The 57,671-nt window shown below is 61.2% G+C and carries 40 protein-coding genes, 2 pseudogenes and 1 riboswitch (1 of these 43 running past the window's edge); of the genes and pseudogenes, 21 read left to right on the top strand and 21 right to left on the bottom strand.

Annotation, left to right across the window (positions count from 1 at the left end):
• The 5 genes from APH27_RS06635 to APH27_RS06615 form a co-directional block, all read left to right on the top strand.
• Positions 1 to 270 carry the 3' portion of an HlyD family efflux transporter periplasmic adaptor subunit gene (locus tag APH27_RS06635; protein WP_060484340.1) on the top strand. The gene continues 1,821 nt to the left of window position 1, outside the view, so 270 of the gene's 2,091 nt are visible here — the last part of the coding sequence; the start codon falls outside the window, past its left edge; it ends in the stop codon at positions 268 to 270.
• Positions 271 to 368: 98 nt separating this feature from the next.
• Positions 369 to 10,892, top strand: coding sequence for a VCBS domain-containing protein (locus APH27_RS06630; protein ID WP_060484339.1), 10,524 nt, complete (start codon positions 369 to 371; stop codon positions 10,890 to 10,892).
• Between the two features lie 37 nt (positions 10,893 to 10,929).
• A complete protein-coding gene (locus tag APH27_RS06625) occupies positions 10,930 to 12,468 on the top strand; it encodes a TolC family protein (RefSeq protein ID WP_060484338.1) in 1,539 nt (512 codons plus the stop codon).
• Positions 12,469 to 12,652: 184 nt separating this feature from the next.
• On the top strand, positions 12,653 to 13,744 hold the full coding sequence (locus APH27_RS06620) for a site-specific integrase (protein WP_156335861.1): 1,092 nt from the start codon (positions 12,653 to 12,655) through the stop codon (positions 13,742 to 13,744).
• Between the two features lie 69 nt (positions 13,745 to 13,813).
• The gene (locus APH27_RS06615) at positions 13,814 to 14,377 is read left to right on the top strand and encodes a hypothetical protein (RefSeq protein WP_060484336.1); all 564 of its coding nucleotides are present in this window, start codon (positions 13,814 to 13,816) and stop codon (positions 14,375 to 14,377) included.
• Between the two features lie 38 nt (positions 14,378 to 14,415).
• Here APH27_RS06615 and APH27_RS06610 read toward each other — a convergent pair whose 3' ends face one another.
• Complete coding sequence (locus APH27_RS06610; protein WP_156335857.1) at positions 14,416 to 16,653, bottom strand: hypothetical protein; 2,238 nt, start codon at positions 16,651 to 16,653, stop codon at positions 14,416 to 14,418.
• 180 nt (positions 16,654 to 16,833) lie between these two features.
• Positions 16,834 to 17,691, bottom strand: a complete 858-nt coding sequence (locus APH27_RS06605; protein ID WP_060484334.1) for a hypothetical protein — start codon at positions 17,689 to 17,691, stop codon at positions 16,834 to 16,836.
• Between the two features lie 360 nt (positions 17,692 to 18,051).
• Between APH27_RS06605 and APH27_RS06600 the strand changes: the two genes are divergently transcribed.
• The gene (locus tag APH27_RS06600; protein ID WP_371262702.1) at positions 18,052 to 18,456 is read left to right on the top strand and encodes an antitoxin Xre/MbcA/ParS toxin-binding domain-containing protein; all 405 of its coding nucleotides are present in this window, start codon (positions 18,052 to 18,054) and stop codon (positions 18,454 to 18,456) included.
• A gap of 152 nt (positions 18,457 to 18,608) precedes the next feature.
• A complete protein-coding gene (locus tag APH27_RS26330; RefSeq protein WP_156335856.1) occupies positions 18,609 to 19,655 on the top strand; it encodes a hypothetical protein in 1,047 nt (348 codons plus the stop codon).
• Here the strand turns inward: APH27_RS26330 and APH27_RS26325 are convergent.
• Genes APH27_RS26325 through APH27_RS06575 form a run of 5 tightly spaced genes read right to left on the bottom strand, consistent with a single transcriptional unit; the run spans position 19,650 to position 24,706 of the window.
• A complete protein-coding gene (locus APH27_RS26325) occupies positions 19,650 to 20,999 on the bottom strand; it encodes a hypothetical protein (protein ID WP_156335855.1) in 1,350 nt (449 codons plus the stop codon). The genes APH27_RS26330 and APH27_RS26325 overlap by 6 nt on opposite strands.
• Positions 20,983 to 21,966, bottom strand: coding sequence for an AAA family ATPase (locus tag APH27_RS25685; protein WP_082435022.1), 984 nt, complete (start codon positions 21,964 to 21,966; stop codon positions 20,983 to 20,985). Before APH27_RS25685 ends, APH27_RS26325 begins: the two co-directional genes overlap by 17 nt.
• A complete protein-coding gene (locus tag APH27_RS06585; RefSeq protein WP_060484330.1) occupies positions 21,959 to 23,845 on the bottom strand; it encodes a Mu transposase C-terminal domain-containing protein in 1,887 nt (628 codons plus the stop codon). The genes APH27_RS25685 and APH27_RS06585 overlap by 8 nt, the downstream gene beginning before the upstream one ends.
• Entirely contained in the window at positions 23,842 to 24,492 is a 651-nt protein-coding gene (locus tag APH27_RS06580) for a hypothetical protein (RefSeq protein ID WP_156335854.1), read from the bottom strand. Before APH27_RS06580 ends, APH27_RS06585 begins: the two co-directional genes overlap by 4 nt.
• Positions 24,485 to 24,706: a hypothetical protein gene (locus APH27_RS06575; RefSeq protein WP_060484328.1), complete on the bottom strand. Its 222-nt coding sequence runs from the start codon at positions 24,704 to 24,706 to the stop codon at positions 24,485 to 24,487. Before APH27_RS06575 ends, APH27_RS06580 begins: the two co-directional genes overlap by 8 nt.
• A 672-nt stretch (positions 24,707 to 25,378) precedes the next feature.
• Here APH27_RS06575 and APH27_RS25680 point away from each other — a divergent pair.
• Positions 25,379 to 25,641 (top strand): annotated as a pseudogene (locus APH27_RS25680) (MFS transporter); the annotation flags it as partial.
• Here the strand turns inward: APH27_RS25680 and APH27_RS25675 are convergent.
• The gene (locus APH27_RS25675) at positions 25,580 to 25,810 is read right to left on the bottom strand and encodes a sigma factor (RefSeq protein WP_082435032.1); all 231 of its coding nucleotides are present in this window, start codon (positions 25,808 to 25,810) and stop codon (positions 25,580 to 25,582) included. The pseudogene APH27_RS25680 and the gene APH27_RS25675 sit on opposite strands and share 62 nt — an antisense overlap.
• 656 nt (positions 25,811 to 26,466) lie before the next feature.
• Here APH27_RS25675 and APH27_RS06570 point away from each other — a divergent pair.
• From APH27_RS06570 to APH27_RS06565, 3 genes are all read left to right on the top strand, one after another.
• Complete coding sequence (locus APH27_RS06570) at positions 26,467 to 26,733, top strand: DUF3077 domain-containing protein (protein WP_060484327.1); 267 nt, start codon at positions 26,467 to 26,469, stop codon at positions 26,731 to 26,733.
• Positions 26,734 to 26,774: 41 nt separating this feature from the next.
• Entirely contained in the window at positions 26,775 to 27,104 is a 330-nt protein-coding gene (locus tag APH27_RS27110) for a DUF3077 domain-containing protein (protein ID WP_082435020.1), read from the top strand.
• A gap of 201 nt (positions 27,105 to 27,305) precedes the next feature.
• Positions 27,306 to 27,500 carry a hypothetical protein gene (locus APH27_RS06565; RefSeq protein WP_060484326.1) on the top strand — a complete coding sequence of 65 codons (195 nt, stop codon included), beginning with the start codon at positions 27,306 to 27,308 and terminating at the stop codon, positions 27,498 to 27,500.
• An 11-nt stretch (positions 27,501 to 27,511) separates the two neighbouring features.
• Here APH27_RS06565 and tenA read toward each other — a convergent pair whose 3' ends face one another.
• Complete coding sequence (tenA, locus tag APH27_RS06560; protein WP_060484325.1) at positions 27,512 to 28,177, bottom strand: thiaminase II; 666 nt, start codon at positions 28,175 to 28,177, stop codon at positions 27,512 to 27,514.
• Positions 28,174 to 28,821: a TenA family protein gene (locus tag APH27_RS06555; protein ID WP_027917241.1), complete on the bottom strand. Its 648-nt coding sequence runs from the start codon at positions 28,819 to 28,821 to the stop codon at positions 28,174 to 28,176. Before APH27_RS06555 ends, tenA begins: the two co-directional genes overlap by 4 nt.
• Before the next feature lie 79 nt (positions 28,822 to 28,900).
• Positions 28,901 to 29,015: riboswitch (TPP riboswitch) on the bottom strand.
• Between the two features lie 251 nt (positions 29,016 to 29,266).
• On the opposite strand from APH27_RS06555, the gene APH27_RS06550 reads away from it, so the two are divergent.
• From APH27_RS06550 to APH27_RS06530, 5 genes are all read left to right on the top strand, one after another.
• Positions 29,267 to 32,659, top strand: coding sequence for an Ig-like domain-containing protein (locus APH27_RS06550; protein ID WP_060484324.1), 3,393 nt, complete (start codon positions 29,267 to 29,269; stop codon positions 32,657 to 32,659).
• Positions 32,660 to 32,804: 145 nt separating this feature from the next.
• Positions 32,805 to 33,791: an SCO family protein gene (locus APH27_RS06545; RefSeq protein ID WP_060484323.1), complete on the top strand. Its 987-nt coding sequence runs from the start codon at positions 32,805 to 32,807 to the stop codon at positions 33,789 to 33,791.
• 80 nt (positions 33,792 to 33,871) lie between these two features.
• A complete protein-coding gene (locus tag APH27_RS06540; RefSeq protein WP_060484322.1) occupies positions 33,872 to 36,196 on the top strand; it encodes a bifunctional diguanylate cyclase/phosphodiesterase in 2,325 nt (774 codons plus the stop codon).
• Complete coding sequence (locus APH27_RS06535) at positions 36,184 to 37,056, top strand: phosphate/phosphite/phosphonate ABC transporter substrate-binding protein (RefSeq protein WP_060484321.1); 873 nt, start codon at positions 36,184 to 36,186, stop codon at positions 37,054 to 37,056. The genes APH27_RS06540 and APH27_RS06535 overlap by 13 nt, the downstream gene beginning before the upstream one ends.
• 121 nt (positions 37,057 to 37,177) lie before the next feature.
• Positions 37,178 to 38,158 (top strand): site-specific integrase, encoded by a 981-nt coding sequence (locus tag APH27_RS06530; protein ID WP_218187545.1) that lies wholly within the window; start codon positions 37,178 to 37,180, stop codon positions 38,156 to 38,158.
• Here APH27_RS06530 and APH27_RS26795 read toward each other — a convergent pair.
• A complete protein-coding gene (locus tag APH27_RS26795) occupies positions 38,148 to 39,257 on the bottom strand; it encodes an SMP-30/gluconolactonase/LRE family protein (protein ID WP_256250557.1) in 1,110 nt (369 codons plus the stop codon). The two genes, APH27_RS06530 and APH27_RS26795, sit on opposite strands and share 11 nt — an antisense overlap.
• A pseudogene (locus APH27_RS26790) lies at positions 39,258 to 39,872 on the bottom strand (SDR family NAD(P)-dependent oxidoreductase); the annotation flags it as partial.
• A gap of 153 nt (positions 39,873 to 40,025) precedes the next feature.
• Between APH27_RS26790 and APH27_RS06520 the strand changes: the two are divergent.
• Positions 40,026 to 41,042: a LysR family transcriptional regulator gene (locus APH27_RS06520; RefSeq protein ID WP_082435017.1), complete on the top strand. Its 1,017-nt coding sequence runs from the start codon at positions 40,026 to 40,028 to the stop codon at positions 41,040 to 41,042.
• Here the strand turns inward: APH27_RS06520 and APH27_RS06515 are convergent.
• On the bottom strand, positions 40,980 to 42,122 hold the full coding sequence (locus APH27_RS06515) for a glycerate kinase (RefSeq protein ID WP_027917234.1): 1,143 nt from the start codon (positions 42,120 to 42,122) through the stop codon (positions 40,980 to 40,982). The two genes, APH27_RS06520 and APH27_RS06515, sit on opposite strands and share 63 nt — an antisense overlap.
• 112 nt (positions 42,123 to 42,234) lie before the next feature.
• Entirely contained in the window at positions 42,235 to 43,332 is a 1,098-nt protein-coding gene (locus APH27_RS06510) for a sugar diacid recognition domain-containing protein (RefSeq protein ID WP_027917233.1), read from the bottom strand.
• Positions 43,333 to 43,495: 163 nt separating this feature from the next.
• Here APH27_RS06510 and APH27_RS06505 point away from each other — a divergent pair, with 163 nt between their 5' ends.
• Positions 43,496 to 44,824, top strand: a complete 1,329-nt coding sequence (locus APH27_RS06505) for an MFS transporter (protein WP_060484319.1) — start codon at positions 43,496 to 43,498, stop codon at positions 44,822 to 44,824.
• A gap of 367 nt (positions 44,825 to 45,191) precedes the next feature.
• Positions 45,192 to 46,712, top strand: a complete 1,521-nt coding sequence (locus tag APH27_RS06500; protein ID WP_060484318.1) for an FAD-dependent oxidoreductase — start codon at positions 45,192 to 45,194, stop codon at positions 46,710 to 46,712.
• A 54-nt stretch (positions 46,713 to 46,766) separates the two neighbouring features.
• On the opposite strand, the gene APH27_RS26320 is transcribed toward APH27_RS06500, so the two are convergent.
• Positions 46,767 to 48,176, bottom strand: coding sequence for a hypothetical protein (locus tag APH27_RS26320; RefSeq protein ID WP_156335852.1), 1,410 nt, complete (start codon positions 48,174 to 48,176; stop codon positions 46,767 to 46,769).
• Between the two features lie 164 nt (positions 48,177 to 48,340).
• Here APH27_RS26320 and APH27_RS06495 point away from each other — a divergent pair, with 164 nt between their 5' ends.
• Positions 48,341 to 49,351, top strand: a complete 1,011-nt coding sequence (locus APH27_RS06495) for an aldo/keto reductase (RefSeq protein WP_060484317.1) — start codon at positions 48,341 to 48,343, stop codon at positions 49,349 to 49,351.
• Between the two features lie 216 nt (positions 49,352 to 49,567).
• A complete protein-coding gene (locus APH27_RS06490; protein ID WP_060484316.1) occupies positions 49,568 to 50,665 on the top strand; it encodes an alkene reductase in 1,098 nt (365 codons plus the stop codon).
• Positions 50,666 to 50,811: 146 nt separating this feature from the next.
• Here APH27_RS06490 and APH27_RS06485 read toward each other — a convergent pair whose 3' ends face one another.
• The 6 genes from APH27_RS06485 to catA form a co-directional block, all read right to left on the bottom strand.
• Positions 50,812 to 51,792 carry an LLM class flavin-dependent oxidoreductase gene (locus APH27_RS06485; RefSeq protein ID WP_060484315.1) on the bottom strand — a complete coding sequence of 327 codons (981 nt, stop codon included), beginning with the start codon at positions 51,790 to 51,792 and terminating at the stop codon, positions 50,812 to 50,814.
• Between the two features lie 99 nt (positions 51,793 to 51,891).
• Positions 51,892 to 52,803, bottom strand: a complete 912-nt coding sequence (locus tag APH27_RS06480; protein ID WP_027917227.1) for a LysR family transcriptional regulator — start codon at positions 52,801 to 52,803, stop codon at positions 51,892 to 51,894.
• 69 nt (positions 52,804 to 52,872) lie between these two features.
• Positions 52,873 to 53,928 (bottom strand): metal-dependent hydrolase, encoded by a 1,056-nt coding sequence (locus APH27_RS06475; protein ID WP_027917226.1) that lies wholly within the window; start codon positions 53,926 to 53,928, stop codon positions 52,873 to 52,875.
• Positions 53,929 to 54,021: 93 nt separating this feature from the next.
• Complete coding sequence (locus tag APH27_RS06470; RefSeq protein ID WP_060484314.1) at positions 54,022 to 55,272, bottom strand: OprD family porin; 1,251 nt, start codon at positions 55,270 to 55,272, stop codon at positions 54,022 to 54,024.
• A 55-nt stretch (positions 55,273 to 55,327) separates the two neighbouring features.
• Positions 55,328 to 56,527 carry a benzoate/H(+) symporter BenE family transporter gene (locus APH27_RS06465; protein WP_060484313.1) on the bottom strand — a complete coding sequence of 400 codons (1,200 nt, stop codon included), beginning with the start codon at positions 56,525 to 56,527 and terminating at the stop codon, positions 55,328 to 55,330.
• A gap of 174 nt (positions 56,528 to 56,701) precedes the next feature.
• Positions 56,702 to 57,616 carry a catechol 1,2-dioxygenase gene (catA, locus tag APH27_RS06460; protein ID WP_060484312.1) on the bottom strand — a complete coding sequence of 305 codons (915 nt, stop codon included), beginning with the start codon at positions 57,614 to 57,616 and terminating at the stop codon, positions 56,702 to 56,704.
• Between the last annotated feature and the right edge of the window lie 55 nt (positions 57,617 to 57,671).

Raw genomic sequence — 57,671 nt, 5'->3', positions numbered from 1 at the left:
TCCGGCAGAGTACTGGCCATTGGCAGCACCCGTGCAAATCAACTGGCCCACCGCATGCTGTCGTCCCACTTTGGCGGGCCCGTGCTCACCGGTAGCCAACCGTTGGTGCCGACCCATGCGGTGTTTCAAGTACTGATTGCACTGGATGCGCCGCTGGTTGGCCTGCACGAGACACGCGGCAGATTAAAAATCGACGGCGAGCGGCGCAGCGTGCTGGGTGAGATGGGGCGCTGGTTGGCAGGGGTTGCGTTGCGAGAGAGTGGGTTTTGAGTGCCAGGCTCCGTGTTGCCCGTACACCAAATCGGAAATTCCGGGCTACCCTTGATCTACTCAGAAACTGGCGTTGAACTTTCGAGCAGGTATGCATCATGGACATGAACAGCAGACCCGGCTTCGCCGCTGCATTGCGCCCTCGCTCACAAACCCTGGCGCTTGAGCAACGCATCCTGTTCGACGGTGCCGCCGCCACAGCCGTCGACCAGCAGCACAGCGACCCGAGCCACGCCGAGGCCAAGGACACGGCACACCCAGCCCCTACCGCCAGCGAGGCGCAAACCACCGCCGCGCCCGCCGCCCAGCCGCGCAACCTGGTGGTGATCGACGCCCGCGTGGAAAACCGCGAGCAACTGGCCGCCAACCTGCCCGCAGGCACAACCGCGCTGGTTGTCGACGCCGGCCAGGATGCCATCGCGGCCATCAGCAATGCCCTGGTGCAACTGGGCAAGGTCGACTCCATCCAGGTGTTCTCCCACGGCGCCGCCGGGCAGTTCACCCTGGGCAACCAGGTGTTCACCCAGCAAACCGTCGAGCAACTGGGCGACCGCCTCAGCAGCTGGCGCAACGAACTCAACGCCGGTGCCGACATCCAGCTGTACGGCTGCGACGTGGGCGCCGGCAGCAGCGGCAAGGCCCTGATCAACGAACTGGCGAGCTGGACCGGCGCCGACGTTGGCGCGTCCAGCAATGCCACCGGCAGCCAGCTGGCTGGCGGTGACTGGAAACTGGAAGTCAGCAATGGCGACGTGGACAAGTCCATCGCCCTGGCCGCCTCGACCCTGGCCAGTTTCCATGGTCTGTTGGCCGATGCCAGCCCCACCGCCAGCCTGAGCAGCGGCGGCACCGAGGTGCAGCTGGGCGAGCAATTCACCTTCACCGTCAGCTTCACCAACCCCTCTACCCAGGAAGGCTACGCCCCATACATCGACCTGTTCATGCCCGCCACCGGGCGCGACGGCGATGATGGCGCCACGTTCGTTTCCGCCACCTACCTGGGCCAAGCGGTAAACAGCTTCGTCATCACCTTTGACGCCAACGGCAATGCCACTCACCCATTGGCCAAGGACGCCAGCGGCAATGCCCTGGTGATCAACGCCGCCAGCGTCGGCATGAAGCCGGGCGACCAGATGGTGGTGCTGCAACTGCCCTATGCCAGCGTTACCAGCGGCCAGCCCAGCATCGACATCCAGGTCACCGGCCTGCTCAGCAACCTGGCCGACACCACCTATTCCGACGGCGCGCCCAACCTCACCATCAACGCCCGTGCCGGCTTCGAGTACGGCAACGATTCGCTGAACAACCCGGTGCAGGACCCGAGCGTGGTAGAGGCTTCGCTGCACAGTTTCATCATCACTCCGACCCTGCTCAAGGTCACGCAGACGGTCAATATGCCCGAAGGCGAAACCGTCACCGGCCCCAACTACACGCGCACCCAGACCGTCACCGTCACCCCGGCATCGGGGCAGACCCTGACCAACGTCACCGTGACCCAGACCGTGCCCGACCAGGTGCATGTCAGTGCCATCACACCAGGCCCCGGCGGCACGCTCACGTCGGTCACCCTGCACGATGGCCGGGTGCTCACCGACCCTGCTGCCATCGCCGTTGCGCTGGCCAGCCCGAATGTCTTCGTAGAGAGCTACAGCATCCACTACGACACGCTAAGTGCCGCTAGCGAGACGCAGGTGAGCTTCTACGTGCCCGAGATCGACGCCAACGGCAAACCCGTGCTTGACCCGGCCACCGGCAACTCGGTGACCATCGATTTCGGTACCGCCAGCGTAACCGGCGACTGGAACCCGCTGGACCCGCGCGACCGCCCCACTGACCCCGACGGCTACCCATTCAGTGAGGACGGCAACGGCCAGGGCGTGACCTTCGTGGCCAAGTCCATCACCCTGCTCAAGGGAGTGGACTTGCAGAACGATGTCGGCACCCCTGGGCTGACCCCCGGCGACACCCTGCGCTACACCATGGACGTGGCCATTTCCGACTTCTTCGCTTTTGGCGAGAACATCCTCGAACAAGGCCAGTTTACCGTCACCGACCTGCTCAGCGACGGCCAGACGTTCAGCGCAGGCACTGCGCCAACGTTGCTGATAATGGCCAATGGCGCCTCGCAGAGCATTGCCCTCATCTACACCCAGACCGTGAACGCCGACGGCAGTACCACGCTGGTTTTCGACATTGCCGAGTCCCTCCGCCAAGCGGTCGCCGGCCCGGGCCTGGCCGCGCTGTTCGGAGACCTGTACGACGATACCAACCAGGATGGCGCTACCGGCCTGCGCATCGTCTACGACGCGACGGTCGACACCACCTACACTAGCGACCACCCGCCCCACGACCAGCTCAACGAAGGCGACAGCGTGGGCAACAATGCCACCGTGGCTGCCACCGTGTTGCGCGATGCACTGAACATTGGCAGCACGCAGAGCGACGGTTCCAGCACCACCAGCACCATCCAGACCTCCAGCGTAGATATCGAACTGACCCAGGTGAACAGCGGCACCCCGCCCGCGAATGGCGAGCTGCGCCCGGGCGACGTAGTGACCTTCACCATCACATACGACCTACTGGTAGCCGACTACGAAAACTTCAAGCTGACCGCCTACTTGCCGCTGCCGCTGCTCAATGCCACCGGCATTACCTGGAGCTTCGGCAATGGCGCAGGACAGTGGACCTTCGGCAGCGGCAACAACATCCTCGATGTGCCGGACAGCGTCACCACCGGCCCTGGCAACTCCATCGTCTTCGACTTCGGCAACTTCGTCTCGGGCGGCCTGAACGGCGGCACTGTTCAAGTGCTATTCACCATGGTGGTGGGCGACCAGCCGTTTGCCGACCAGCGCGAGCTGGACGTGCTGGCACAATCGAGCCAGACCACCACGGTGGATAAAGACGTGCTGGTGTCGTCCGATGTGGCGGTGATCGAATCGGTGGCCGAGCCGGTGCTGGACATCAAGCATGGGGTGGTCAGCAGCAGCAACGGCACGGTCACCGGTACAACTGGCAGTTGGAACGCGCCAGGCACCGGCGGCGTGCCGTTCGGTGGCAGCGTCACCAGCCTGGCGGCGGTGGATGGCAACGTCAGCGGCATCGACGGCGCCGACACCCTGCGCCTGGCTACTGCGATCAAGAACACAGGTGGCGGCGGCGCTTTCGACGTCAGCACCAGCGTCACCCTGCCCAACGGCCTGGCGTTTGTCGGCGGCAGCCTGAGTGCCGCCAACCTGCAGATCTTCCGTGGTGATGGCACGCAACTGGTGCTGGGTACCGACTACAGCGTCAGCGGCAACACCATCACGTTCCTCGACGCCAACGGCCAGGCCACCCTGCTGGCCGGCCGCGCCGGCACGGCCAGCGACCTGTCCGGCGCCAACGTGGTGGTGATCACCTACGACGTCACAGTGAGCGACGCCATCCTCGCCTCCAGCACGCTGCAAAGCAGCGCGGCACTGACCAACTACGCCAGCGTCAATGGCGGCCAGGACTTCACCCCCACCGACCTGGTGGAAGACGCCAACCAGCAAGTGGCCGCGCCGACCATCACCAAGACCTACCAGAACGGCAGCCTCAGCAACGACGACTCCAGCGCCTCCCACACCACCGGAAGCAACCTGGTGATTGGCGAAAGCATGACGTACGACATCGTGGTCAACTTGCCCGAAGGCTTCACCGGCAGCCTGCGCATCAACGACCTGATCCCGCCCGGTCTGCGCCTGGACCCACGCTTCAACGGCAACCTGGGCTTCCAGATCATCACCACCGTGGCCGGCAGCGCCGCGCTTGGCGCCGACTTCAACGGCACCCTGAACGTCAACCCGGTCAACCTGGATGGCAGCGACGGCGCCGACTTGATGCTGGTGTTCAGCAGCGCAGGCGCATCGGCCGACAACATCACCGGCAACAACAGCTTCGTCATCCGCCTGGTGTTGGTTGCCAGCAACGTACCCGGCAACCAGCAAGGCACCACCTTGAACAACGGCGCGCAACTGGTGTACAGCGACCCCGATGGCGACACGCCCAATGGCAGTGTCCCGGCCGAACGCAGCGTGATCAGTGCCCAGCAGCCGGCGGTAACCATCGTCGAGCCGACGCTCACGGTGACCCAGCAAATCACCTCCACGCCGGTGTTCGGTGGTTACGAAGACGGCGATGTGGTGGACTTTGAAATCGTCATCAGCAACACCTCAGGCGTCAATGCGTTCGACATCAGCCTGCTCGACGGCCTGCCGACCGAACTGAGCGGCATCACCCTAACCGGCGTGGTTTACAGTGGCGGTGCCACCAACAACGGCGGTGCCGACTTCATCATTCAGGGCGGCCAATTGATCAGCGTAACAGGGGCGAACATCGACATCGCCAATGGCGGCAGCATTACCCTTCGCCTGACCGGCACGGTGAATGCCACCGCTGCCGGCGAGGCGGCGTTTCCCAACGCGGTGGATGTGCGCTGGACCAGCCTGGACGGCGCCAACAACACGGTCGACACCACCAACGGCGAGCGCAGCGGCGAAGATGGCATACTCAATGGCGGCACGCTGAACGATTACCGGGTGACCTCGTTGCTGGTATTCCCGGTCAGCAACGGCATCCGCATCAGCCGGGTGGGCGGCGTGGCCGACACAGCGCCGGCCACCAACGGCAGCGGCGCCACCGACACCAGTGGCCTGAGCGAAAACGTGGTGGTCGGCGAAATCGTGCGTTACCGGGTCGCGGTGCTGGTGCCCACCGGCGACAACCCGGACTATCAGATCCGCATCGAACTGGCAGCCGGACTTGAGTTCATCCCGGCCAGCCTCAACGATATCCTGCTCGCGTTTGTGTCCAACACTCCCGCCGGGCTTACCAGCGATGCCACCAACCTGATCAGCAGCGGCATCCTAAGCATGCAGGGCAATCAGTTGAGCGACGTGACCCAAGGCATCCAGCCCGACCTGTCCGGCGCCGTGCCAACCGGGGTGTTCGACATCAGCAATGGCCGCCTGGTGATCGTGACCAACGCCGATGGCAGCCAGACGGTGACGTTCAGCCTCGGCAACCTGACCAACACCGAAATCAACGACCCCGACGTCGAAGGCGTGGTGCTGGAGTTCAACGTGCGCGTCACCAACGTGGCCAGCAACCAGGCCGGTGCCAACCTGGGCGTAACGGCCCACGAGCACGTCGGCTTGAATGGCGGCGTGGATCGCGGCGTGAGCGACACGGTGTTCGAGCGTGTAGTTGAGCCGAGCTTCACCAACATGGACAAGACCGTGATCGACGTGGCCGCGGGCAGCGCTATCACCACGGCCACAGTGTCGGTCAGTTTCACTCAGAACGGCGAAGTGCCGGCCTACAACACCCACCTGACAGACCAGTTCCCCAACGGCAGCAACTATCAGGTGCAAAGCATCCTGCTCAACGGCGTGGCCCTGGACCTGGCCAACCTGCCGCCCGGGGTCAGCTTCAGTGATGACACCGGCATTACCCTGGATTTCGGCCGCTTGGCGCCAAATGACAGCGTGCAGGTGATCTACACCGTCGTCCTGCCCAATGTCACCATCGCCGACAACGCCGCCAGTGCCGCCGTGCTCACCTGGACCAGCCTGCCCACCGACTTCGAAACCAGTGGCTGGGGCGGCTCGCTGCCCGCCACCGCCGGGGGTGCTGACGGCGAACGCACCGGTCAGGACGGCGCAACCGGCCTGAACAACTACATCCTCAGCGACGGGGCCGGGATGGGCGTGATCCAGGGCACCCTGTGGGACGACACCCGCAGCGCTACCGATAGCGTCACCCCCGACGGCACAGGCCTGGACGGCATTGCCGTGACCCTGACCTGGGCCGGTGACGACGGCCAGTTCGGCAACGCCGACGACCGTACGTTCACCACCATCACCGCCAATGGCGGCCTGTACCAGTTTGCCCTGCTGCCCTCCGGCAGCTACCTGGTGGCTGTTGCGCAAACCCATCAAGCCGGTACCGAGAACGAATTCCGCGTGCGCATCGATACCGACACCGCCGCTGCCACGGCAGGGCTTGGCACTATCAACCTGAGCCTGGGCGAAGGCAGTACCGGCATCGCCGACGCCGGTTACGTGCACCTCAACGAAGCGCCCATCAATACGGTCGCTGACCAGCACGGCCAGGAAGACACCGTGCTGCACATCGGAGGGCTGGCCACCAGCGACGTGGACGTGAACGCCGGCAACGCCGACGGCGTGATGACCATCACCCTAACCGTGGTGCACGGAGTGATCTGGCAAAGCACCACGCCACCCGCAGCAAACGCCACCCCGCCGACCGGCTCAGGGCGCACCCTGATGCTCACCGGCACACTGGCTGAGTTGAACGTGGCGTTGAGCCAGCTGTACTACAAGGGCGACCAGGACTTCAACACCTTCCGCGACCGGGAAACGTTGACCATGGTTACCAACGACCGAGGCAACTTCGGTGACCACCCCTCAAGCGGCGACGGCATCCCCGGCCAGAACCCGGCCGATGCGCTGAGCGACACCGATGTGCTCAACATCGTGCTCGACCCTGTCAATGATGCGCCCATCGCCCAGAACGACCAGTACGATGCCGTGGAAGCCGGTGGCCGGAACAACGCCGATCCCGGTACCAATCCCACGGGCAATGTGCTGGATAATGACACCGACGTGGACATCCAAACCAACAACGATTTCCTTACCGTTACGCGGATCGCTAACGTCAACAACCCTGGTGGGATCGCCGTGGGCGCTACAGGGGTCACCACAGTTCAGGGCCTGTACGGCACGCTGTTCATCACCGCTACTGGCGGTTTCCAGTATGTCGTCAACAACGACGACCCTGCCGTGCAGGCGTTGCGCACCTCCAGCGACTTCCTCAGCGAAGTGTTTGCGTATGACGTTGTCGACAGCGGTGGTCTGGACAGCAGCGCGCAGTTGCTCATCAATATTCACGGGGCCAACGATACCCCCATCGCCAGCGGCGATGTGGGTATTGCCATCGAGGCCGGCGGCACCAGCAACGCTACGCCCGGGCAAGATGCCATCGGCAATGTGCTGGACAACGACACCGATGTGGATTCGGTGGCACTGGGCGAAACCAAGAACGTCAACGCGGTGCGCTACGACGGTCCCGGGGGCGGAAGGATCATCCCGATCGACAGCGGGGCGACAAACATACTGGCATCGTTCGGTACGCTCACGCTCAGTGCCGACGGCAGTTATCGCTACGTCATCGACAACAGTAACGCGGCAATCCAGGCGCTTTCCCCCGGGGACACACTGGTCGAACAGTTCACCTACCAGATGGTCGATGCCGGTGGCTTGAGTTCGGTGACCGTACTGCTGATCACCATCCAAGGGGCCAACGACGCGCCCGTGGCCGTGGACGACCGCGGCACTGCCACTGCAGGCGCCAGTGACGGCAGCCCGGCGCCGGTCAACGCAAATGGCAACGTGATCACCGGCAACAATGGCGTGGGCGCTGACACCGATGTCGACCGCGGCGACCAGCCCACCGCCACCCAGCTAAAGGTGGACGGTGTTCGCAGCGGCCTGGAAAGCGCAGGCGGTGCACTCAGCCCGGTGGCCGCCGGTACGCCGGCGTCGATTGCAGCCACCGTCGCCCGGTTGGCCGACAACAATCTGATAAGCGGCAACTTCGGCCAACTGGTGCTTAATGAAGACGGCACCTACAGCTTCACCGTCAACAGCGCCGACCCGGCCATTCGTGCCTTGGCCGTCGGGCAAAGCCTGGAGGTGATCTTCACCTACCAGATCCACGACAGCGGCGGGCTGACCGACCAGGCGCAACTGGTGATCAGTGTAACCGGCGTCAATGACCCACCCGTGGTCAACCCGGTCACGGTTGATGCCGTGGAGGCCGGCGGCTTAAACAATGTCACGCCAGGCCTGGACCCCAGCGGAAGCATCCGCAGCGCCTACAGCGACCCCGATGGCGATACCTTGACGATCACCGGCGTCATCAACCCCAGCGGTACCAGCGGCACGGTGGGCCAGAGCCTGGCCGGCAACTACGGCAGTCTGGTGCTCGATGCCCTGGGCAACTACCGCTACGTGGTGGATAACGGCAACATTGCCGTACAGGCCCTGCGTACCGACGCCGACCGGCTGATCGAGGTGTTTCAGTACAACGTCAGTGATGGCAACGGCAAGACTGTTACGGCCACCTTCACCGTGGTCATCCATGGGCGCAACGATACGCCTATCGCAGCCAATGACAGCGCCATCGCCATTGAGGCCGGCGGCACCAATAACGGCACACCTGGCCAGGCCGGCAGCGGCAATACCCTGACTAACGACCAGGATGTGGATGCAGGCGACAGCAAAGCCGTGGACGGCGTCTACCTCGGTACACTTGCAGCAGGCGGCACGTTCGTGCAGGTCACTGCCGGCGCCACGATCATCACCGGCAACTACGGCACCTTGAGCATCGACGCCAACGGCAACTACGTGTACACCATCAACAACAGCCTGGCGGCGGTCCAGGCACTCAAGGCCGGTGAAAGCCTCAGCGAAACCTTCAGCTACCGCATGCACGACACCGCAGGCGCCAGTTCGCAGGCGCAGATCACCATCACCATCGAAGGCCGTTACGATGCGCCGGTTGCGCACGACGACCTGGCGTATGCGGTTGCCACGGATGACGATGGCAATGGGGGCCGCAACCCCACTGGTAATGTGCTGAACAACGACACCGATGTGGATGCCAACGACACCAAGACCGTCACCGCCGTGGGCGTGGGGGCCGAGAGCAGCAACCCCACGCTGAACACGCTGACCGGCACCGCCACGGTCACCACCAACTACGGCACGCTGACGCTGAACGCCAATGGCACTTACCAGTTTGTGGTCAACTCCAACGACCCCGACATCATTGCCCTCGGGCCATTGGGCTTCGTCATCCAGCGCTACACCTACCAAGTCACCGATGCCGGCGGCTTGAGTGACACCGCCACCCTGTTCGTTCTGATACGCGGTGAGAACCAGCCCCCGATTGCTGGCCCGGACCAGGGCCTGGCCGTCGAAGCGGGTGGGCAGGGCAACAACATCCCTGGTAGCAACCCAGCCGGCAACGTCATGGACAACGACACCGACCCGGACAGCATCAACATCCTGGTGCCGGAAACACTGGAAGTGCTGGCCTTTTGGAGCGGCAACGGCCCGCTGCCCAACAGCCCAACCCCGACCGGGCAAACCCTGCGCGGCCAGTATGGCGACCTGACGCTGAACGCCGACGGCACCTGGAGCTATACGCTGGACAACAGCCTGGCCGCAGTGCAGGCGCTGCGCGTCAGCGGCCAGACCCTGACCGACAACTTCAGCTACCTGCTGACCGACGTGTGGGGCGGCACCGCCAACGGATTGCTGACCATCACTATCGACGGGCGCAACGACTTCCCCGTCGCCAACGACGACACGGCTGCTGCGGTAGAAGCCGGTGGCGTCAACAACGGTACCGCAGGGGTGGACCCTCGCGGCAACGTGCTGGACAACGATAGCGATGTGGACGGCGTGCAATACGGCGAAACCAAGACCGTTGTGCAGTACACCGGCGAAAATGGCCATACCGCCAGTGCAGGACAACTATTGCAAGGCCTATACGGCACGTTGCTGATCAACGCCGATGGCAGTTACCAGTATGTGGTCGACAACAGCAACCCGACCGTGCAGGCCATGCGCACGGCTGGCGAAGTGCTGCGCGAAGTATTCACCTACCGCATGCGCGACACCGGCGGCATTACCTCAGACGCCCGCTTGACCGTGACCATCCAGGGCGCCAACGACTATCCGGTGGCACGCGACGACAGCAACACCGCCAGCGACCAGGTACCAGCGCCGCACACCAGTGGTAACGTACTGCCCAACGACAGCGACGTGGACGGCGGTGACAGCCTGACCGTAACGGGGATCCGTAGCGGGCAGGAAAACGGTACCGGCACAGCGGGCGTGGTCGGCCAGCCGATTGCCGGCCGCTATGGCACCCTGGTGCTCAATACCGATGGCAGCTACACCTACACCATCGACCTGAGCAACCCTGAGGTGCTGGCCGCGGCCGGCCTTGGCCAGGTGCTGCGGGACTACTTCACCTACACCCTCAGTGACTTGGCCGGCGCGACCGACGATGCGCAGTTGACCATCACCCTGGACATCTCCAGCCCGTACATTCCACCGGGCCCGTACGTTGACCGCGAAAGTCATAGTGGCCAGGGCGGCCTGCCGCTGCCGAGCGTGACGCCGGCTATTTTCGTGGCTCCGGTGGTGGAACGGGTCAACCAGGCATTGAGCCTGTCGGCCTGGGACGCCGACGGCAGCAACGTTCAGTTGTTTGCCACACCTGAGATCGAAAGCCAATCAATCGGCGCCCAGCTGGGTCTGGTCGACGGCCAGTTCGTGGCCCAGGCCGTGGCCAACAGCCGCCAGGCCAGTGCTGAAGACAAGAACTGGGTGGACGGCCGCCAGGGGGTCACCAGCCTGACTGCCGACGGCTTGTTGCCCGATCCTTCGGTTTGGGCGCCGCTCCGCCAAGACATGGTGGCTGAACAGCGTGCACAACCTGCCAATGGCTTCCGCGCGCAGCTGCGCGATGCCGCTCAGCGACGCGGCAGCAATGTGCCCTGATGCCAATGCCTCATCACGGATTGAATAAGGACAGCGTATGCCGGTATCGACATTGAGAAGCCTGAGCACCCTCACCACCCTTGGCCTGCTGCTCGGAGCCTGCTCGGCCTTCCAGCCCGAACCCTACACCGAAGACCAGATGCGCCAGCGGGTGATCGAGGATCAGGCGCGCATGTATAAGGAGCAGGAGCCGGTCAACGGACCGATCACTTTCTACGAAGCTTCGGCACGGGCGCTCAAGTACAACCTCGATTACCGCCTGAAGCTGCTGGAGAGCGCGCTGGCCTCGGACCTGCGCGATGTGTCCAGCCACGAAATGCTGCCACGGCTGGTGGCCTCTGCCGGCTACGCCGGGCGCAACAACGATTCGGGCGGCACCTCCATCGGCATTGAGGACCGCCAGGTGAGCTTGCGCCCGTCCACCTCCGAGGAGCGCTACCGTACCTTGTACAGCTTGGGCTTATCGTGGAGCCTGCTGGACTTTGGTGTGGCCTATTTCCGAACCCAGCAGAAGAACGACCAGATGTTGATGGCCGAGGAGCGTCGCGAGAAGGTGGCCCAGAACGTGCTGCAGGACGTGCGCAACGCCTACTGGCGCGCCCTAGGTGCCCAGCGGCTGTTGCCGGAAGTGGACGGGCTGCTGATGCGCACTCACCGTGCGTTGACCGCTGCCCGGGAGGCAGAAGGTCGGGGCCTGCTGCCGCGCCAGGACATTTTGGCCTACCAGCGAGCCCTGCTCGACTCGGTGTATATGCTCACCGTGCGCCGCCAGGACTTGGAGTTTGCCCGAGCCGAGCTGTCCGCGCTGATGTCGCTGCCACCGAACACCCGCATGGTTCTGGCTGACAGCAGCGAGCAACCTTTGCCGCTGGTGAACGGCAATCTTGAAAAACTCGAGCGCCTATCGCTGGAGCACCGCCCGGAAATCATGGAAGAGTGGTACCGCAAGCGCGTGAACATGAACGACCTGAAAATCGCCAAGGCCCAGCTGTGGCCAAATGTAAGCTTCAATTATGGCTACGAGTACGACTCCAACAAGTACTTATACAACAGCGACTGGAACCAGACTGGCATCAACGTTTCGATGAACCTGCTGCGCCTGCTCCAATACCCGGACATTACAGCCGCTCAAGAGAGCCAGGCCAAGACCGACGACATGCGCCGCACAGCGTTGTCAATGGCCATCCTGACCCAGGTGCGCGTGGGCCTGCTGCGTTATCAGCTGGCCCGCCAGGAAGTGGATTTTGCCGATGAAAGCCTGCGGGTGGACCAGAGCCTGCTTGACTATGCCCAGTCATCACGCAGCGCCGCTTTGGGCAGCGAGCTGGAACTGATACGGGCAGAAGGACGCTTGTTACTGTCGCGCTACCAGCGCGAGGCCGCTTACTCGGATGCCCAAGCAGCTTGGGGCCGGCTTTATAACTCGATAGGTTTTTCAGTAATGCCCAAGGAAATAGAGCGGCATGATGTGAAAAGTTTGGCACGGGATATCCAACGTACCATGGAACAGCAAACCGGTTCATACCTGGCGCTTGAAAGAAAGGCCGGTATAACACCACAGCAGGCGATTAGATGAAGTAACCCTTCTGACAACAAAACTTACAGGGGCGTGCTCGCTCGCCCCTAAAGGGGCCACCATTTACAGGTGTAGAAAGGCTTACCAACGGTCGGTGTGCTCAGCTATATTGGATCTGATAAGCCACAGGTTATCCGAACCTATTGCAGCGTTGAGCGAGATGAAATTGACAGAGCCGGTACAGATGCCCTCCTCCCAGCCGCTGGTGCTAGCAGAGTTGGCCGACAGCACCCGCGCCGCTGCTGAAGCATTCATCGCGGCAGGCACTGCGGCCAATACCGTGCGTAGCTACCAGAGCGCCCTCACCTACTGGTCCGCGTGGCTACGGTTGCGTTATCGCCGCTCGCTCGGCGACGGCGCGTTGCCACCCGAGGTCGCCGTGCAATTCATCGTCGACCACTTGGCCAGGCCCGATACTGCTGGTAACTGGACACACCTACTGCCGCCGGCCGTCGATGCCGCGTTGGTGGAAGCCAAGATCAAGGGCAAGCCGGGGCCACTGTCGTTCAGCACAGTTAGCCATCGCTTGGCAGTTTTAGCTAAATGGCATCGCCTGCGACGCTGGGATAACCCAAGTGAGGCTCCTGCGGTGAAGACGCTTCTTCGCGAGGCGCGCAAGGCCCAAGCGCGCCAAGGCGTATCCGTGCGGAAGAAAACCGCAGTAGTGTTGGAGCCGCTGCAGGCGATGCTTGCCACCTGCACTGACGGCGTGCGTGGTACGCGCGATCGCGCCCTGCTATTGCTGGCCTGGAGCGGCGGTGGCCGGCGCCGCTCGGAAATCGTGGGTTTGCAGATCGAAGACCTTCGCCGTCTGGACGCCGACACCTGGCTATATGCACTTGGGGCAACCAAAACCGATAGTAGCGGCGTGCGGCGGGAAAAGCCGCTGCAGGGACCGGCGGCTCAAGCGCTGAACGCCTGGCTCGCTGTAGCACCGGCCAGTAAGGGTCCGTTGTTTCGCCGCTTGTACAAAGGGGGGCGGGTCGCGGCTGCTGGTCTGTCAGGTGACCAGGTCGCGCGCATTGTCAAACGTCGCGCGGCACTGGCAGGCCTCGACGGTGACTGGGCGGCGCACAGCCTCCGCTCGGGCTTCGTCACCGAGGCCGGACGCCAGGGCGTGCCGCTTGGCGAGGTGATGGCGATGACCGAGCACCGTAGCGTCAGCACCGTGATGGGCTATTTCCAGGCGGGGTCCTTACTGGGCAGTCGTGCTAGTCAGTTATTGGCCTCTTCACCACCGCAGAAGGACAGCTCTGACGAGGTCGAGGACGGCTAACCCATGTCCCTGGATTTTCCCTTGCCACTGCTCTTAATATCGCGCTCCACTACTACACAGGGAAGGTCCATGCAAATTGCGGTCGGTATCACGGTCATGCTGGTTTTGACCACTGTCTTTGTCCTGCTCGGCCTAGCCGAAGCTAACCATATGCTGGTCTTCGGCTTGCTCCTCGCAGTTTTTTCGGCGCTGGTCATCATCGGCTTAGCCGCCACGGCAAAAATTCAGGCCATGCGGGCGACTTTCGTGCCAACGCCAGCGATCGCTGAGAACAAGTCATCCACCTTCACCAACACCACTGCCCTGCAGCACTATGCAACCCCCGAGCATCGAGAACTGGCCTCGCTCCGTCAGGACCTACGCGCATTACAGGACGAGCATGCCAGTACGGCGTTTCAGCTAGCCTTCCTGAAAACCCACATGCGCCTGTGCTTCGACAACATTCGCTACCACGAGGAAATTACCCTGCCCCGCGCGCTGGCAGGTCAGGCCGGAGCCATCATCATCGCTGCTCTGTTGACACTGGTCGGCACGGCTTTATGTGCTCTGCCCGATTCCGCTTATCTGCTGGCGAAAACCCTCAATGCTTGCCTTGAAACGAGCTGGCAGTCCATCGTTCGGGGGGGTGATTAAAAGCAGGTGCAGGTCCTACTGGCTGGAGTTCGTGAGCGTCAGCCCTCCACCACCATCGCGGTGAATGCGTAGGGCGTCTGCCAGGACTCCAGCATACGACCCACAACCACACAGCGCGCCTTCCCCGATGCGGCCAGGGCTTCTTGAGCGAACGCCAGCGCGTCTTCACGGCAACTACTGCTGCGAGCTTTAGGGTAAATGTAGAAGCCCACCACATTATCGCTGTAGGGCGCAGACAGGATCGCGAGTCCACGTGGCTGCTCTGGATCATCGGGGTTGTTCGCCACCGCCTGAGCCAAGGAAAAGAGCTCGACGTCCAAGTTCTCACCGGCATGATAGGCAATATCGAGCAATGCCAGGCAGACCGTGGTCCACCCTTGACGCCCCCGGTGCTGTGCCTTCTGCACTACCCGACGCACTGACTCGGGTAACTGCAGTGCTGGTTTGGGAAGACTCACCCCGGCATCTCGACTAGTGTAATAGCGGTCGATGGGCGTAGACATTCCGGAAATTGCAAACGCGGTGCCCGGGCAGCTGACAGCCCCCGCCCCAAAAGCAGTTTGCAAGTAGAAGCCAAGGTAATCCAGTTCGTCACCCAACAACTCAGCGGATCGTTGGATAGGGCCGCGATTTGCCAGATAGTGGAGGATGTACGCCGGCTCCTCCAAAATATCGATCACACAGCCCAGGTCGGTGAGATTCAAGGTCGGAGCCAAGGTTAGCGATGCCGGCAACCAACCAGCGTTCTCCAGTTCCGCCTCGCAACTTGCGAGAATAGAAAAGTCGTCCAGAGTCACCGACAGCCGGATCACATGATCGATGGCCTTTGCGTCGATCTCCAGTGGGTTGAGTATGGATTGGCTCACCGCATCGCCTTCACGCGCCGCGACGATCACCTGCGCCAGACGCTCAGATTGCACAGCGGGCTCAACCAGCAATTCCTGAACATGGCGTTTGACGCGTTCTGGTGCCCCGCGCAAACCCTGTGCGCTCATCGCAGCAGATTTCGCTTCGACAATCAGAACGATACGGTCAAGCACCAGCAAGACATCCGTCTCATAACGATCTGCGCCGATAGCCCATTTGACCCCTGCTTGCAGCCGGGCAGTAGGAAACGCGTTGCGCAGCAGTGCGCAGACTTGCGCTTCCAGATATTCGGCACGAGTCCGAGCCATTTTCTTTTTTACCGTCGGCGCCTGATCATCCAGCAGTGCACGCATGAGCCCGTGAATGTGGCTGAATACGAGATGCGGCATGGGCAGCAAATACTCGTTCCCGGTATTGATGCACGGTGCCGACCAGATGGGGTTGCCCATAAAAAAGTGCGGGATGTTGCCGGCACTTAAGCTTCCAGGCGTAAGTGACAGCTGGTCCAATACCCGCAGCACCATGTCTTTATCACGCCCTGAAACCAGCGCGATACGCTCTGGGTCAGCCACCAACAGCCGGACCAGTTGCCGATCAGCGTGTGACCACAAAGCCGTGGCCACTTGTTCGCGACTGACAGAGTCGGGTAAATGCTGCAAAAACTCCTCTGGATCGCCCTCCGCCAAATCGTCCTCGCGATAAAACGCGTGCACCATATCGTCCAGGGTTTCGCAACGGAATACAGCGAGAAGGCGCTGCAAACGTGCAGAGCTGCGCTGCTCGACATCTACCAGTGCGGCTTTCGCAATGTCGATCAGGTCAGTCGCTCCAAAGCCGTAAGTCGCCCTCATCTCACTATCGAGTGCTCCGTAGAGCTCGCGCGATATCTGCAGAACCGCCCCATGGTACCCCCAGTTCCGAACAAACTGGGTGTGTCCGCGCACGCGCTCCTGCAGCAACAGTAACGCGCGCTCTTCAACCGTAGTCGCTTGAGTCAGCGTGGTGTACCGCGCATGGTAGAAGGCGTCTGACAGTGCACTCAGGTCGTCAATCAGTTGCTGGATCTCGCGAGACTCGGCAGGTCGGCGCCCCCATTGATCAAGAGGTAAGGTCAAGATCAGCGCCTGCAAAAGTTCAACATGAGGTTGTGTGATGCCTTTCAGCAAGCCTTCGGACTTTACACCGTGATCGTCAACCGGTGCCTGCAAACCGTTCATAGCGAGAACCGCTAGTAGGTGTGGGGGATAACAGCATTGCAGTATTGCAAGCACTCGATCGCACAGGATTGGCAGTATTCGTTGACTCTCACGGCCTTGCGCGACCAATTTCGCACGCAAGGTTTCAGGATCCATTGAGCTATAGGGGTGAACGGTCCACTCCCCACCAGGCAATCCCGGCATATCACGCATTACTATTTTTCCTTTTCTAGAGCCGACTTCCAATGAGCGAAGGGCGCTCGCTCGACCTTGTGCTGGTGCCGTCCTAGGAGCACTTTTAACCCGCGGATGCCCCGCGCGGGGTAGCGCATTTATCTGAAGACCAAAACGTTACAACGGGTACGCCGTCGGCTCCCTGCTCTAGCAAAGCTATCAGTTTCTCCGGAAAGGTATCTTCGAGTCTGCCACAGCGACCGTAAATCCTGCTTCGCGCAAGACCAGCTCAATCAAGTCCCGAAACCAAGGACTGGCAGCAGGAGAGATCAATACCGATTGGATCATCTGCTTGGCATTAACCGCGACCTTACTACCCGCCTCGGCGCGTGAGGTCCGGGGATCCACAGTGCGGGATGGGTACATGATAATCCGTAGTTCCTTTTCAAACTCGTAGTAGCGGCTTTTCTGAAAAAACACCTGCTTAGGGTCATCGCTGCCAACATAATCGTTCTGGTAGTCAAGGTAGCTGACGACGCCCGCATGAAGGTCCATAGAATCAGGGTAACGCATGGCGCTGACGACAGATCCTAGCGTCGACTGCACACACACCGCTGCCGTGCCCGCGCCGTAAATTTTCCACATGGCCATACTCTCCGCGTCGCCAGCATCCGTGTGCCAACAGCTGACATCCACCCAATGCGAAACCGCCTCGAAGATAGCCGAATGGCTTGGAAAATCCGCTGCCCGCACCGGTCCCAAGACAGTGTTTACCATTCGCTCATTAAATCGGGTGCGGCCGTGCTCAGCCGCAGCTTTCTTATCTAGAGGCGAGTGGTCCGATCCCACCCCTGCTGCCGGCCACAATTCATTAACCACGTGCTCGAGCATCTCAGCCATACCACCGCCCATGAAGCTATCCATGTCCGTGGGCATACCTTCGAGCAGATCCTCATAGGAACTGGCCTTGGCAAAAAACAGATATTGTTGATGAATCAACGAGAGAAATTTGGCTAGGTCCATATAGCGGTAAATTCTTGTGTTCGGGCTAAGCTCGGGGGACGCTGTATACGCCATGACAGCTCCTTGAATGTTTAACAGTGAGCTGTCCATACTAGCTGAGGGCTTCGCCAGTGGCCCGGTAATCGTGTGCCCAGGACAACTCCAACCGAGCTATCCAGCCACTATGCTCCCAGACCGATCGTTGTACAGTGACACGAACGCCAGTTCAGTGGTAATCCTAGGAAGCTGATGTGTAGCGGCGATGCGAGGTTCGCCTTCAGAGACCTCAGGAGGTCATGGTCGGTGGTTAACAACATCCCGGATTTAGCTCAGGAGTGGGCCAGACCGACAGCGTAAGATGCTCGCTCAAGTGCCTAGGGAGAACCCAGTATGGTTGTGTCTCGCACGAGCTGTATACACAGGGCAACGGAGTACTTGATCCATGCAGACATCGATCAACTCAGTCCGGTTCTCCTCTACCGCCAGATCAACGCCGGCTTCACCTTGTTCGACGTACAGACCATGCTAACGGAGATCGCACCTCACTCCGCCGGTTCAGTATTGCGGATCATACTAGGGAAATCTGTCACGGCGAGACTGCGCTTACGCCGCCAACCTGAACGCCTGACGGCTCAGCAGAGTGCAGTGGCCTTCATGTACGCCAGGGTATTCGAGCTAGCCTTCACTGCGTTTGGCTCGCACCACTTGGCGGAACAATGGCTAGGGCAACCCTGCCGCGGTCTTGATGGAGATGTGCCTCTCTACGTGGTGGACAACCCGTGTGCGTTTCGGATTATCGAGGCGTATTTGCAACGGATCAAGCTCGGCATCTATCAATAGCAATGAGTTCAAGCACTGGCCAGGCTGATCGTCCCTGTTCAGAATGCCGTTTGCGTTATCATCGGCATTCAACGCGGCAGTATGAATTCATCTGCACGAGCAGGTTTAAATCGCGAGTTCCTCTCAACTGAAGGTCGTTCAAGGATACCAGCATGACACTCGTGACTCGAGGGCAAGTTCGTCAGGCTGTGGAGACGTTATCCGCCCAAGGCCGGGTGCCAACCCCAAAATCTATATCCGAGTACTTGGGCGGCAAATATTCTGTTGCTTCCATCAAGGCCCGCCTAACAGCATTGGCCAAGGAAGCTAGTCAGCCAGTTGCGACGCCATCACCTCCCCCAGCACCGGTACGCCGTGCAGACGTGAGCGAAGAGAGCCTGAACGATCGACTACGCTTGGTGGAGTTTGCGTTGTATCGCTTAAAGGAAGCGTTTAACAGCGAACACAGGGAGAACGAGAAACTGCGAGAGCGCCTCGCGGATTGCCAAGATGATCTATATCACGCAGAGATGATTATTCGCATACAGCAATCTGAATCTGAGGCCATGGAGGCTAACTACCAACGCTTGCAGGAAACGGCGCCTATCAACGAGGCTCAACGCCGGGAGCTTTATCTTCTAAGAGCAGTTTTGGCTGATCTCGTTGGCAGAAGATTAGCGTATAAAGGGCTAAGAATTCGACCGACCGCCCTCCTGTGGCCCGAGTGTTATCCGCTAACCCCCGAAAACCCGACCATCGAGCACCCGGTGGTGGTCACCGCGTTGCATAATCTCAGGCAGTATGAGGAAAAATTAAAGCGTGACTACGGAGAAAAACAAACGCAAATGGCCCTACTGGCAGAGTGCGAAGATCTAAAATTGAAATTGGCCGCTCAAGAATATATTTCAGCAGGGATTCAGGTCGACCTCGATAAATGTCGTCAGCGGGTGTTTGCTCTCACTCAGAAGAAACCACGGAGACGTACGCGCCAGACTGGTAGTAGTGCAACTGAGAAGATCGATTCCGCATATACTTTTCCTGCCGACCCACCAAAAACGAAGCCTTGGTGCGGATTCTGGAGATTCTGCAACTGCCGCTATGGAGTATGCGATCGGGGATTGCGTCAGTTGGCACCTGCAATCGATTCACGCGAGCAGCCATCTTTGGAGCAACCTCAATGTAACGATGATGAGCCCCGCGAAGGTGACCCAACCTCATGAAAGCACCAAGTTACAGGGAACGTCGTAGAGCAGTTGACTGAGGAAACGCTGTTGGCGCAGCAGTCTGTAAGAGCGCCGATCGTTTTCATAAATCAACTCGAGTGGCCAGATCGGTCGATCTTTTGCCATAACGTACTTCAAAATGATGGCTTGCTCCACATCGGATGACCATGTTGCGGTTTCCCCGCAAAAGCTGAGCCTGTCCAGCACATGTGAGGCAAAGCTATGTGCGGTGTACCACGCGCGTGCTGATCGCGGCCAGCCCCTTGCATCCTCGGCCTCAGCGTGACGTACGAGCCAAGCAATCACCATCCGTTCTAGACGATCAGGCGCCTGTGCTGGTGTGTGGGCATCTACAGAAGTTACCAAGCTTTCATAGAACAGCTGGTAGATCCGCTTTTTTTCTGCACTCTCCCGGGGAACAACTAAATCATCAAAGCGCATGCGAAGTTGCCAACTTTTACGCACGTGCCGAAGGATAGATTTAAGGCATCGCACCAGTTCACGCACCTCATACTCGCCGACCTCCTGCCGCTCACCTTTGCGCCCCAGCAGCGTTCGCACCTGGACGAAGCCATTTTCCAAAGACCAATTGACCTCGCTAGCGCGCCGCTCCAACAGTGGCGGTTGTTCTTGCCATAGGTAGTCATGCCACGTCCCTTTCGGATGCGTTAGCAGAAATCCGGGACAGTCAATGTTTCGAGCGAAAGAGCTTTCGGTTTTTTCCTGCTTATGAGCGTATTGCTGAAGTATTGACTGACGGTTCGGAGTCAGCAGATCAAAAAAGCTTTGCCGCATCCGTGCGCCTGCCCAGGGGACTTTGCAAGCAGGGCAGCAAAACGGCTGCCGAAACAGTCCCGCGCCCCAAGTGTATTCCGCATGATGACCGCATGCAGAACATCGGCTGAGCAGCACTGCTCGGTGAAACGGGCAGCGCAGCAGTTGTTCTCGCTGAAAAAATACAAAGTGGCGACGAGCCCCCATGCAGACTGGACAAAATCGTAAATACGGAGCGAACCCATCACCCTGATCAATAGGGGCAGCACGGAGGAACATACTCTCAAGTACCTTCCAACTGACGCCTAATCGTTCGGATGCGAACCGCAAATTGACCAAACTGAGGGTTTCAAGGCCCACGATCCTACCTTGTCGAGGATTGCGGCGGTGCTTAGACTTGAATGCACGCTCAATCGTATCTCCCGGCACCCCTCTCGCCAGCGCGAGCCGTGATAGCACGGTGTAAAACGATTCATGGGGCCAACACTTAACACTGGTGCAAGCGCCGCCACCCCAGAACAGGATCTTGTCATCGTCACCACCATTCGCTTCAAGATATTCGGCCATAGAGGGTCACATCGGCCATTGTCAGGTAGTCGGAGAAAAACACCTCGGACAGCAATTGCTCCACGAGTGCTTGTTCAAGTTCAAAGTTTTCATTGTCGCATTCGCAGTATTCAGAGAGCAGAATTTCCACGATACCCGTCAGATGTTTCATAGGTATTCGGCATTCATTGAACCTACCTTGATTGTCAGTGGCAATGCTGAACGCTCGCCAAATGACAGTGGCGCAATTCTCGAGCCTGAACCCCTTCGCGTAGGCCCGTGGAAAGAAAAAACGAGTTGCGGGCCAGTCGGGATCGCTTTCGATCAAGGTGTCATACCCCTGCAAAACATAGGCGACCTCGTCGATGCTGCGCAGCCCCATAAATTCGACGATAGTATTCATCAACCGCGTAATGACCACACCGTTACCTCTCTCAAGGTATTGTTTGCGGAAGGTCACCAATTCGCGCTGCCCAACCAACACAGAAATCAACCGAATATTGCTTTCTTCTAGCTTGTCGTAAACTTCACAAAGCCACGTCAATTGCAGATCGGTCCATTTTTGAGGTTCATCGATAAACAACAGGTAAACTTGGGGTGGATTGCGCTTGCCCTGCTCCACCATACGTCTAATCGCCTGACGCTTACACTCACCCGCGGTTCCAGTAGCGGAAGCGCCGACAGCATTGCACAGACCAACATAAAACTCTTTTGAGGATACATAACTGTTCTGTTCCGCATCCATTTTAGCCGTCGGAAGGTCGCGATACCGTGATTTGGCTTCTAAAGCCAAATATTCGATCATTTTACTCTTTCCAGCACGATACATCCCCCAGAATACAAGACCACCACTGCGGCGCCTAATAGCTCTGTACAAATGCTCCCAGGCATAAGAAATCGGGTCACTCGATAAGAGATATTCTCGCCTCACCACTGGATGCCTCTCGATAGGATAAGGCCGGATCAGCATGGGATCATAGTTACTCATGACTACCGTCCTTGGTTATATAGCTCCGGCGTAAACGTTCTTTAGGGGGGTGAGAAGGTGCCGAGTGAGGCGGCTCACTAGCAGGTAAAACAGCCATGCCAGTATGCTTAAGGTTGTAAGTGGTAATATCCCGCTGCCCCCAGTTATTGGCTTTTTGTAACGCTAGCAACATGTCAGCCAGCGAGCTTTGGCTGTAGTCAATTTGACCGTATTTCACGGCACTCATCAATCGACTTCGTAATTTTTCGCTATGAGGGGTCGTCCAAGGTAGGGGCGGATAAACTTCACCCAGATAATCGCCATTGCGCGTGTAAACTTTCAAATAACTTATATTATAAGGATCCCACTGGATAAGCACTTCTTCGCCAACAGAAGCCTTCAGAGCTGGAAGATTGCGGTAACGCACGTGCCTGAAATTTATATAGGCACTTAGGCTTCCATCGCTTCGCACTTTAATAAATTGAGTCTTATCAGTGAACGCATGCAAATTATGGAATCGTTTCGCCAACCGTGTGTAAAAGAGCCCTTGCTCGCGGGCGGTACGTACAAAAAGGTCCAGCGGTGAATGCGGGGCGATGCTAGTGTGCGGTCGACCATTGTAATCGGAGATGACGATATCCAGCGCGTGATGCATCTCCTCCAGAGTCAGCAGCAGTGATAAGTCTCCCCCCTTCGGAGCGAGACGCTTGATTATTTCATCTCTGGAGTGAGAACCCTTACTTCCCACCAGACGATGTGAGAAATTATCAATAAGAAATCTGAAAAAACTTTCTACTATCGGCCTGTCGTTCGGTTGGTGAGGAGGGCCATAGTCCACGACCGAACCGAGCAAGTTTTCCATTTTTTTCCAAACATCGGTCGCATGATGAGACATCGCATTGTCAACTTTGTAAATCAGTCCTGTCGCCCAAGCCAATTCCGGCATTCTGTCCGCAGGAAATCCACCCTCCACTTTATACATTACATCCGGAATGACCGGCGCAGGTCGCTCATGCGGTGCTACCGAACGGTATACCGCCTTAAGCAGGTCTGTTTGGTCATAATTCCGCCCCAGAGCAAGGCTGTAGCCCAACACACAGCGCGTATGTGCATCAATTACCAGGATGATCCAGACGCAGTGGATTTCATAACAGAAGCTCAGGCCATATTGATCCTGTTCCTGAACAGTTAAATGCAAATCCAACTGATGCCCGTCGATCTGTATCTCCTGGAGTGGAGCAGACGCACGTATATAAATCCGCTCTTCCAATTGCTTAGCCAAGTTTATCCGTTGCTCATTCGCCTGCTCTCGCGCACATTGCTTGATGTATTCGGCCAAAGCGCGCTTGGCTTTGCCTCGCCGATTAAACGGATACTCGCACTTGGAAACCCCCTGCTTTTCGCACTCCTTTAGGAAGAGGTCATGGTACGAGGATAACCTTTTGACACCCCCTGCGGCGCGCGCTTTATATTGCCTAGCCCAAGGCCTAATCTTCTCGACCAGTTTTGGGTATTGCATGAGTAACTTGCGAAATACTCCTGCATCACCGTTGATCGTTGGATCAGGTGACGCTTCGTCAATCAGGGCTGTTCGACTGTAACCGTTTAAGCGATAATTTATTAGTGCAGCCCGATAACCTACCAGCTCACCATCCGAATCGGTCAAAATCGCTCGATTTATCATCGTAAATAGAGATGACGAAGGCACCTTGTACTTCTCTACTATCTCACTTAACGTAGCGCCATCTAAAAGATAGGCTTGCAATGCCTTATATCGCGGTTCAACACGGATCCGCTTTGCCTCCGCCAACGCTTCCATCTTAAGCGCTGGCCACTGACTAACATCGATACTTTCCTTCATCAACTCAAACTTGGAAAATCTTTTCTTGGCATCACTCATCTTTTCACCGACTTCGCAACTCGGAGCACAGAAGATTTCTGCAACAACTCATCATTAAGTCCACTTATTGAAAAGTGACCTTTGCGCACCAACTCAAAAGCGTACGCAAGAGCCTCTTGGTCGACGTAGTTCGGCATCTGCTCCAGCTCGCCAACTGCCACTTCACAATTCTCAATCGAGCGAGCAAACTGCGCGAGATTTCTAGATGAAAGTTTATCGCGCGCACTCACCAGCACCGACAATATGCTCATCCTATTCCAGAATAGAGTATCATTCTGCGGGATCTTCTCCGACAGCATTGGAGAGAGCCTCACATTGAAAGACTTTGCGTATTTCTCAAGTGATTTCAGTGCCTCGACGTGGGCCGGATTTGGAATATACATAAAACAATCGTACTCCATATACCTCACGTAGTATCCAATGTATATGGCACCGCTCACATGGTCGAACCAGCGGTTTATGGCTTCAAAACTGACAACAGTTGGATCAAACTCAAGCATTGTCCACGCCAATAGCTGCTCACGGTGAAATAGCTTCATCGGAGCATGATTCGTTAAGCTAAATACGCGATACAGATGGCCGCCCTTCGGACGTTCTGCTTCGCGGAGCGCGGGATATGGGAACGATGAATTGGGCACGTCAGACATAGCAGTCACCCGACTGCTGATCGCTGTCGAGGCACAGCGTAGAGCCCAGAAGGAAGTGGTCGATGCAAGATTGATGATGGTTAAACCGGCAGCACCAGTAAGCGAGACCCAATGCCAGCACCCGCTTCGCCTGCTTCTGGACAGCAACCTTCGTCGGCACAGTGAAAACGAATACGGTCACAGCATTAGAAAATAACGATTCAGACAACAACATCCCTACTCTCCAAAATGAGCTTTATGGAAAGTAAGGTCGTCCTATTCCTCTTAGCGGGGGCCGCCTCACAAGCAACGACCACAGGCTAGATGATTGCTGCGACGAAGGAAATAGCTATTAGCTATAAAAAAACGTAGTCTCGGTGGATTTTGTTATAAAAGGAACTTCATTATCCTTATGGCTTTCAAAAAACCACGAAAAATCAGCTACTTAAAGGAATTCGCGAAAAAATCTCCAAGAATCAGATCGACGGCATTTTTTCCAGAATTTAGTAGCAAACGACTTTTTCTCCAGAAAATAGTGTTTTTCCATGCAATGGAGAAAATGCATTGATATGAATTTAAGTTATAAATAGATATGATTTATATGAGAAATATCGTAGCGAAGAGAGGATTAAGCGCGGGAATAGGAAAATTCCAAGAATTGAATTCTCCAAGAATTGCATCATTGCGGGCATACTATGTAATTACGTAGGGATTTTGTTCCTATGAAAAGCAAATTTCAAGTGAAATCTAAGGCTTAATAATCACGGCTTATCGCATGTGAATGATAAAAAAGTGCACGTTGAGGATGCTGCTCGAAAGGCTCAGTACGGTAGGCGCGCAAACAGCCCTGGAAGCAGATTCGATGCCCCATTGAGGATTGCCCGTCGCGTGCGGCATTCGGCCCGGTGAAGTGCTGCTGATTGCCGTCACGGGTTTCAGCGTGTTCAACCTGGCCAGCGCCTTTGCCCGCAACCCTTATGAACTGGCAGTGCTGCGCCTGCTGACCGGCATCGCGCTAGGCGCTGCCATGCCCAATATCACCACCCTGCTGGCGAATACCTGCCAGAAAGGCGCCGCTCGCTGCTGATCACCATCAAGTGCACTGGCTTCAACATGGGCCCGGGGTTGGGCGGGTTCCTCGCAGCCTGGCTGATCCCTCAGCACGGCTGGCCACGGTGCCCAGGGAGGCACGCGGCTCGTGCAGCGGCGCTGTCAGTTCGCTGCGTAGCAGACGGACGAACGTGTCCTGAGGCAAGTCCAAGACCTGCTCACGGTTGCCTGGCCGGCGGCGCAGCAGGCTCAGTACCCAGCTGTGGTGCGCTAGGTAGAGGCCTGCGATGGCGCCATGCTCTCGCTGGCTTGCCCATGCGGGTCAGTATCGCTTCTCGTACTGAGGCCAATGGCGTGTGTGGAACTTTTGCTCCATTGTTACGAAAAGCCGAGATACACCTTGTTACGTCTTATGGCTAAAAAAATCAGTTTTAGCCACTACTTGTAGGGCATTTCCCAAAGATACTGCTGACAACCTTTTTTCGTTGCACATGATCAATGCGGATTCTAGTCTCGGCCAGTCGCTGCCAATTCAGCGACCGGTTTTGGCAGACTGTAGACGTAGTCTTCATGTGCACACTTTTATGGTGGCTGTACGTGCGGGCACCCTCTGGTGCGCCGAGTGCCAACGTCTCGGTCTGTCAACCCGTGTACAGCTGCCACCTCATTGTTTGACAGCAAGGCCGTGGTAGCTCCACTTATCTACGGACGCGTTGATGATGGCGGCTGACTACGCACGCTGTGCGGAACTTGTTGCACAGTAGGCGATGTTGATGCAGCCAAAATCCCCTGTGTCGATGTTGGTCATGACATCAATGCGCGAACTTGAAGCCCTGCGCAAATTGCGCGAATCGGTGCTGGTTTAAATTCAAAAACCAGCGGATGCGCAAACGGTGCCGTCATCCACGCCAGCCCAGCCAGCTACAACTTCAGGGAGATCAAACAATGACCATCGAAGAAAACAAATTCACAGTCGGCAAAACCACCTTCTACCAAGGTGAAAACCAGGGCCACCCTCTCTTTCGCATCGAATCCGGCATCCCCTGCCAAAGCGCCCGTGAACAGGCATCGGAACTGATGGGCTACGCCCGCGACCTTTCCATCGACGGCCTGATGGAAGAAAAGCCCCAACTGATCTGGGCCTCTCACTACCTTTGCGCCCTGGCAAAGGCTCTGCTCGACGATGCCGAACTGGGCATGATGAAAGACTGAAACCGAAACATACGTCCCTGTGGGAGCCGCGCTTGCCGGAAATGGGCCACAACGCGCGCCCACAATCCAAGCGCTTGAACCCTAGTCAGGAGAACTCAAAAATGCCGCGAGACATGACATCTAGCCGTGCGAGAGCCAACTATCTGGACCCTCGCAACCCATCATCCCAACGACTATTCACTGCTATCCACGAGCTCCCCTCCAGCCAGGCCAGAGAGCAAGCCTCGAAATTAATGGACTGTTCCCGCTACCTCAACCACACCGGCGTCATGTTGGGTGACCATCGAAGAATCGCAGCATCCCATCACCTCAATACAATGATATTCGCCCTGTTGGATGAACTTGAACACGGCCGCTCCCCCACGCCCTAGGCTTTGTACGTACGGGAAAACGGAATGTACCAACTGCGGGACCGAATATTTTCAAATATGCAGCAGCGGCAACTCACATGAAGCGTACTGCGCCTGGAAAAACCGCCCAAAACCTAGACCCCGATCGCTGGACTTTGCCTTTATCCACTGACAAAGTAGGGGAATCTCACGGACGAGCCCACAATCAAGCAAGGCGATTCTATGGCAATCGATTCTCCTCTTGTCCGCAGACTCCGTATTTTCGCGTCATTCAACCCACGGCTATTCCTGCGCTGGCTGAACAAGGAAGAGGTCAACCTCATCGACCACTTCCGCACCCTGCCTGAGCGCGACCGGATCGCCGTACGGTACATGTGCACGGCGATTCACAAGACTTCAATGCAAAAGCCCGAATGAATAGCCTGGCCTCAGGCAGCGCCATCCAGCCCCATCTGCCAGAAATCAGCCTCCAGCCTTGAAGCCTGGCCAAAGATCTGTGCCAGCTCGGCAAACCGCTGCTCGGTCATGCTCCGCGCCGCCAGTTCATCCAGGTGCTTGCGCGCCGCTGCCGCCACGCCCTGGTAAGCCTCGCCGGCATACTCGCCAATCCACTCCCGGTACGGGTGGTCGCTCAAGTCCCCGATGCGCGCTGCCAGCGTGCGGCCGATCTCGGCGTACCCGATCACGCACGGCGCCAACGCCGCATGCAGTTCAAGCAAATCACCCGCCGCGCCGCAGTCGAGCACGTAGCGGGTGTAAGCCACGGTCGCCTGGTGTTCCGGCGCTGCCTGGATGTCGGCCTGCGACAACCCCCAGCGCGCGCACAAGCGCAGGTGCAGCTCGGTCTCGTCGAGAATTGCCGCCAGGCCCGCCTGGGCAGCGCGGATATCCGCCGGCAGGCGGCTCTTGTAGGCGGCCAGTGCCCAGGCGCGGGCGAACTGGATGAGGAACAGGTAGTCCTGGATCAGGTAAGTACGGAAAGCTTCTTCTGGCAGCGTGCCCTCACCCATCTGCCGCACGAAGTCGTGGTCGACATAGCGGCTCCACTGCCCGGCAGTAGCAGCCTTCAAGCGCTCGAAAATATCCATGCTCAAGCCTCCTCGGTGTAGACGGCGTCGAAGAAGGCAAGCTCCAGCGCCACGGTGCGGGCGTAAAAATCACTGGCCAATGCCGCTTCCTGTGGGCCGACCCGGTCCAGCTCGGCCTTCAGGAAGGCAACAAAATCACAGAATGCCGGGTTGTCGTGCAGGGTGATCCATTCGGCGTAGACGAAGTTGGCAGGCAACGGCTTGGGTGCCTTGAGGGCCCAGTCCAGATAAAGGCCTTCGGCAACGTTGAGCACGGCCAGTGCCGCAGCATAGGAACGGGTAGCGGCGGCCTCGCGCATGATGGCCTTGAAGCCGGCGGTAGGTGCAGTGTCTGCGGGCTCGGTGCGTTGCGCCGGGCTGACATCCAGGGCCTCGAACGCACGCAGGAAATAGGTGTTCTCGTCGCTGGAGATCATCCCTGCGAAGCGGCCGAAGCGCAGGCGGGCTTCAAAGGTGTCGGCCGTGGCGATCGCGGCGCCGAGCAAGGTCAGGAAGCTGTCGAGAAAGCGGTGGTCCTGGACCAGGTAGCGGACCATGATCGGGTCGGCCACGCTGCCCGCGCAAAGTTCGGTGACGAAGCGGTGGCCAACGGCGGCCGACCAGGTGGGTTGGTTCTGGCGTTGAAGGGTTTCGCTGAAACGTTCGGTCATGTTGCTGCCCCCCTTGGGCATGACAGCGAGACCGTAGCGGCTGGGCATGATGTGGCCTCGCAATGAGGCCGGCAAAAAGGCAGGTCGGCAGTCCCATCCCTTCGCCGGCATGATCCGGATCAGGTTCGAAGGGTCACCGCGCTGCAGTTGCCAGCGGTTTCTCAGCCCGTTGCCGGGCTCCCCTTGGTGGGTAACAGGTATACAGCCCCAATCACCCATTGTCACCATTCCCATCACCGGAGTTGGGCCAAGCGCTGCCCAGTTTCGGGGGCCTACACCCGCTCTTTGACACCCCATTATTTTGCGCGCCTCAGGCGTCGCAAGGATTTGTATAACAAAGCATTACGGAAACATCTGTTGGCACATCCGTTGCTCAGGCCTTGAAAACCCGGCAATACGCCATTGATGGCCCATAGCCATTTAGCCGTGAGCGAGGCACCAGGCAATGAAAAACCCTGCCGTGATCCACCCCAACAGCCACGCCTTCAAATTGTCCGCCGTAACCGCGCTGATGCTCAGCCTCGGACTGATCTCAGCCATGGCCTCCTCGCTGGATGATGTCAGCCAGCCACCGCCGACGGACCCGTCGCATTACGATGACCAGCCGGCTGACCCAGCCCCGGCGCTGCTTAACCTGTTCACCATGCCCGAGGCCAACGAAGGCTCCCTGGAACTGCAAAACGGGGTATACGGCACTCGCACGAGCAACCGCGTCGACAACGTGCTGCCGCCTGCCTTGCAGACGTCACGCAATTACCCTACCAACGGCAAGCCGAGCCCGTTGTTCGGCGCCCAGCCGTTCACCCAGCAACTGCTGCTGTTCGAGGAATTCGGCCCGGAGAAACTCGACCCCAACCTGCCACCCCCTACCCTGACCTTCCCGGTCCCCACACTGGGCGCGGCCCCTGCGCAAGACCCGGACGTGGTGGCCCGCAGCAGCCCGAATGGCAACGCCTTGGAAGCCTTCCTCAAGCAACCGGGCCTATTCCCGTTCCCGACCCAATACGCCAACACCCTCGACCGCAACCCGTGGAAGGCGCAGATCGAGCTGTTCCTCAACCGCAACTCGGTCGGCTCGCCAGCAGAAGGCCGGCCACCAGGAAAAGGCTGGTCGCACCAGCGCTGGAACGAATTCTACCCCCAGGCGGCGTTCAAGACGGCGCAGGCCGGTGCGCGCATCAACCAGGGGCTGCGTGACCGCAAGCAGTTGCACAACTATGCCGTCGGCGAGTTCGCGCCGGGCGGCCTGTACTACCAGACCTCGGACATCCCCACCACCCTCGGTACCACCAAGGGCATCGACCCCCGCTTCCACCCGAATTTCCCGCAGCAGAACCACAAATCGCTGTGGACCTTCGACGGCACCTTCCCGCCGAAGCTGCTGATGGTCCGCTATGGCCAGCCGGTGCTGATGCGCCACTACAACGCGCTGCCCATCGACCCGGCGGCCAACGCAGGCTTTGGCCTGCACACCATTTCCACCCACGAGCACAACGGACACTCCCCGGCCGAGAGCGATGGCTTCGCCAACGCCTACTTCTTCCCTGGGCAGTACTATGACTACCGCTGGCCGATCCAGTTGGCGGGCTACGACACCATCAACACCCGTGCCGAAGACCCGCGTGCCGCCTTCCCCTGCTCGCCCGGCGAAACCCTGTTCGTCAACGACGCAAGCCCTGGGCTGAAGACCTGCGAGAACGGCAGCATCAAGATTCGTGGGGACTGGCACGAAACCATGAGTACCCACTGGTTCCACGACCACATGATGGATTTCACGGCGCAGAACGTCTACAAGGGCAACGCCGTGATGATGAACTACTACAGCGCCATCGACCGTGGCAACGAAGCGCTGCAGGACGGCGTCAACCTGCGCTTCCCGAGCGGTTCGGCCATGCCGTGGGGCAACCGCGACTACGACGTCAACCTGGTGATCGCTGACAAGGCCTGGGATCAGAACGGCCAGCTGTGGTTCAACCCGTTCAACACCGACGGCTTCCTCGGTGACCAGGTGCTGGTCAACTGGCAGTACCAGCCCAAGCTCAAGGTGCGCGCCCGCAGCTACCGCTTCCGCATCCTCAACGGCTCGGTGTCGCGCTACTTCAAGTTCGCGGTGGTCCGTGAAATTGCAGGTAACGGTGGTGAGTTCAAGGGCCCGTCCGGCTCCAACGTGTCTTACGCCCGCGTGCCGTTCCACATGATCGCCAACGACGGCAACATCATGGAACACGCCGTGCCATTCGACGGCACCATGGACCTCAACGGCGACGGCAAGACCGACGACAACAACGGCATCCTGCCACTGCAAGGCATCGCCGAGCGTTACGACATCATCATCAACTTCGCCAAGAATGGCATCAAGGTCGGCGACAAACTGTACTTCGTCAACATCATGGAGCATGAGACCGGCAAGGGCCCGAAACAACCCATCTCGCTGGCCGACGTGCTGTCCGAGAAGTACAAGGCAGTGATCAAGCAGACCAGCAACGGGCCTGAATGGGACAAAGGCGACCCGGTGGTCGGCAAGTTCCTGCAACTGGTCGTGCAGCCCTACAGCGGCACCGACGTCAGCATGGACCCGAGTGCCTATGAACCGGCCAAACCGGGCAAGGCTGAAGGCCTCAAAATGATCCCGCTGACCATCGACCGCAATGCCGTGGCCGACCAGGCCAAGATCAAGGCGGCCCGCCACCGCGAGTTCACCTTCGGCCGCTCCGACGGTACCGACACCACCCCCTGGACCATCAAGACCGACGGTGGCTTCGGCTATAGCATGGACCCACGGCGCATCTCTGCCGCCACGCAACTGGCCAGCGAAGCGACCCAAGGTGGCTTCAGTGGCGACGGCACCCTGGAAGTGTGGAAGATCAAGAACGGCGGCAGCGGCTGGAGCCACCCGGTGCATGTGCACTTCGAAGAAGGCGTGGTCCTCAGCCGTGACGGCAAGGCTCCACCGGAATGGGAAAAATGGGCGCGCAAGGACGTCTACCGCATCGGCCCGGATGCTGACTCCTCAAGCGAAGTGGAAATGGCCATCCGCTTCCGTGAGTTCGCCGGTACCTACATGGAGCACTGCCACAACACCCAGCACGAAGACAGCTCGATGCTGCTGCGCTGGGACATCGAACACCCTGGGCAATTCCAGGTGATGCCGACTCCGTTGCCGGGTTGGGATGGCGTGCAATACATGGCCTCTGTGGGCCTGCCGACATTCCGTACCGCCAGCAACAACAGCACGGACCCGGCCAACAAGCCACCGGTAGCGGTGAACGACAGCGCAGCGACCACAGCGGGCAAACCGATCGTGATCAACGTGCTGGCCAACGACACCGACCCCGAAGGCAACCTGCCGCTTACCGTCAAGGGCCTCAGCCAGCCGGACTCGGGCAAGGGCTCGGTAAGCACCGACGGCACCACCGTGACCTACACGCCGCCGGCGACGGTCGACACCCCGTTCACCGCCAGCTTCAACTACACCGCGCGTGACGCCAAGGGCGCCGATTCGCTGAACCAGGCAACGGTCAGTGTCGCGGTAGGCCCAGCGGTGGTGGCGGACCAGATCGAGGTCAGCAGTGCCGTGGTGCAGGTGCGCAGCAACAACCGCTACACCTGGGACATTTCCGGCACCACCTCGGTGGCCAGCGGCAACAGCATCACGGTGACCGCAGCCACCACCAGTGGCCCGCTGAACCTGGGTACGGCGACGCTGACGGCGGCATCCAGCGGAGCGCGCTGGCGGTTGTCGGTGAGCACCACCGGCAACGGCCCGGCGACACCGGCGACAATCACCGTGAAGTCGGCACTGGGCCAGAGCGTGACGGCACCCATCAGCATCAAGTAACAGCGGGGCCGCTCTGCGGCCCATCGCCGGCAAGCCGGCTGCCACAGGTACAGCGCAGGTTCAGAGCGATGCGCAGCGCCTGTGGAAGCGAGCTAGCCGGCGATGAGGCCGTCCATCACCACACAAGCAGAAAGAGGATCGCATCATGGCCATGTCATGGCGTGTTCTACTTGCCCTCACCCTGTTCGCCGCCGGTACTCATTACTGGCCGATCAAGCCAGCACAGTCGGCACCCTCGGTCGAGGCCAGCACGCCGTGGGGCGCCAACTACTTCCCCAACACCCCGCTGGTGACCCAGGACGGCAAGAAGGTGCGGTTCTTCGACGACCTGATCAAGGACAAGGTGGTGGCGATCAACTTCATCTTCACCGGCTGCTCCGACTCCTGCCCGGTGGAAACCGCCCGCCTGCGCCAGGTACAGAAAATCCTCGGTGACCGGATCGGCAAGGACATCTTCCTCTACTCCATCAGCATCGACCCTTACAACGACACCCCCACCACCCTCAAGCGCTACGCCGAGAAGTTCGGCATCGGCCCCGGCTGGACCCTGCTCACGGGCGAACCAGGCGATATCGAACAGCTGCGCCGGCGCCTGGGCCTGTATATCGAAGGCCTGGAGAACGGCCGTTCCAAGGACCACAACCTGAGCCTGATCATCGGCAACCAGGCCACTGGCCGCTGGATGAAGGCCTCGCCCTTCGAAAGCCCGTACATCCTCGCCGACCGCCTGGGCAACAGCCTGCACAACTGGAAACAGGCCAGCGACATGGCCAACGACTACGCCAGCGCACCGGAAATCCGCCCGCCCAGCAGTGGCGAACAGATCTTCCGTACCCGCTGCTCCTCGTGCCACACCGTGGGCAACAGCGAACCCGGCCAACCCGGCATCGGCCCCGACCTGCTGGGCGTGACCCAGCAACGCGACCCCAGCTGGCTGATACGTTGGCTGAAGGAGCCTGACCAGATGCTGGCCGAGAAGGAACCGCTAGCCACCCTGCTCTACGAACAGTACAACCGCCTGGCCATGCCCAACATGCGCCTGGGCGATACCGAGGTCACTGCGCTGATCACTTACCTGCAGGAAGAAACTTCACGCATACAGGCGCCCCTGGCTGACCGGGGAAAACCTTAGAGGCAATTAGCCATTAGTCATGAGGTTGTCATCTGTCTGTCGTATTTTTCGACCATCACCCAGGGTCGGGAATACCAGCAGTGATACGCCGCTCTCTCTCCTCCGCAGGCCTCCTGCGCCTGTTGATCCTGATGCTCTGTGCAGCCACCCTGACCTTCCTCTGGGGGCTTCACGTCACCCAGAAAGCCGCCTCGCGCCAGGATGCGCTGGCAGCCAAGGCGGCCGAGCACCTGAACCTGGCCAGCATCGTTGCCGAAAGCCTGCGCCAGCTGGTCGACCGCGCCCAGGCCGTGGGCCGGGTGACCCAGGACGACATGAAGTCGCTGCGCCAGGGCAGCCTGAGCCTGGCCAGGCTGCTGGCCGAAGACCCGGTGTTCAAGCGCATGAGCCTGTACGACCGCCAGGGCCGGCTGCTTTCCACCAGCCACAGCGATGAACCTGCAACACTGCCTAGCGACTGGCTGAAGCAATTGCAGGTGCATGTCGCCCACTACGGTTTCAAACCTTTCCTGCCGCGGGCCACCCCAGACACTTCGGCATCGACCATGCCCCACTGGCGCCTGCCATTCCTGCTGCCATTGACCGACCTGCCAGGCCGCGAGATCGACAACATTCTCGTGGTGCAGCTCGATATCGGCTATCTGGCGGTGCTGTTCCAGCACATCGACCTCGGCCACAGCGGCTTGATGCGCCTGCTCCAGGACGATGGCCAGGAGCGCCTGCGCATCGACACCAGTGGCGTGGTGGTGGCTGGCGACAGCTTCGAGCCAGACATGGCCGATGCCGACGACGCTGGGCAGTTGACCCAGTACGCTGCCGGAGTGCCTTACCAGAGCCTGTACCGGCGCGTGCCCGAGCGCGGCTTCAGCGTGGTGGTCAGCCAGCGCTATGACGAGATTCTTGCCCCTTCCGCGCTGGCCTTTTCGCGGCAGTTCTGGCTGAACCTGAGCATGACCCTGATGATCATCGTCAGCCTGGCCTGGACCCTGCGCCTGCTGCGCAAGCGCCAGGAGGCGTTCAGCGCCCTGGAGCACGCGCAGCAGGTCAACCAGCAATTGATCGGCCGCCTGGAGGACGAACACCGGCGCAGCAGCCACGCCGCCGCCACCGACCACCTCAGCGGCCTGCACAACCGCCGCCAGTTCGTCGACGTCGCCGGGCAAGCGCTCACCCGCCAGCGCGGCAAGCGCCGCCTGATGGCGATCCTGTTCATCGACATGGACCGTTTCAAGTCGATCAACGACTCGCTCGGGCACAAGATTGGCGACCTCCTGCTGCAGGCCGTGGCCGGGCGCATCCAGCGCCTGCTCGAGCCTGGCGACGAAGCCTCGCGCTTTGGCGGTGACGAATTCGTGGTGCTGCTGGCCGGCGAACGCAGCGAGGCGCAGATCAACAGCTGGGTGCGCACGCTGGTGCAGAAGCTCTCGGCCACGTATGCCCTCGACGGCCAGGAGGTCAACACCAGCCCCAGTGTCGGTGTCAGCATCTGCCCGCGAGATGGCCAGGACATCGACAGCCTGATCCGCTGCGCCGATGCCGCCATGTACTCGGCGAAACAGGCCGGCCGTGCCCAGTACCGCTTCTTCGACCCCTCGCTGAACCTTTCCGACATCCAGGCCTTCACCCTTGAACAGGCCTTCGGCACGGCCCTGAGCGAGCGCCAGTTCGTGTTGCACTACCAGCCACAGATCCGCCTCGATAGCCACCGTGTACTGGGCTATGAAGCCCTGGTGCGATGGGATCACCCCGAATTCGGGCTGCTTTACCCGGACCGTTTCATCGGCCTGGCCGAACGCAGCGGTTTCATCATCGAGCTGGGCTGGGAAGTGTTGCGCCTGGCCTGCGAAGAACTGGCGCGCTGGGATGCTCAGGGCCGTGAGGCACGCCTGGCCGTCAATGTCTCGGCCATGCAGTTGCGCCAGGCCGACTTCAGCACCCGCCTGCTGGCCAAGCTGCAGCTGTACGGCATCAACCCGCAGCGCCTGGAGCTGGAGATCACCGAAACCACCATCCTCGACCCCGAAGGCACCGCCGTCGATCACCTGCATCGCCTGCGCGCAGTCGGCCTGGGCATCAGCCTGGACGACTTCGGCCGTGGCTATGCGGGCTTCGCGCACCTGCAGTCACTACCGCTGAGCAAGCTGAAGATCGACCGCTCGCTGATCGCGCCGCTGTCCAACAGCTACGACGACAGCCCGATCGTGTCCTCGACCATCATCCTGGCCAAGCGCCTGGGCCTGGAAGTGGTAGCCGAAGGCGTCGAAACCCGCGAGCAAGTGGTGTGCCTGAAGCTCGCCGGCTGCGATATCGCCCAGGGCTACCACTTCAGCCGGCCGCTGTCGCCAGCGCAGTTGCTTGAGTACCCGCCCTTCAACGGTATCGAGGAAAAGCCATGCGTGTTGTGAAGACCCTGGCTGGGCTGCTGCTGGCCAGCCTGCTGGCCAACAATGCGCTGGCCGATTGCACGCCACGCAGCCTGCGCCTGGCGGTGATCCCGATCAAGAGCAGCGAAGACATGGTCCGCGAACACCAGCCGCTGCTGCTACGCCTGAGCCAGGCCGCTGGCGTGCCGGTGGAACTGGTGATTGCCGCCTCTTACGAAGGCGTGGTCGATGCCATCGTCTCTGGCGGCGCCGATATCGCCCGGCTTGGGCCAGCGTCCTATGTGCTGGCCAACCGTCGCGACCCCGGAATCGAACCCTTCGCGACCTTCACCTTGAGTGCGGGCCCTTATACGCCAGCCGGCAGCCATTACCAGGCACTGCTACTGACCGGTGGCGACAGGTTCGCAGACATCGAGCAACTGCGTGGCAAGCGCGTGGCCCTGAGCGACCCGGCCAGCACCTCGGGCAGCCTGGTGCCGAGCGTCGAGTTCCCGGCTGAAGTCGGCTCGCCCCTGCCGCAGTTCTTCGGCGCGCTGGTGTATGCCGGGACCCACGACAAGGCACTGGAGGCGCTGCTCGATGGCCGCGTGGATGCCGCCTTCGTCGCCAGCGAGCGGGCCGATGCCTACCTGGCGCGGCATGCCCTGAGCCCCGCTGCGCTCAAGGTGCAATGGCGTTCGCAGCCGATCTACTACGACCCCTATGTGTTCAGTGCCAGCCTGTGCCCGGCATTGAGGCAACGCATTCGCGCGGCGATGCTGGATGACCCCGACGTACTGGCAGCCTTTGTCGCCTCCCAGGATGCCAGCGGGCTGGTGCCGGTGAGCAAGGCCGAATATGCACCGCTGCAGCGCATGATGGATGCCTTGTTGCCTCGCTGATCCAGTTTCTCCTGTTCCGGCCTCTTCGCGGCTAAAGCCGCTCCGACAGGGTATGCGCAGGCCTTGTAGGAGCGGCTTTAGCCGTGAAGAGGCCGGGACAGGCGAACCAATTAGCTTTATCGTGTCACTGTCTCTCGCCAACCTGCCAACCATGACCGACATCGAGCGCTACGTCCGCGCCGCCACCCGCGACAACACCCGGCGCAGTTACCAGGCCGCCATCGAACACTTCGATGCCCATTGGGGCGGGTTCCTGCCCGCTACTGCCGACAGCATCGCCCGCTATCTGGCCGACCACGCCGAACAGCATGCCGTCAGCACCCTGCGCCAACGCCTTGCCGCACTCAGCCAATGGCACATCAGCCAAGGTTTCCCCGACCCGACCAAAGCGCCGCTGGTGCGCCAGGTGCTGCGCGGCATCCGCACCCTGCACCCGACGCCCCCGCGCCAGGCCGCCCCGCTGTTGCTGCAGCACCTGCAAGCGGCCGTCAAACGCTTCGAGGCAGAAGCCACCCAGGCCCGCGCATGCCACGACCTGCAAGCCCTGCGCCGTGCCCGGCGCGACAGCGCCTTGCTGTTGCTGGGCTTCTGGCGCGGCTTTCGCGGCGATGAACTGGCGCGCCTGCGCGTGGAGCACATCCAGGCCGAGGCCGGCGTCGGGATCACCCTGTTTCTGCCGCGCAGCAAGGGCGACCGCGAAGCATTGGGCGTGCAGCACCGCACCCCGGCGCTGAAAACACTGTGCCCGGTCAATGCGTATCTGCAGTGGCTCGAAGTGGCTGGCATCGCCCACGGGCCGGTGTTTCGCAAACTCGACCGCTGGGGCAACCTCAGTGACAGGCCGCTCAACAGCAACAGCCTGGTCGGCCTGCTGCGGCGCATGCTGGAACGTGCCGGCGTGCCCGCCGCGCTGTACACCGGCCATTCCCTGCGCCGCGGCTTTGCCACCTGGGCAACCGCCAATGGCTGGGAGCTGAAGGCACTGATGAGCTACGTAGGCTGGAAAGACGCCAAATCGGCATTGCGCTACATCGATGCTGCGCAACGCTTTGGCGAACTGGCGGTGTTACCGGCCGGCCAGGGACAGGCGCTCATTCCTTGAAGACATAGCGGGCGATGCCGCCCACCTCGGGGCGGATCGCATAAAGGTCGCCGGCATCGGGGTAATGCCGCAACTGCGCCGGCGCCATGCCGACGCGTGCGGTGGTGATGTACAAGGTATCGAGGTTCTCGCCACCAAAGCAGCAACTGGTCGGGCGTGGCACCGGCATCACCACCTGATCGACCAGGTGGCCGTTGCGGTCGTAATGCAGCAGGCAGCTGCCATTGAACTGGCACACCCACAGCCCGCCTTCGCGGTCCAGCGCGATACCGTCTGGCCGGCCCAGCTCGGCAGGCGTCTCGGCGAACAGGCTGACCTGCTCAAGTCGCCCTTCTGCCAGGTACTCGGCGCGGTAGATCTTGCACTCGACAGAGTCGACGAAGAACAGCGTCTGGCCATCGGCCGACCAGGCCAGACCATTGGGCAATGCCAGGCCGCAATGGATCACCTCGTCAATGAGCTCGCCATCGAAGCGGAACAGCGCCCCGGTCTTGCCGCTCGGGGCTTCGTCCATCAGGCCGGTGACAAAGCGCCCCTGTGGGTCGCAGGCGCCATCGTTGAAGCGATAGGTCGAGCGCGGATGCACGGGTACCGAGTACTGGCGAATGCGCCCGCAAGCAAGGTCGAGCAGCACGGCACTGGCGTCTTCGGTGAAGATCAGGTTGCCGCGATCAGTCAGTGCCAAGGCGCCAATGCGTGCGGCCGACTCATACAGCAGCTCCACCTCGCCATCGGGCAGCAGCCGGTTGATACGCCCGCCAGTGATATCAACGAAGTACAACGCCCCTGTTTGCGCGTCCCAGACCGGGCTCTCACCGAGGTCGGCGCGGGTATTGGCAACCTTCACCGGTACGTAGTGGCATTCCTTGATGCGGCTCCAGCGTGCGGCCACCTCGGCCAGGCTCGAAGCCTCGACCCGTGCCAGGTCACGCGGGTAACTGACCCCGCTGTTTTCGCTGAAACGTGTGGCAGTGAACTGGCCGTTGCTGGCCCGCAGGATGTAGCCGGTGTCGTGGCACAGGCCACTGGCAAGGTACAGCACCCCTGGCGTGACCCACTCGGGCTTGAGTTCTTCCGGTGCCTGGCTGATCCCCCACATGCGGGTCTTGGCCACGGGCGAGATGGCGTTGACCAGAATGCCGTGCTCCTGCCCTTCCATGCTCAGCGCATTCATGATGCCGACCTGGGCCATCTTGCCCGCCGCATAGGCGACAAGCCCCGGTTGCGCATAACGCTGGTACAGAGCCCGGTCGGAAGTGGTCAGGACGATGCGTGGTGCCGCTGAGCGTTTCAGGTGCTTCCAGGCATGCTTGGCCAGCCACACCGGCGCTTGCACGCTGATGCCAAGCGCACGGTCAAGAAATGCCTGCTGCTGAGTCTCGATGCCCTGGTAGTCCACCCAGCCGGCGTTATGGATCAGGATGTCCAGTGCGCCGAAGTGTTCGATGGCCAGCGCCACCAGCTGCCGACAGGCGTCTTCATTTTCCAGCTGGCCGGTATGGGCGACCACGTCGAAGCCGCTGGCGCGCAAGGTGTCGAGCGCCGCGTTGACGGCTGTGGGGTCCTGCCCTTCACCTGACCGATCGGTGCCCAGGTCACTGATGACGACCCGGGCCCCGCGGGCTGCCAGTGCCGTGGCGTAGTCCAGGCCAAGGCCCTGGGCCGCGCCTGTGACGATGGCGACTTTGCCCTTGAATGGGTCTGTAATTGGCATTGTAGAGCCCTTCCGATTCTCCTTTTTACGATAACAACAAAAAAATCAATGACTTAATATTAAAAGCATGCAACTTTGATATCCCTGAGATATCACTGCCCATTGGCACCGGTCAGACTCGACCTCGACGAAGGAACATGGAAGGAACATGCAATGATCGAGACACGCTTGCTCAGGCAGTTCATTGCCGTCGCCGAGGAGCTGCATTTTCACAAGGCCGCCTTGCGCCTGCACATGGCGCAGCCGCCCCTGAGCCAGGCGATCAGCCGGCTGGAAGAGAAGCTGGGCTTCAGCTTGTTCCTGCGCAACAAGCGGGCGGTCAAGCTCACCGCCGCAGGTGCGGCGTTTCTGGAAACGGCCTACCGCACGCTCAAGGAACTGGAGCAAGGCATCGAGTACGCGCGCAACGTGTCCCAAGGTATCAGCGGCAAGCTGACCATCACCGCCATTTCCATCGCCTATTACGAGTCGCTGCTCAGCACCCTGAAGAAGTTTCGCGAGGTCTACCCGAACGTGCGCCTGACCATTCGCGAAATGCCCTCGGCCTCCCAGGCCAAGGCATTGATGGCGGGCGAAGCGGATGTCGGTTTCATGCGCAAACTGCCCGTATCGTCAGACACCCTCGAATCCCGCCTGATACTCAGCGAACAGATCGTCATGGCCTTGCCGGCCAATCACCCCTGCGCGCGGCAGCCAGCGGTCGAGCTGCGCGATTTTGCCGATGCGGATTTCGTCTTCACCCCACAGGCGCTGGGCAGCGGCTATCACGGCCAACTGATCGCCTTGTGCGAGTCGGCCGGCTTCCACCCCCGGATCGTCCAGGAGGCCGCGCAGATCCACACCCTGGTAGGGCTGGTAGCCTGCGGCTTCGGCGTTGCCCTGGTACCGGAATCGATTGCCTACTCGACGCTGCGCGACCGCGTGCAGTTCCGCCCGATCCGCCCGATCAAGGGCCAGCCCACGCCGACCATGGGCCTGTACATGAACTGGAATACCGAGAATACCTCCCCGGCCTTGGGCAGCTTCATTGCCATGCTCGAGCAGGGTGCGCCGCGGCACTTTGCCGACACCCTGCAAAGCCCGGTAATGCTGGAGGGTTGCAACGTATCAGCGCTGCTGCCTGGCGCATTGCCAGACACGGGCGATATCGCTGGCACGGTCCTGCAATAGCTGCGCAGCGTTCGCGCACGCCTGCTCCAGGGTCATCGGCCCGTTGGCCAAGGCAAAGGCCGCGTCGATACCGTGGGCATACAGCTGTTGGTAGCCTTCGCCCAAGGTCCCCGCCAGCACCACCACCGGCACCCCGTGCCGCTTGGCCACCCGCGCGACCCCCATTGGGGTCTTGCCGCGCAAGGTCTGGGCGTCGAAGCGCCCTTCACCGGTAATCACCAGGTCAGCGCCTTGCACCAGCGCGTCCAAGCCGGCCAACTCGGCGACCACTTCCACGCCTGGGCGAAAGCGCGCCCCCATGAAGGCCTTGGCGGCAAAGCCCATGCCCCCGGCCGCTCCGCACCCCGGGAAGTCGCGTACGTCTTCACCCAGCAACTGCGCACAGTGGTCGGCAAAATGGCCGAGGGCCTGGTCCAGCGCCTGCACTTGCTCGGGGTTGGCGCCTTTCTGTGGGCCGAATATCGCCGAAGCGCCATTGGCGCCACACAGCGGGTTGTCGACATCGGCCGCCACTTCGACCTGCACTTCGGCCAAGCGCGGGTCCAGGCCACTGGCGTCGATACGGGCCAGCCGGGCCAGGGCCAGGCCACCCTCCTCCAGCGCTTGCCCGTCGGCATCCAGCAAGCGCAGGCCAAGGGCGCGCAGCATACCGCTGCCGCCGTCGTTGGTGGCACTGCCGCCAATGGCCAAAACGATACGTTGCGCCCCGGCTGCCAGCGCGGCGGCCATCAGTTCGCCCGTGCCCCAGGTGCTGCTGCGGCAGGCATCGCGCTGGCCGCTGGGAACCAGCTGGATACCACTGGCCTGGGCCATCTCGATCACCGCGGTGCGGCTTTCTGCAAGCCAGCCCCAGCCCGCTTCCACGCGTTGCCCCAGCGGCCCACGCACGGTCTGGCGGCGCAGTTCGCCATGGCTGGCAGCTACGATCGCCTCCATGGTGCCTTCGCCACCATCAGCCATCGGGCATTCGACCAGTTCGACAGCGGGCAACGCCTCGGCCAAACCAAGGGCGATGGCACGGGCGACACCGGCAGCGTCGAGGCTGTCCTTGAACGAGTCGGGGGCGATGACGATTTTCATGGGGATTCTCCTGTCCTGATGACTGGCATGCTGACAGTTGTCTGGCGCGGCGGCCTCGGTCGGATGCACAAAAGGCCGGCGGCGTTGTTTGGGCAAATGCCTTTGCTGGCGGTCAATCAACCGGCAGCAGTTGCAGCCCCAGGTACAAGCTCAGCATGCCTTCCAGGCGCAGCGGGTCTACTTCGCCCAGTTCAGCGATGCGCTCCAGGCGGTAGCGCAAGCTGTTACGGTGGATTCCCAGGGCATCGGCACAGGCCTGGCTCTGGCCATCGTGCGCGCACCAGGCGCGCAGCGTGGCCAGCAGTTGGCCGCTGGCATCCCGGGCGCGGATGCGCTGCAGCGGCTCCAGCAGTTCATCCAGGGCGTCTTCGTTGCGATGGCGCCAGAGCAAGGCTGGCAAGCGGTAGCGGCTGAGGCTCAGCAGCTGCACGTTGGGCAGCACCTCACGGCCATAAGCCAACAAGTCACGCACCCGTCGATAACCCCGGCGCAATTGCTCCAGGCTCTGCGCCGCACTGCCCAGCGCCAGGCGTTCGACCTCCCAGCCGTGGCGCTGCAGGCGTTCGATCAGGCGTGCCTCATCCAGCACCAGCCCCGCCGGCCGGCACCACAGCAGCGACTCGCGCGAAGGACTCACGCACCAGCTTTCCGGGTAGCGGCTCATCAACCAAGCCGACAGTGTTTCGGCAGGCGGCCCGGAGTGCAGCTCGAACAAGCACGGCACCCGCGGCAACTGGGGTTTCAGGCCCAACTGCTGGGCCTCGTCCAGCAGCCGCGGCGAATCACCCGTGCCGCCGAGCAGCAACGCCAGCAAGTCGTCGCAGCGCTGGCGCCGCCACTGTTGCTCGACTTGCAGGTGGCGTTGCGCCAGGAGCATCTCGGCGGTCATCCGCACCAGTTCGCCGTAGGTACGCAGTTGCTGCGGGTCGCCGGTCAGGCCGAGCACGCCGATCAGGCGCCCGTCGAGCATCAACGGCAGGTTCACCCCAGGCTGCACGCCCTTGAGGCATTTGGCCGCGTCGACGTCCAGTTCGACCACCCGGCCATTGGCCAGGACCAGTTGCGCGCCTTCATGCCGGGTGTTGATGCGCTCCGGCTCGCCACTGCCGAGGATCAGCCCCTGGCTGTCCATGACGTTGACGTTGCATGGCAGAATGGCCATCGCCCGATCGACGATATCCTGCGCCAGGTCATGGTCCAGTTCGAACATTCAGCGATCCTTAATCGTGTCAGCTTTTGTACGGCGGCACAGCGCCATGCACGATACGCTGTGCAAAAGCACAAAGACAGGCGCGTCGCACTCCCCGAGACTCGTCAGGGCGAGCGCCGGCACAGGCGACGCGGCGACAATCATAACAACAGAGATCCCGATCATGGCACACAGCCCCGCCCCTGACCAAGGCACCGATAGCACCCGCAACGCGCTGTACCGGCGCATCACCCTGCGGCTGATCCCGTTCATTTTCATCTGCTACCTGTTCAACTACCTGGACCGCGTCAATGTCGGCTTCGCCAAGCTGCAGATGCTCGATGCATTGAAGTTCAGCGAAACCGTGTACGGCCTTGGCGCCGGCATCTTCTTCATCGGCTACGTGCTCTGCGGCCTGCCGAGCAACCTGGCGCTCAACCGCTTCGGCCCGCGGCGCTGGATTGCGGCGATGATGATCGCCTGGGGCAGCCTGTCGACCTGCCTGCTGTTCGTCACCACCCCGACCGAGTTCTACACCCTGCGCCTGCTGACCGGTGCCGCCGAGGCGGGCTTCTTCCCCGGCGTGGTGCTGTACCTCTCGCGCTGGTTCCCGGCTGACCGCCGCGGCCGCATCATGGCGCTGTTCATGTCGGCGATCCCGGTGTCGGGCCTGCTCGGTGGACCGTTCTCCGGCTGGATCCTCGAACACTTCGCCACCGGCCAGCATGGCCTGGCCGGCTGGCAGTGGATGTTCCTGATCCAGGGCCTGCCAACCGTGGCCCTCGGTGTGCTGGCCATCAAGCTGCTCAGCGACGGTTACCAGAAAGCCGCCTGGCTGAGCCCGGCCGAACGCCAGCTGATCGCCGCCGACCTCGAAGCGGACGCCGCCAGCAAGCCGAACACCACCGGCGACAGCGTGCTGGCCGTGTTGACCAACCCGCTGATCTGGACCTTCGGTTTTGTCTACTTCTGCATCCAGAGCGGCGTGTACGCGATCAACTTCTGGCTGCCGTCGATCATCAAGAGCATGGGCTTCGACAACCCGCTGCTGATCGGCTGGCTGAGCGCCATTCCGTACCTGCTGGCCGGCGTGTTCATGATCCTCTGCGGCCGCTCGGCGGACCTGCGCAACGAGCGCCGCTGGCATCTTGTGGTACCGATGCTGATGGGTGCCGTCGGCCTGCTGATCGCGGTCAACTTCGCCGGCAACCCGACCGTCGCCATCCTCGGCCTGTCGATCGCCACCATGGGCGCCCTCACCGGCTTGCCGATGTTCTGGCCGATGCCGACCGCGCTGCTCAGCGCCAGTGCCGCAGTGGCTGGCCTGGCGATCATCAACTCGGTGGGCCAGATGGCCGGTTTCCTCAGCCCGTACCTGGTCGGCTTCATCAAGGACCAGACCGGTTCGACCGATGCGGCGCTGTATTCGCTGGCCGCGTTGATCGTGCTGGGTAGCCTGGTGGCCTTGCGGGTTACCCGGGCCGGAGCGCTGAGTGCTGTCCGCACCCATTGAGTTTTTGGGTGAGTTCGCCGGGAGGTTTGCAGCGCCCATGAGATCGAGCGCCGCCCGCGCGGCGCATCGCGGATGAATCCGCTCCTACATCTGTTGCAACGTGCCGAACCTGTAACGCCATGGTCGCCTGCCTTGGCGCATGACGTGAGCCTACAAACAAGGCTGACAACCATGGCCTCACAGGCATGGCCACGTTGCAACAAATGTAGGAGCGGATTCATCCGCGATGCGCCGCGCGGGCGGCGCTCGATCGCTCAGGCGCTGCCAGTCCCGAGGCGAACACAAGGACACCGATCGTCAGATCAACGAATACCCCTCCCACCCCAGGCGTCAAATGGTTCCAAAGGCCCCCCTTTGGAGAAGCCCCATGACCCAGCACGCCGTGGCCCGCCTCGATCAGCTCGACCCTAAACGCCCCTTGCGCGTCCAGGCCGGCAACGAAGAAATGATCCTCATCCGCCAAGGCGATCAGGTACATGCCTACCAAGGCAACTGTCCGCATGAAGGCGCCCCGTTGGAAGAAGGCGTTATCTGCGGCGGCCTGCTGGTTTGCCCCTGGCACAAGGCCGCGTTTGCCGTCGATGAGGGGGCGGTGTGTGAACCACCCGCGCTGACTGGCCTGCGCAGGTACAGGGCGTGGGTCAAGGACGGTGAGGTGTGGGTCGATGATCAGCCGATGCCGAAAAGCGAGCCACCTCGGCACAGCGACGCGCGTACTTTCGTGGTGATCGGTGCCGGTGCGGCCGGCTCGGCGGCAGTCGCCACGCTGCTCGACCACGGTTTTGGCGGGCACCTGATCTGGCTCGATCAAGAGCGACAACCGGCCTACGACCGCACTGCCTTGAGCAAATTCGTCATCGCTGGGGAGATGGCGCCCGACGAGGTGTCAGCCTTGCTCGAGCCCGACCAGCTGCGCAGAGGCCAGCTGGACCGGCGCTTCGGGAAGGTGCTTGCACTGGATGCGAAAAAGCGCCAGATCACCCTCGCCGACGGGCACCACATCGATTACGACGCCGCCCTCCTGGCCACTGGCGGCAAGCCACTGCGCCCGGCACTGCCAGGTGTAGACCTGCCCGGCATCATGACCCTGCGCTCGCGCGAGGATGCCTCACGCCTGCTCGATGCTGCCGAACCCGGGCAGCCCGTGGTGATCGTCGGTGACGGCTTCATTGGCCTGGAAGCTGCCGCGGCGCTGCGCAAATATGGCGCCGAGGTGCATGTGGTCACCCGCCACGAAGTGCCTTTGGCCAAACAGCTGGGCGAGCGCATCGGGCGCTCCATTCGCCAGTTGCATGAACGCAAGGGCGTGGTGTTCCATGGCCCGACCGAAGTCGAGCGTTTCCTGGGCGAAGACAAGGTCGAGGCCGTGCAACTGGCCAATGGCGAAAAGCTGCTCGCGCCCCTGGTGCTGCTGGGTACCGGTGTAAAGCCGGCCACTGCTTTCGTGCAAGGCGTGCAACTGGCCAAGGACCAGTCATTGCAAGTGGATGCCGAACTGCATGCCGCGGATGGTCTGTGGGCTGCGGGCGATATCGCCACCTTCCCCCACGCCGGGCACCCGGTGCGCATCGAGCACTGGCGCCTGGCCCAGCAACACGGGGTGATCGCGGCGGCCAACATGCTGGGCGAGCAGCGTCGCTACAACGATGTACCGTTCTTCTGGACCTTCCAACACGGGCGCACCTACGAGGTGCTGGGGCATGCGCGTGACTGGGACCGCATCGCGTTTGTTGGCGAACCGGAGAAAGGCGACTTCGTTGCCTTGCAGTGCATTGGCGATCAGGTCGAGGCGGTAATTGCCAAGGGTTACTCGGATGCCATGGCGATGTTGTCACAACGAATGAAGAGGCCGTTGAGCCGGGCCGAAGCGCTCAACCTGATCAGTTGAACGATTCGACCTTTTTCCAGACGAGCATTTGTTGCACTGGCTAATCTGCTGCGTTCAGCAGGCAATGATCACGTTGCGGCGGCTCCCAACGTGATCACAGGTAGCTTGCACATGTGGGCCTGGATCGGTGAAACCCGGCTTCGCTGGATCCCAATCTCCGTGGTTCCATTTTGAACTGTGAAGTACCATGCAACTCGAGGTTGGGTGCCTGACACGTGAGGGACCGTTCGCATTCTGAGGGCCAAAAGAGTAAACCAGCACAGACGCCTGGCTTGGCGCTGGAATGTCGGCCTCAGAACTGGTCAAAGCAGCACCGTGATGAGGAACGACCAAAGCCTTTACCGGACTGGTCTTGAGATGACTGAAAAATCGGTAATCGCAGTCACCTGTCAAAACGATACTGTAAGACTGACCTGCATCAGTGGTGGCCTCAATTGCCAGCACCAGGCCGCTGTCATTTCTCCGACTGCCACTCCCCCGGGTAACTTTCAATACTTTTCCATTATGTAAAACAAGGCGCTCTACAGTCGTGGAAGTGTCGGTCAGCAAGACTACCCTGCCATTGTTTTTCTTGATGGTTTCGGAAAAGGCAACGTGCTTCGGCCCCACCACCTGATCGGGTGCGATCCACGTTTTACCCAGCAATCCCAAGTTGGGATGCAGGGTTGCTCCGACCCAGTGATCCTGGTCCCAATGCGATAAAACTATCGCTGCGGCTTCGCTGGGATCCAACACTATCTGGCTTGGGCGCGTGTGTTGGTTGCTGTAGACACCACCACCGGTATCGAAATATAAAGTAGGCCGCAATGGTCCGCCATTCACCGGATCTCTTTTTAGCAGTCCATTAGCATTGCCTTGCCCTACATCGAATACAACCACTTCTTCGCAGGCAACCTCTCTCAGGAGATCCATTTCGGGCTGTTCCAACCAGGCTTGCCGCTCTCCGACCAGACGAAAAACCTCGTCCAGCCTTTGGTCATGTACCGTCGACACTTCCATCTTAAGGCTTTCGGAATCCGACGATAGTGTTCGATAGATCTTTGTATGGTGTGAAATTTTGGAATTAGACTGCGTCAAGAGAAACCATTGCCCCTCATCCGGGGAAGGAGGACAGTCATTGACTCGATAATGCTTGTAGCACCTCCATCGTCCCCAGCATTGTTCACGTTCGATGCAAGCATGGCGCCACCCAGCAAACATATCACGCATGTAATTGGTCAGTGGCCTGAAAGAGCACGCGGTGTCCAGTCGCACACTGATTTCTGCATGAAACAGGGGCATGCGTTCAAAGTCGATAGTTACATCATTACGATGCCGTTCAAACCAATCACGGTCCACCATGTCAAAACTCACCCGGGCGAGCTTTCCACGCCGACTTATCTCTATGTCATCGATGCGGGCATACGCAGCCTGCGGCAAAGGCGGCAACTCAGCATTTTCATGAGTGGTGAAGTGAGGATTCATTGGCGGCTGTCCCTGTCGCATTTCATTCAATGTGGCAAATGTTCACACAGTCAATTCTCTATTGCCACCGTCACTTTTCCAGCTGAAACGCCATGGCCTGGCTTCCAAACGGGTGACGTAGTGTGTAAAAGCTGAAGGACCTCTCTGCTCAAAGGATCTCGATCATGCAGTACCGTCCCCTTGGCCATTCCGGCCTGCAAGTCTCCGCCCTGACCTTGGGCAGCATGATGTTCGGCGAGCAGACGAGCACCGAGGATGCGCTGCGGATCATCGACAAGGCCTGGGACCAGGGCATCAACTTCATCGACACCGCAGACGTCTACAATGCCGGCCGCTCCGAAGAGATCGTCGGCGAAGCGGTGGCGCGCCATCGCCAGGACTGGGTCGTTGCCTCCAAGGTCGGCATGGGGCCGACCGACGGCCTGCCCAACCGCAGCGGGTTGTCGCGCAAGCACATCTTCAATGGCATCGATGCCACGCTGACACGCATGCACCTGGACTACCTGGACATCTACTACCTGCACCGCGAAGACCACAAGGTGCCGCTGGAAGAGACCGTGCGCGCCATCGGTGACCTGCTGCAGCAAGGCAAGATCCGCTACTGGGGGGTGTCCAATTACCGCGGCTGGCGCATTGCCGAGCTCTGCAACATCGCCGAGCGCCTGGGGGTGGCCAAGCCGGTGGTGAGCCAGCCGCTGTACAACATCGTCAACCGCCAGGCCGAACCGGAGCAGATGACCGCCGCCGCGTATCACGGCCTGGGCGTGGTGCCGTTCAGCCCGCTGGCTCGCGGGGTGCTCAGCGGCAAGTATGCACCGGGGGCCGAGCCCGAAGCCGGCAGCCGGGCGGCGCGCCAGGACAAACGCATCATGGAGGTGGAATGGCGCCAGGAGTCGCTGGCCATTGCCCGGCAACTGCAGGATTACGCGCAGGCCAAGGGCGTGGGGATGGTCGAGTTCGCCATTGCCTGGGTGCTGAACAGCCAGCTGGTGAGTTCGGCCATCGTCGGGCCGCGCACCGAGGCGCAGTGGGATACCTACGGCGGGGCGCTGGCGGTGCAGATCACGGCAGAAGACGAGGCATTCATTGATTCGCTGGTGACACCGGGGCATGCGTCGACGCCAGGGTTCAATGATGTCGCGCATTTTGTCAGTGGGCGGTTGGCTCGTCGCTGAGCGTTCTCCTGCATTGGCCTCTTCGTGGGCACGCCCGCTCCCACAGGGTCACCACCCTCTTCAAGGCAGTGATACCCCGGTGGGCGCGGGCGTGCCCGCGAAGAGGCCAGTGCAGGCAAAAGCCATTGGGGAGCTCTGCGCCGGGGTCCCGGTCCCCCCTTTCCCCAATCATCCCGGTATCGTTCGCGCCATTGGTTTTTCACCTTTGGAGCAGCAATGAAACTCTTGCAACCTCTGCAGATTGGCCCCCTTACCCTGCCCAACCGCGTGTTCATGGCCCCGCTCACCCGCCTGCGTAGCCTCGAACCTGGCGATGTACCCACGCCGATGATGGCCGAGTACTACCGCCAGCGCGCCAGCGCCGGCCTGATCATCACCGAAGCCACGCAGATCTCCTTCCAGGCCAAGGGTTACTCCGGCTCGCCAGGTATTCACAGCGCCGAGCAGATCGCCGCCTGGCAAGTGGTCAACCAAGGCATCCACGCCGAAGGCGGCCACAGCGCCGTGCAGGTCTGGCACACGGGCCGCGTTTCGCACACCTCCCTGCAACCCGACGGTGAAGCGCCGGTTGCGCCGTCGGCCCTGCCGGCCAACGCCCGCACCACCCTGCGCGACGAACAAGGCAACCTGATGCGGGTGGAAACCTCCGCACCCCGTGCACTGAGCGAAGACGAGATTGCCGCGATCGTTGCCGACTTCGGCCAGGCTGCCGCCAACGCCCGTGAGGCCGGTTTCGACTTCATCGAACTGCATGCCGCCCACGGCTACTTGCTGCACCAGTTCCTTACCCCAAGCGCCAACCAGCGCGAAGACCGTTACGGCGGCAGCATTGAGAACCGTGCGCGTATCGTGCTCGAAGCCGTGGACGCGGCGATCGCCAGCTGGAGCGCTGATCGCATTGGTATCCGTGTGTTCCCGCTGGGTGGCTTCAATGGCGTGGACAACGGCGAGGACCAGGAGGCTGCCGGCTTGTACCTGATCAAGGAACTGGCCAAGCGCAACCTCGCCTACCTGCACTTGTCCGAGCCAGACTGGGCGGGTGGCAAGCCGCTGCGTGATTCATTCCGTGAGCAGATTCGGGCAGCCTACCCCGGCGTGATCATCGCTGCGGGTGCGTATACCGCCGAGAAAGGCGAAGACCTGATCGGTCGTGGCCTGATCGATGCCGTGGCGTTCGGGCGCAGCTACATCGCCAACCCGGACCTGGTGGAGCGGCTGCGGGTGCAGGCGCCGTTGAACGAGCATCGTGCGCAGTTCGACTATGCCAATGGGCCTGAGGGGTATACGGATTATCCGTTCCTGAAGCAGGCCTGATACTGTCAAGGGAGCCGCTGCGCTCCCTTCTTTTTGCCTGTTCTGGCCTCTTCGCGGGTAAACCCGCTCCCACAGTCACTGCACACTGCTTGAAGTCTGTGCAATCCCTGTGGGAGCGGGTTTACCCGCGAAGAGGCCAGTGAGGGTTAACTGAGTTCGGCCAATGCTCGCGCCGCATAAGCATGCGAGCGCAACCGCGCCAGCGGGTCATGGATCCGGCAGTCGATCATCAGCTCATCCGCGCCGGTCTGCTCGATCAGCGACCGCAGCCCCTCACGCACCCGCTCTGGCCCACCGGCAATGCTGCAGGCCATCACCTGCTCCAGTACCGCCCGCTCGTGTCCGGGCAGGCTCTGCACATACCCTTCCTGCGGCTTGGGCAACAAGCCAAAACGCCCGACGTGCAAGTCCAGCATCCACTTGCGGTGCGAGCTGGCCTGGTAATCCGCTTCGGCATCGCTGTCGGCGGCGAACAGGTTCACGCCCACCATCACATAAGGCTTGGCCAGTTGCGCCGAAGGCTGGAAGTTCGCTCGATAATGGGCAATCGCTTGCAGCAGATAACGCGGCGCAAAGTGCGAAGCAAAGGCGTAAGGCAACCCCAGCTTCGCTGCAAGGTCGGCACCGAACAGGCTGGAGCCGAGGATCCACACCGGTACCTCGTGCGCCCCCGGTACGCCGCGGACCTGGCGCTTGCCGTTGTCGGCCAGGTAGTCGCGCAGCTCGGCGATGTCCTGGCTGAAGTCGCGCTCCGGCGCGGCGCCACGCAAGGCCCGCACGGTCGGCCCGGAGGTGCCGGGCGCGCGCCCCAGGCCGAGGTCGATACGGCCCGGGTGCAGGGTGTCGAGGGTGCCGAACTGCTCGGCAACTACCAGCGGTGCGTGGTTGGGCAGCATGATGCCGCCGGCACCGACGCGAATGTGCTGGGTGGCATTGGCGATTTCGTTGATCACCAGCGCGGTGGCAGCCGAACCGATGCCGGGCATGTCGTGGTGCTCGGCGATCCAGTAGCGGTGGTAGTCCTGCTGCTCGACATGGCGAGCGAGCTGGCGGGATTCTTCGATCGCGTCAGCGAAGGTCTTGCCTTCGCCAATCATGACCAGATCCAGTACGGACAGGGCAGTCATGGAGTCTCCAGATGGATTATCAGTGACGCCAGTGTCTGCGCTGCTACATCAGGGATAAACCCGAACTCAGGCCCCATATACGGGCCCGGCAGTCCCCAATCAATCCTCCCAGGGCACACCCTGCTCCCAGCTCGCTACCAGAAGGTCGATGAACCCGCGGACACGTGGCGACAGGTGTCGCTTGCTCGGGTAAACCACGCGGATCGGATCTGCCGGGGGCCGGTAGGCGTGCAACACCTCCACCAACGTGCCTGCGCGCAGGTCGTTGCCGGTGATGTAGGTCGGCAGGTGAATCAGGCCGAAACCGGCCCGTGCGCCGTCGAGCATTGCCTCGGAGCTGTCGATGTTCAACCGCCCGGGCTCCTCGCACAGGTGCAGCCCTTCGGCGGTATGGAAGCGCCAGGGCATCGACTTCTCGCCAGCCAGGAAGGTGATCTTGTCATGCCCGTACAGGTCCGCTGGTACCTGCGGCACGCCGTGCTGGCCGAGGTATTCGGGCGAGGCGCAGGTGACGAACTGCTGCCAGGCGACCGTGCGGGTCAACAGCTGCGAATCTTCCTTGGGCGCGCCGATGCGCACGGCAACGTCGACGCCCTCCTCGACCAGGTCGACGAAACGGTCAGTGAAACGAATGTCTGCCCGCAGGTCTGGCCACTGCTTGAGGTAGGCATCGAGAATCGGCAGTACATGACGCTGGCCGAGCGACAGCGGTGCGGTGAGGCGCAAGGTGCCGGTGGGTTTGCCGCGGCGCTGCGCCATGGTGCTTTCCACCTCGTCCAGGTCGTCGAGAATCTGCCGCCAGCGCTCGAAAGCCACCAGGCCCTCATCGGTCAGGCTCAGCTTGCGCGTGGTGCGGTTGAGCAGGCGCACCGCCATGCGCGCTTCCAGGCGGGCGATGCTCTTGCCAACCGCCGAGCGGGTCAGGCCCAGGCTGGCCGCCGCGGCGGTGAAACTGCCGGCCTTCACGGCACTGACGAAGGCAGCGATGTCGCCGAAGCGGTTGGGTTCCATGGCGGGTTCCTGGGCATACTGAAGGCCGGCTTAAATGGGTGCGAATCGCAGTATTGCAAGGGCATGCGCTCAACGCTCGCTCCAGGCGGCCAACGGCAACGGCGGTTGCTGGTCGAGGATGCGCCGCCAGATCAACGCCAGGTCACCGTTGTGCAGCATCGCTCCGATACCAGAGCCGGCCCCACGGCTTGGCGTGTCGGCAACCCACTGCCCCTGGCTATCGCGATGGGCCATGTTGAAACGGAAGGTGTAGTTGCCGGGGATGCCCATGCGCAGGTCGGTGACCACAAGCTGGTCGCCGACCACGTCATAACGCAGCCAGCCTCCGGTAAACCAGCGCAGGCGTTCGAGCAAAGGCGCATCCTGCAGGGCATTGCCCGCCTCCAGGTTCAGTGGCAGGCGCTGCATTTCCGGTGGCTCGCGATCAAACGTGCTGCTGATACCTTCGTAATAAAAACCATCCGGGGTCTTGGCCAGCACCCGCCAGACCAGGCTGTTGAACGCAATTGGCACGGCGCGTACTTCGCTTGCCTGGATGCCTTGCTGCTCGAGCGCCAGTTGAAAACGCTGCTCGGCGGCGATGCGCCCGGCCAGACCAAACCCCAGGTAGGCTGTGCTGAACACCAACGCCAGGCTCAACACCTGCACGGCTCTCGCCTTCAACCCTTTGAAGGCGGCGTACAGGACAGCCAGCAACAGCGGCACGGTATACACAGGGTCGATGATGAACACTGCCGCCCAACTCAGCGGGGTGAACTGCAGCGGCCAGAACAGCTGGGTGCCGTAGACCGTGAAGGCATCGAGGATGGGGTGGGTTACCAGCACCAGCCAGAACGCCAGGAACAGCCGCGCCAGGGTATAGCCCTTGTCGGGCCACCGCGTTCGGGCAAGCCGGTTGACCAACACGGCCAGCAACAAGGCCAGCCCGGTGAGGACGAAGATCGAATGGGAGAAGCCGCGATGGTAGGTCATCTGCGACACCGGGTCGGCGTAGCGAATGACCACGTCGAGGTCCGGCACGGTGCCCAGTGCAGCGCCATAGATGAGCGATCGACGGCCCTGGATGCGGCCGAGCACCGTGCCTTGCAGCGCAGCACCGAGCACGGCTTGGGTGATGGAGTCCACGTCAGGTTTCCTCAATGACAATTGAGGAAACCTAACCCCCGATACCTAGGTGACGCAATCGTTGCTGTGTGACAACAAATGGCCGGTAATGCCTTAGAACAGCTGCCAGGTGTACACCAGGGTCAACCGGTTCTCGTCGATGTCAGTGCGATAGTTGGACCGCGCCATGGCATTCCTCACCCTGATACCCAACCCCTTGAGCACGCCACTCTGCACGGCATAGCCAAGGTCCAGGTCGCGCTCGCGGTCCTTGCCCTCGTACCCCTGGCCCGTGTCGACGTTGTTGCCGGTGATGTAGCGCACCGTTGCCGTCAACCCTGGCACGCCCATCGCCGCGAAGTTGTAGTCATAACGCACCTGGTACGAGCGCTCGTCGGTATAGGCGAACTCATAGGTCGGCACTTCATTGCCCAACGGCGAGATGTTGGCGAACACCCGTGGGAACGGGCTATCGCCATAGATGCCCTGGTAGCCGGCGTGGAAGCTGTGGCCACCATGCCGGGCGCTGAACATCGAGAAGAACGCCTGGTTGTCGATCCTCCCCAGCCGCGCATCGCCATCCTCGCGGGCGGTGAAATAGCCGAGGTTGGCGCTCAGCACCCAGTCCCCCAATGGTTTGCTGTGCTTCAGGCCAACGAACCCCTGGTGGTAGATGTTCTCAAGCTGCCCGTACCAGAGGCTGACGCTGCTCTGGTTGGCATTGAACGCATAGTCGCCACCCGCATAGTTGAAGGCATCGCTCTCGGCCTGGCGCTGGGGTACATGGCCAAGCATGGCGTTCATCTTGCCGTCGCCGCCCTCGTTGCGCAGGTGCGTGCTGGTCAGGTGCCCGGCCTGCACCGTCAGCCCGTCGATTTCCGCCGAGCTGATGCTGGCGCCCTGATAGCTCGGCGGCAGCAGGCGGATATCGCTGAAGGTCAGCACCGGCAGGTTGGGTTGCAATTCGCCCACGCGCAGTTCGGTCTTCGACAGCCTGGCCTTGAAGGTGGGTGCGATGCGGCTGTACTCGTCGGCTGCGCGGCCATCACCGTGCACCGGCAACAAACCGGTGTTGACCCGGTCCGGGCTGCTGTCGAGCTTGATGCCGAGCAGCCCCAGGGCATCGACACCAAAGCCAACCGGGCCCGGCGTGTAGCCGGACTTGAAGTCGAGGATGAAGCCTTGCGCCCACTCCTCGGCCTTGGACTGTTGGTTGGCACCGACGATATCGGAAAAGTCACGGCTGAAGTAGTAATTGCGGGCGCTGAGGCTGGCTTTGGCATCCTCGAAGAAACCGCCTTCGGCGGCGAGCAAGGAGGGGCTGAGCAAAGTCAGCCCGATGGCAACGCAAGGGGTGTGGTTCATTCCGAAGCTCTCTTGATCTTGTTGTTATGGAATAAGCGCGGGGGAACACGGGTTTTCAGGGCGTGCGGCGCAGCACCTCCCTGGGTGGCGGGCGGCGCAAGCGCAGCAGCGCATGGGCCAGCAGGCCGAACAGCAGCCCCCAGAACGCCGCCGACAGGCCAAGGAAAGACACCCCCGAAGCGGTGACCAGGAAGGTGAACAACCCGGCATCGCGTTCGCTGGGTTCGGCCAGGCTGCGCGCCAAGGCCTCGCTGATTGCGCCGTACAGGGCAAGGCCAGCCAGGGCGGCAATCAATGCCGCCGGGAACGCGGCAAACAACGACATCAACGTTGCCCCGGCAACCCCCAGCAGCAGGTACAAAGCGCTGCCAGCGACGGCCGCAACGTAGCGACGGCGCGGGCTTTCATGGGCCTCTGGGCCGGTGCACAGGCTGGCGGTGACGGCTGCGAGGTTCAGGCCATGGCAGCCGAACGGTGCAAGCAGCGCACCCGCCAACGCGCTGGCACTGATCAACGGGCTGGCCGGCGTGCCATAACCGGCGTTGCGCAGCACGGCCATGCCCGGCATGAACTGCCCGGTCAGCGCGACCAGCACCATGGGCAGCGCCAGGCTGAAAGTTGCCGCCAGGCTGAATTGCGGGGTGATCCACTGTGGCGAAGCCAACTCCAGCACCAGCGCCTCGCTGCGAAAGGCACCGCTGGCCAAGGTCACCACGGCGCCTGCACACAGCACCGCTGCCACGGCGTACCGCGGTTGCAGCCTGCGCATCAGCACGTAGGTGGTGAACATTGCCAGGACCAGCACGGGCTGCACCGGCAGTGCCCGGAAAACCTCGATACCGAAGCTGAACAGAATGCCGGCCTGCATGCCGGCCGCGATGGCGCCTGGCAGGTGCGCAATGATGCGGTCAAAGGCCCCGCTGATGCCAATCAGCAGCAGGACCAGGTTGGCCACCAGGTACGCACCCACCGCCTGCTCCAGGCCCAGATGCGGCAAGGCGGTGACCAGCAGCGCCGAACCCGGGATGGACCAGGCGATCACCACTGGCACCCGATAACGCAGGCTGAGCAAGGCGCCAAGCACGGCACTGCCCATGGACACGGCCCAGACCCAGGACGACAGCATGCCGTGGGACAGGCCGGCCGCTTCGGCGGCATGGAAGATGATCACCAGCGGGCCGGCGTAGGAAATCAGGGTCGCGATGCAGCCGGCGACCAGGGCTGACAGGGAGCAGTCCTTGAGCAGGGTTTTCATGGGAATTCTCGCAAGGCTCAGGCCGGCCTTGGTGGCAGGCTCTTGTTCTGTGTTGCTTGCTTCGCGGGTGAATCGGGGCGCCGAACCGCCGCTCCCACAGGGATGGCGCACATCCATAGGTTTGTGGTGATCCTGTGGGAGCGGGCTTGCCCGCGAAGAAGCCAGCGCGGTGTATCAGGCTTCCTGAAGTGCCCGAGGACGCCCGCTGCGGTGCTCATCCTCGGTTGCAAGGGCTTTCTGCAATTGGAAGTCGAACTTCAACTCGGCATGGCGGCCTTCAGCCCCTTCATGGAACACCACCTCACCCACCAGCCCGTCACGCGTGGCGTAGGCGAAGTCATCCCACAGGTACTTGTCCCCGGCCAGGTTGATCTGCGTGGTCAGGTGGCGGTGGCCGGGTGCCGAAATGAAGAAGTGCACGTGGGCCGGGCGCTGGCCATGGCGGCCGAGCAGGTCCAGGCACTCCTGGGTCGGGCCCTGCGGGTCGCAGCCGTAGCCCGACGGCACGATGGAGCGGGCGCGGTAGCGGCCTTCGGCATCGGTGACGATGCGGCGGCGCAGGTTATACGCCGACTGGCTTTGATCGAAGAACGAGTAAGTGCCACGCGTGTTGGCATGCCACAGGTCGACGATGGCCCCGGCCAGCGGCTGGCCCTGAGGGTCGAGCACCTGGCCTTCGAGGAACATGACGGTAGCCACGCCCTCCTCGCTGCCGTCGTCCATGCGCACTTCACCCTGGGCGAGCGGCGCGCCGGCCACATACAGCGGGCCTTCGATGGTGCGCGGGGTGCCGCCGCTCAAGCCGGCCTCGGCGTCCTTGGCATCCTGCAGCAGGTCGATGAAGTGCTCGATGCCAAGGCCTGCCACCAGCAGCCCGGCTTCACCGCGCCCGCCAAGACGGTTCAGGTAGTCGACGGCGTGCCAGAACTCGTCTTCGGTGATTTCCAGGTCTTCGATCAGGCGTGCGGTGTCCTGCAGCACGCGCTGAATGATGCGCTTCAGCCGCGGGCTGCCCTCGGCATTGCCAAAGCCGGCGGCTTCTTCGAAGAACTTCTGGATGTCGGCAGTGTTGGAAATCTTCACGGTCATGATGGTTACCTCATCTTGTTCTTGTGCAAAAGGCTGGAATCAGCGGTCGTCGCGG

Origin of the sequence: Pseudomonas sp. NBRC 111123, from assembly GCF_001320205.1 — a bacterium.
Classification (GTDB): domain Bacteria; phylum Pseudomonadota; class Gammaproteobacteria; order Pseudomonadales; family Pseudomonadaceae; genus Aquipseudomonas; species Aquipseudomonas putida_J.
Note: the sequence above shows the minus strand (reverse complement) of the source record. Positions and strands in the feature narration are given on the sequence as shown.

Bases quoted from the DNA above. Each gene is read 5' to 3' on its own strand.
- APH27_RS06505 (WP_060484319.1), top strand. From the start codon at position 43,496: ATGGCACACAGCCCCGCCCCTGACCAAGGCACCGATAGCACCCGCAAC.
- APH27_RS06585 (WP_060484330.1), bottom strand. From the start codon at position 23,845: ATGAGTGATGCCAAGAAAAGATTTTCCAAGTTTGAGTTGATGAAGGAA.
- APH27_RS06465 (WP_060484313.1), bottom strand. From the start codon at position 56,527: ATGAAAACCCTGCTCAAGGACTGCTCCCTGTCAGCCCTGGTCGCCGGC.
- APH27_RS06605 (WP_060484334.1), bottom strand. From the start codon at position 17,691: ATGGCGTATACAGCGTCCCCCGAGCTTAGCCCGAACACAAGAATTTAC.
- APH27_RS06565 (WP_060484326.1), top strand. From the start codon at position 27,306: ATGGCAATCGATTCTCCTCTTGTCCGCAGACTCCGTATTTTCGCGTCA.
- APH27_RS06500 (WP_060484318.1), top strand. From the start codon at position 45,192: ATGACCCAGCACGCCGTGGCCCGCCTCGATCAGCTCGACCCTAAACGC.
- APH27_RS06490 (WP_060484316.1), top strand. From the start codon at position 49,568: ATGAAACTCTTGCAACCTCTGCAGATTGGCCCCCTTACCCTGCCCAAC.
- APH27_RS06535 (WP_060484321.1), top strand. From the start codon at position 36,184: ATGCGTGTTGTGAAGACCCTGGCTGGGCTGCTGCTGGCCAGCCTGCTG.
- APH27_RS06495 (WP_060484317.1), top strand. From the start codon at position 48,341: ATGCAGTACCGTCCCCTTGGCCATTCCGGCCTGCAAGTCTCCGCCCTG.
- APH27_RS06620 (WP_156335861.1), top strand. From the start codon at position 12,653: ATGCCCTCCTCCCAGCCGCTGGTGCTAGCAGAGTTGGCCGACAGCACC.
- APH27_RS06575 (WP_060484328.1), bottom strand. From the start codon at position 24,706: ATGTTGTTGTCTGAATCGTTATTTTCTAATGCTGTGACCGTATTCGTT.
- APH27_RS26320 (WP_156335852.1), bottom strand. From the start codon at position 48,176: ATGAATCCTCACTTCACCACTCATGAAAATGCTGAGTTGCCGCCTTTG.
- APH27_RS06625 (WP_060484338.1), top strand. From the start codon at position 10,930: ATGCCGGTATCGACATTGAGAAGCCTGAGCACCCTCACCACCCTTGGC.
- APH27_RS26330 (WP_156335856.1), top strand. From the start codon at position 18,609: ATGACACTCGTGACTCGAGGGCAAGTTCGTCAGGCTGTGGAGACGTTA.
- catA (WP_060484312.1), bottom strand. From the start codon at position 57,616: ATGACCGTGAAGATTTCCAACACTGCCGACATCCAGAAGTTCTTCGAA.
- APH27_RS26795 (WP_256250557.1), bottom strand. From the start codon at position 39,257: ATGTGGGGGATCAGCCAGGCACCGGAAGAACTCAAGCCCGAGTGGGTC.
- APH27_RS06580 (WP_156335854.1), bottom strand. From the start codon at position 24,492: ATGTCTGACGTGCCCAATTCATCGTTCCCATATCCCGCGCTCCGCGAA.
- APH27_RS06480 (WP_027917227.1), bottom strand. From the start codon at position 52,803: ATGGAACCCAACCGCTTCGGCGACATCGCTGCCTTCGTCAGTGCCGTG.
- APH27_RS06615 (WP_060484336.1), top strand. From the start codon at position 13,814: ATGCAAATTGCGGTCGGTATCACGGTCATGCTGGTTTTGACCACTGTC.
- APH27_RS06485 (WP_060484315.1), bottom strand. From the start codon at position 51,792: ATGACTGCCCTGTCCGTACTGGATCTGGTCATGATTGGCGAAGGCAAG.
- APH27_RS06470 (WP_060484314.1), bottom strand. From the start codon at position 55,272: ATGAACCACACCCCTTGCGTTGCCATCGGGCTGACTTTGCTCAGCCCC.
- APH27_RS06510 (WP_027917233.1), bottom strand. From the start codon at position 43,332: ATGTTCGAACTGGACCATGACCTGGCGCAGGATATCGTCGATCGGGCG.
- APH27_RS06570 (WP_060484327.1), top strand. From the start codon at position 26,467: ATGACCATCGAAGAAAACAAATTCACAGTCGGCAAAACCACCTTCTAC.
- APH27_RS06515 (WP_027917234.1), bottom strand. From the start codon at position 42,122: ATGAAAATCGTCATCGCCCCCGACTCGTTCAAGGACAGCCTCGACGCT.
- APH27_RS06630 (WP_060484339.1), top strand. From the start codon at position 369: ATGGACATGAACAGCAGACCCGGCTTCGCCGCTGCATTGCGCCCTCGC.
- APH27_RS06610 (WP_156335857.1), bottom strand. From the start codon at position 16,653: ATGCGTGATATGCCGGGATTGCCTGGTGGGGAGTGGACCGTTCACCCC.
- APH27_RS06555 (WP_027917241.1), bottom strand. From the start codon at position 28,821: ATGACCGAACGTTTCAGCGAAACCCTTCAACGCCAGAACCAACCCACC.
- APH27_RS25685 (WP_082435022.1), bottom strand. From the start codon at position 21,966: ATGAGTAACTATGATCCCATGCTGATCCGGCCTTATCCTATCGAGAGG.
- APH27_RS06550 (WP_060484324.1), top strand. From the start codon at position 29,267: ATGAAAAACCCTGCCGTGATCCACCCCAACAGCCACGCCTTCAAATTG.
- APH27_RS26325 (WP_156335855.1), bottom strand. From the start codon at position 20,999: ATGGCCGAATATCTTGAAGCGAATGGTGGTGACGATGACAAGATCCTG.
- APH27_RS06520 (WP_082435017.1), top strand. From the start codon at position 40,026: ATGATCGAGACACGCTTGCTCAGGCAGTTCATTGCCGTCGCCGAGGAG.
- APH27_RS27110 (WP_082435020.1), top strand. From the start codon at position 26,775: ATGGGCCACAACGCGCGCCCACAATCCAAGCGCTTGAACCCTAGTCAG.
- APH27_RS06545 (WP_060484323.1), top strand. From the start codon at position 32,805: ATGGCCATGTCATGGCGTGTTCTACTTGCCCTCACCCTGTTCGCCGCC.